Raw genomic sequence first — 57,671 nt, 5'->3', positions numbered from 1 at the left:
GCACCTTCCCCGACGCCAACATCATTATGGTCAGCACCAACGGATTAAAGCCGCTCGTTTTTGAAGCAATCAACGCTGGAGCGCGCCATTATATTCTTAAACCGATCGATGAAGAACGACTTTTGGCTTCCATTACGAATTCTCTTTAGTCGATCAAACAAAAAAACTGAGGCACTGTCGCCTCAGTTTTTTCTATGGGTCTAGCGAATGTCTTCCAACGGGATTCGGAAGGTAAAGCGGGTGCCTTCTCCTTTTTGAGTATGAACCTGAAGGGTTCCGCCTAACTGCTCAACCTCTTGCTTAACAATGGACAGGCCAATTCCTCTGCCCGATACGAGACTCGCATTTTCTTGTACCGTGACATGCTCCGCCAATGCCAACTTTAGCTTTTCCATATCTCCGCCCCGCCCATCATCACGAATCATGACGTACAGGGAAGTATCCTCTTGCCAAATGCGGCATTGAATCTTGCCGCTGCGTTCTTTTCCGCATGCCAATCGTTCTTGCTCTTCTTCCATTCCATGATCGATCGCATTGTTGAATACGTGAACCAGGCTCCTCGCAAAATTCACGAATCGCTCCGGATCGACCAGTACTTCTTCTGCATCCCATTCGACCGGATCGATAGTCTTATTCAGACGGATGGCAAGCTCACTTACATAGTCTTCATACCTGGACAACATGTCCTTCATCGGACGATAGCGAAGCTTGCGAACGCGGTGGAGCAGCTCCTGCTGAGCTTCCCCCTGTACCAGACTGGTGATCTCATGCTCGAAGCTTTCCCATCGCTCTTTTGCAATCGAGTACACATGCTCGTTATGATCGAGGAACCCGACCCCGAGCTTGTGCTGCATGATCGACAAATCTTGTTGCATCGCAGCTTGAACCTCTGCGAATGACTGCTGGGCGCGCACATCCTCGTCGGACAGGCGTTGTTCAGACTTTGCCCATTGAATCAACCACGACTCCAAATCATGCAGCTTTTGCGGTGTATGAATCAAGTGTAATTGGCTGAAGTCACCTTTAAATTGATGAATCTGAGCGACCAATTTGAATAGTTTCTCGGACTCCGCTATCTCTTCTCTGAGGACCCGCTTCCACCCCTCTTCAAAGAAAGCATCAAAAGCTCGCAGTACCTTTTGGAAGAGCGGGAGACTAATCGCTACCGTTACGACCATATTCAACCTTTGCCATTCTCGCTCCATCTTGGATTTGAGCGCCCGCTGCTCACTCATATCAGTCAGGATCAGCATCAAGCCCTCTGGCGAATCTCGCCGATCTTCATAAATCGGCTTACATGCCAGCTTCAACGGCGTTTGATTGATCTGGATTTCTGTAGGAAATAGGCTGAGATACAGCTCTTTTTGCCCTTGGTCTTTTGCTTCAAAGTACTTTTCCAAAAGGGATTCAATAAACATGCTATCCTCTGGACGATCTGGGTAAAGTAGCTCGGCGACCGATACTCCAGCCAGTTCTCGGCCAAAAATCCGTAGACATTCCCGACTGTATTCGGAATGGACCAGTAGGTTTTTGGAAAAAGAAAGGAAGCCTTGTCCCGCATTGTTTAACAGATTTTTATTCGCCTGTAAAAGTGCCTGAATCTCATTGGTACGCTCTGTCACAATCTTTTCCAAGGATTGATTCCATTGCTCCAATTGATGATACAATCTCGCATTTTCAATAAAGATCGCAATTTGCGAGAAGATCAGTCTGAGCGGCTCTGAGCGTTTTTCGTTGAACACATGTGTCGTCTCGTTGTTCTCCAAATAAATGACACCGATCATTTTGCCTTGCTGCCATAGCGGGGAGCATAGAATCGATTTCGGCGTGTGCTTCGCAATGTACGTATCGCGGAAAAAGACACCTTCAACCGAAGCGTTGTGGAGCACCAGCATCTCTTCTGTACGAATGGTGTAATTCACGACAGCGACAGAGAGCATCCCGCTATGCTCATATGGGACAGACTGCATGATCTCCACGTCCAAATCGACAGAGCCTGCCGCTTCGATGAGCCAGTCACCATCTTTTTTCAGCAGGAGGATTCCTTTCTCCGCACCTGCATTGCTCATCACCGTGCGCAGCATTGTCGCCAACAGCATTTCCAGGCGGAGCTCGCTAGCAATCGTTTGCGATGCCTTGATGACACTCATTAAATCGACGAGGTCTGCTGTCTGGTCAGTCGTGGCAATCTCGGCGGAAGCTCCCAAGCTTCTTGCCCGTTGCAAAAGATAAGGGTACCGTTCCCCAATCTCTCGTGCCTTGGCAACCGCTCCCCAAAGCATGTAAACCTCGTGCGCCTCAGTCATGTATACCTTCGCAATCGTTTCGAGTCCGAGTGCCAAGTAATGCTGGGCAGCCAATTCATTTGCCAGCGCCTCGTTTTGCAAGAAAACATCCTTTTTGGCGAGTTGAACCGCCTGTTCGTAAAAAGGACCTGCTTCTTGTTTTTGCTCAGTGACACGCAGCCACTCAGCATGCATCAACAACCACTTGTGCTGAAAATTTTCCGGGCATTCCTTTGCCCATGTCTTCATCTTTTTGATATTTGCTTTGATTTTTTTCCCATACTTCGATTTTTCCTGTCGGGTGGCGTTCTCATAGAGCCCTGTTAATGCCAGTGTTTGCATAAAAACTTGCTGGCTGACAAGAACTTGTCCGCTGACTGAATCCATCCATTGCTCCGCTTCAGCCAGTAGCTCGGCAGCCTCCAGGTGGTTCCCGTACATGAGATGAACCATCGATTTATAGTAGTAGTACATGTACCGCTTATAGCTGTTTCCTTCTTTTTGCAGGTTGCTTACATATGTCACTTCGTTAAATCCATCATGGCAAAACGCCGTTCGTTCATCGTCGGACCACCGTGTAAAAGTATGCAGCGCCTGGCGCAATAACAGGAGCCGATCATCGTGATCAACGACCTTGATTTGTTGAATCATATCGCTGTATTCCTCGATTTGCTGCTCCAATTCTTCCACTGGCACACCGCAATAGAGCATGGCCTCCACAAGCCCATGGGCATTGTAGGCAGCATAAATGTTGCCGCCACCGTCCAAGCCGAGCTGAATCGCTTTTTTCAGGAGAGGGATATTCGTCCGCGCATGCTCGCACCAGTGATTGATCAGTAGGGCAAACGCGCCATACGCCTTTGTCATGGCAATCGGATCGGCGAAGCTGTCTGCTACCCGGCAAGCCAATTGCCCAAATTCGTAAGCCTCTCGATAATTTCCGAATTGAGCAGCTTGTACGATCCCGTAACCGGTATAGCCGTTCGCCGAGGCGACCGTGTTTCCGTGCACGAGCGACAGATGAAGGGCACGCAAAATCGTTAAAGCAAACCAATTGAGATTGACATAGTAAGCAGATGGGCCTGCGTAGCTGATGATACTCATCGCCATTTGATAATTTTCATCGGGAACATCCGGCAAATACAGCAGCTCATCTATCTTCCGACCTTTGAGGCGGCGTTTGATGTGAAACATTTCCTTAATGATATCGAGCTTGCCAGGCTTTTTCGGAATCGGTACGCCCAATAACCCTAAGGCTTCGCTTGCGATCTCCATGACACGCGGAAATTCAGCCAGTCGCGTATACATGCGAATTTCCATTTCCAAAATGCGAACGCGTTCTCTGTCTGTTTTGGCATGCTTCATCCCGCGGTCAAACAATTGTTTTGCCTCATCCAATTGGTTACAGAGGTACGTCGTCTCCGCAGACAACGCACACAGCTCCATGGTCAAATCATGATTGTGCTGCCAACCCTCTTCCCCCACCAGCTCGAGACCGCGTTGGAAATACTGCAAGGCCGACTCAAATGCCGCAGAGGATTTCGCTTTTTGACCAGCGAGTAAATGACAGTACGCTACATGAATGCGCTCCGCCTGATCCTCCAGTATCTCTTTGCCCCGATACATATGATCGCAAATCTCGAACAGGAAGCCAGATTCGCTTCCTTGGGACATTTCCCACATCATTCTGCCCAGCTTGATGTGAATATGTCCGCGCTCTGCCTCTGCTAACAGCGAATAGGCGGCCTGTTGAATGCGATCATGAACAAAGCGGAAACGAATCTTCATCTGAGATGCCACTTCTTCTTCCACGAGCGCAGCGTAAGTCAGATATTCCGCTCCTTCAATCGGATAGATGAGACCTTCCTCAATCGCAGGCTGTATATGCTGGATGGCTTCTGACTCCGTTTGATTTCGTGACTTGGCTATCAAATGAAGCAAAAACGAGTTACCCAGACAAGCAGCATAACCGAGCTGCTGCTGAGTGGAATCAGGCAATCTTCTCATTTTTTCTACGAGAAAATCGGCTACATTTTCCGTAGTACCCAGCTTTTCGATTTCGGCCAAATCCCATTGCCAGTTCCGTTCTTCTCTCACATACCACAGCAAGTTCCGATCATACAGCGTTTTAATGAATTCTCTTACATAAAACGGATTCCCAGCTGTTTTCTGCATGATAATCGTAACCAGCGGCTTCGTCATATCCGGATCACTATGCAACGCATCCGCTAGCATCGCATTGAATTCGGGTTCTCGAAGCGGCAATAACGTGAATTGGCGCAAGATACGGCTCTTGATGCCTGTCTCTGTCAAAAGGGCAATCAACGGATTCATCGTACTGCCATCATGCTCACGATAAGAGCAAATCAACAGAAAATGACTGATCTGCATATCCGCAACCAACTCTCGAATCAAGAAAAGCGAAGAAGAATCCGCCCACTGCAAATCATCCAGGAACAAGACGAGCGGATGGTCTGGTCGCGCCCAAATACGAATAAAGCGTTGCATCACCCATTGAAAGCGATTTTTTGCTTCTGCCGCAGGCAGCTCAGGTACGGCAGGCTGTGTGCCGATCACTGCCTCAAGCTGCGGAATGACATCCACGATCACTTGACCAAGTCCTTGCACGGCGTCGAGTATCATCTCTCGCCAAGCGAGCAGCTCGCGTTCGTGGCCTGCCAAGAGCTGTTTGATCAAATCCTGAAAGATTTGAATGATGGCCGAATACGGAACGGCCTGATTATATTGGTCGAACTTTCCTGAAACAAAACGTCCCCGGCCTCTCAAAAACGCTTTTTGCGCTTCCAGCACGAGAGCAGATTTACCCACGCCTGCAGAGCCACTGAGGAGAACCATCCTCGTAGCGCCGTTCGTGACTTGCTCAAATGCATCAATGAGCATCTGGATTTCTTGCTCACGTCCATACAGCCTCTCTGGAATCCGCAAGTGATCAGCACGGTCTTCTAAAGCAAGCGGAAAAGGCGTAATCAAACCGTTTTGTTCAAGCTGGTTGTAGCAGCGCTGCAGGTCTGCCAGCAAGCCAGACATGCTAAAGTAGCGATCCTCTGTATTTTTCGACAGACACTTCATCACAATGTCCGATAGAATCTCTGGAACGGATGGTTTTACACTGGAGGGAGCGAGCGGCTTTCTCGCCATATGAGCATGTATGAGTTCAAGCATGTCCGAAGTTAAAAAGGGCAGCTTTCCAGTCAGTAACTCGTAGAGCGTGACACCAAAAGAATAAATATCGGAGCGGTAATCGACAGTGCGATTCATTCTCCCCGTCTGCTCCGGCGAGACGTAGCGAAGATTCCCCTTCCATTCTTTTGGATTCATCACACTTTGGTATTCTTGGTGGCATTTCGTCGCCAATCCAAAGCTAACAAGCTTTACTTCATAGGTTTCAGGATGAACCAGGATATGATCGGGATTTACATCCTTATGAATGATTCCGTGCTGATGGATTTCCTTCAAGCAGGAAGCCATGCGGACCGCAATGAAGAGCATCTCCTTCAGTGACAGTCCTTTCATTTTCATAAGCAAGGAGAGCGGCACTCCCCCGAAATCTTCCGTAACCATTACCGTCTCACGGTTGTGATTAACGAGTTCGATGATCGTTTCCACTGCATGGGATTCCAATGATTGAAGAATGCGATATTCATGCTTCAGTTTCCACAGAGATTCCTTATGGGAAGGTCCTTCCATCGGTACTTTGAATAAGACAGGGAGATTGTCGTTATTTCTGTAACCCCGATAAATTCCCAATTTTGAATGAGTGGAAAGAAACTCTGCCACCCGATACCCTGGAACCACGATCATGCCGCTCATACTATCCACTCCATCTTTAGGTAGAACATCCTATCTTTTTAATTGTTGCCCCAGAACAAATAATCTATATTTAATCTATATTCTGTCTTAAAATAATCTCTTTTTACTATTTTTCAAGGAGGTCTAGTTTTGTCAAATCTAAGTCGCAGTGTAAGTAACCCGCACAATAATGAAGTGGTTACCTTTCTGAAAACAACGGAAGAAACGAATGGCGAATATTTGTTATTCCGTACCGATCTTCCACCGGATAACGGGATTTTTCTACACTATCATACAAAACTTGTCGAAACCTTTGAAGGTGTAATTGGAAATTTAGAGGTAACCATTGATGGAAAAAAAGTAATCCTGAAGCCGGGAGAGAAGCTAACCATTCCGACAGACAAGGTTCATGGGTTCCACAACCCCTCTAGCGAATTCGTCAGCTTCGATGTCGAAATCCGTCCGGCAGGTACTTTTGAAGCGTTTGTCCGCTGTGGATACGGACTCGATACAGACGGGCGCAGCTTTTATTTGCCGATTATCAAGCAAAATATCCCGAAAAATATTCTCCTCTTGGGAACGATCTTTCAGATGGGGCAGTTTTACCTCCCAATCATTCCGCGCTTTCTACAAAAAGGCATGTTCGCTGTGTTCGCTGCACTCGCTCGTTGGACAGGCTCAGATAAATCGCTGGAAAAATACTACAAATCCACTCCAACTGCACCAATCTCCCATTCCGAAATCGAGCAAACAGCGCAAAAGACGTTGCAAGGATAAAATGGGAAAGACACCATAAGGATTACTCCAGCTTGGTGTCCTCCACGCTTCTTATATCCATATATTCCAACCTGGATTCATTGTTTTATCGTGTAGCTCGTGTAACTACTTCACCGTATCAGAGCGTGAAGCTGCTCTTGCACGTTGTTTTGGCACATGCCTCCATGATAACAAATGATACTATTAATTTCCAAGTTCTCGAATTTTTTTAATGAGTTTACTGCTATTTCCATATCGAGAGTGTTTTGCGGAATCGGCCCTTGAAGTGCTTCGTTCATGTACACCATAGCATCGCCTGCTATCAAGGTCTTGCTATCTTGTACATAAAGGCTGATATGCCCCGGCGTATGTCCGGGAGTATGAATAATGCGAATTCCCCCACAATACGGCAGAATCTCTGCGTCTGCCAGTGTCTTGTGCACCATTGCCTTTGGTGGATTTTCGCAAAGCCATTTCAAGTGCTCGCGTTCCTTTTCAGGCAACATCGCAAGTAAAGGGGCCATGCTTTTGGGGTTTGCTTTGAGGAGAGGGCGTGTGCCTTCAATGTACGGCTGATCTAGCTCATGCGCGTATATTTCTACCTGTCCGCCAAGCTCACGAACGATTTCTGGAAGACTACCAATATGATCTATGTCCTGATGTGTCAAAATGATAGCCTGTAAACGCTCAGGTGGGATGCCAGCACGGCTGATCTCCTGACGAATAGTCTCCCATGAACCAGGCATTCCTGTATCCACTAATACCGCTCGATCATCATCCCAAAGCAAGGTGGGATAGATCACCATCGGCTTGCCAAATGCCTCGCCTTGTAACGGAATCATTTTTACACCTGTGTTAGCTTTCATACCCTATTCCTCCTCACATCATTTCTTCGCACAACTACTTTTTATCACGGAGTGAGGAGTTTTTTCAACAGAAAAATATTTTATTATATCACAAATAAAAATCTTTGTCAATATATTTTCAAGGCGTCTTCTTGTTCAAAAAAGACCCCCGAAATACGCGGTCCCTCCTACCCGAGCAGACCGCGTTGGCGTTGTTATGAACTTAAGGTGTCGTTGTCTGAACAGGCTGCCCACCCGTTGATGCATCTTGGCTTCGCTCCCCAAGAATGCCACGGACAGGTTGGATGTCAGGCTCGTCCACCATCAACCGATAAACTGGTACGAACACAGCCGGTGGGCGGATCGGTTCAGGCTGCGTTTCAGGTGGCTGCACGTGCGTACTCGTACCTCCCCAAACCATATAGCCTCCCCACGCTCCGGCGCCTAGCAAGACAACTGCGCTGGATATCACTGTAGCTTTGTGCCGAAACAGCTTCACGAGCGGATTGGCTGTTTCGCTACGCACCTCGTCCAAAAGCTTGCGGAAATCAGCATTTCGGATCGCATACCACCGTTTTCGCCATTCTTTATCCCGTAATCTCTTGCCTTTCTCCTCAAGGAAAAATGCCTTCAATGCTTGTCTGTATGCAGGCAGCAAATACTTCCCTTCGAAAAACATCCGCTGACTCATCGTCCATTGGATAAAGGACAGTGTAACGGCTTCCCCACCATTTTGCTGAACATACTCCAGCAATTCTGCAAACTGGAAGCCTTCCTGACCAAAATGATCTTCTCGGTAAAAGACCAGCGGCACCTGCGGGAACTCGTCAGCATGGAGCGGTTTACTCAGCATATTCTGGATCATTCTTTGCTGCACGGAAATCGCTTCCCGATCCCATTTTCGGAAAAACTCTGCCGGGTGTGGCGTGCCTCTCTCTTCATGCAGCTTCGCCAGATTGATGAGCATTTCTTGCTTGTGGCGACTCTCCATATCCAGCGTTCCGAAAAAGCTCTGTGGCTTCTCCTCAAAAAGGGCGATGAGAACTTGGAAATCATCCTTGGATAGCGTGTCTAGCGCGACGAGCTTCATCAAGGACTTGTCCAGCTCATCCAGCAACTCATCGGCATAGCTGCGTGCCCCATCGATGCTTTCAAAGAACTGGTGGATGGTAATGGCAGCAGCGAGCTTTTGGCGTTCACGCGTAAACAGACGCAGAACTTTCTCCGTCGTGGTAGAAACAAAAACAGCATTGCGCATAGCTTGCGGTTCTGTTTCCGTCCAAAACCGGATTTCCTTAAGCATCTGGTCCAAACTGGTCACGGCAGCTACCCGCTCGGTCATATAATCCTCAAAGAGCGGCTTCACCAACTGTGGATAGCCAAAAATCGTCCGCATCATGAAGCCAAACAGCTCCCGATTGCTGGACAAATGCTTGTACACATCTGCCACGTAGCTGCTCTGTCTCGAGGTCTTGGCCTTCATCAACACGTCCATCAAGAAGCGGATCAAATCCATTTGCAGGCGTTCCTGCCTGGTGACACGGTAGGATTCAATCATTTGCTTGATCGTCTCGCCGTCAGGCAGCTGTTTGGACGAAAGCGCCTCTACCTCGATCCGCATTAGCATTTCCTGAAGCTCGATCAGCCGCTTCTTGCGGGTCAAGCTGCTATGCCCCAAATAGCTGTTCAACGCCTGCCAAACGCCCGCCCGCTTGCTCTCATACACGGACGTTCGTCCCTTTTCAATCAAATACAGGGCGCACAGCTCATAGTACGTGCGAAGGTTCAAGGCCAGTGCATGGTCTGCTCCAGCCAGCACTTCCTCACAAAATTCGTGGAACGCATCCAGAATCCGTGGCTCATTCACATACTCCCAGGCAAAATCGAGGTATTCGTGTCCTCCGTCCTGCAAATCGACGTTCTGAACGCGACCAAGCGAGAAGTCGAACAAAAAGTCTTTGTCGCTATGCCCCCCGCCTGGGCGTATGCTCCCTTTTTCCACGAACATGACGTGGATATGCTTCTTGCTCTGCGGCTCGTTGCTAAAAGTGAGAAAACCAAAATGTCTGCGCATTTCATAAGGCAGACAACTGTACAAAATCTCCAACAATTGAGCAGCACTCTTGGATGAGACACTAATATCTACATCCAGGCTGATGAACACCTTCTTTTTCGCTGCGAGCGAGGACATCACGGCAAAGAGAAGCTGTTTGAATAAACGCTCATCGACGCCCAATTGACCAAGCAGCTGTTTTCGGTCTTGCGACAAGCCCTTTTCTGAAGGGATGTCATCGACGGTAGGAAGCTCCTTGCCCGCTGCATCGTCGTGGCGATCTGCAAAAGTACGAACTCCGAAGATCTTGCCCGGATTCTTGATAAATTCATCTCGACGCTCTACCGGAATGACATAGTTGTGGCTGAAAAACGTATTGCGCTGCCCGGTAAAGTCCGCTCCGACAAATACACTTCTGCCGAGAACCATCTCTCCTGATTCGGCCTGGAAGCTGACGAGCGCCTCCGGAAAGAGCGCCAGATTACTTTCCGCCCGCTCTTGAAGCTGTCGCGGCGCGTCGTACACGCAAAACGGATGGAGCGCCTTCTTGATGAATTGGTTATCCAGCCCTGGCGTTTTGGCGACAGTATCGTATCCTTCGTTCGAACGGAAAACCCCTTGTCGCCCGCGGGTGTAGTACTGCTGCAAAATGGGCTGACGGTTGCTCACTACCGCTCCCTCCCCTCGATGTAATCAAGCTGGTGCATCAACCAAATAAACGGTTCATCGACGCGAATCGGCGTCACGACACCACTCACCCTTTGATTGACGGGATTGCTCCCCAGCGCAGATACAGCGAAATAGGCCGTATTCGTAAAGTAAACATCTAACGCGTCTTTAAACGGTCTATCCACCTTTTCGATGAATCGGCGGATTTCCCCATCGATGTTCTCAAATTCAGTTGTGTTCAAATATTGTTCATGGACGAAATTGCGGAAAACGTTGCTGTTCGACTTGATGTATTCGCCGTCGTCTTCCTTGATCAGATGCAGCATGTCGCTCTTCGTCAGCACGACAGCAGTCGGGATATGTGTCTTGCTCTGCTCCTGATAGCCGATGAAGTTCTCGAACAACGTAATGACGACCTCACGCGGCTCGTCGTACCTTGCTGTGAATTCCCCTGGCTCATCCCCTGCTTGCAGCATGACCCGATCGCGAATCGTCTTGATTTGCAGCGGATCGACCAGGAACAAGATGCCAGACGAGTTTTTCACATGCGCCGCATACAGCTCCAAATACTCGCGGTCTACCATTCCCTCGCCTGCTACGTCGAAAAACACAAGGATCAACGGAGCCTTGTCGCTATCCTTGAAAATGAACTGGAAGATGAACGGCTCCTGACGCTTTTCTTTTTGCGTGGAATCAAGCAGCTGTCCGCGTTCAAACAAGGGTGCCTCATAGTTCTCCCGGAACTTGCGGCTAATCTGCGCATTGAGCGGCATACACGCTGCATCGAAGTGATTCGCAGTCGTGTTCTGCAAGGTATGAATCAATGAGGTCATGTAAACGGACTTCCCTACTTGGGACGCCCCAACAATCGAAATAATGTTGCTCGGTGCTTTGCCCGCCGTAATCGGAAGCTCGTTGTGGCATTTCGGGCACAGTCTGCGCTTGGAAACCATGCCATACCGGTCAGTCACACCCGCCAGGACGTTATCAACGTACAAATGGTTTTCCGACGGGATGGATTCCGGATCGATCACCGCTTCTAACTCGTCGATGGCATCCAGTCCGAATTTATCCCGATACGCATTGAGAATCTCATCCTCCTGCAACGCGTAGTCTTCGTCGTCCTGACGATGATGTGTGGCACGGAAGACAACTTGGTCCGGTCCGTATTTGGCGAAGCAGTACGGGCAGACAATATCGTAAAAAGGAAGCCGTTCCTTGACCTGCGGCTTCTTTTCAAACATGTTTTTCAAAAACGACAGCATGGCGCATCCCCTCCTATTCAGGAATCAGTTCGTACATTTCTCCGTATTTTTTCCCGTCCGTAAAAAACAGGCGGACGACGTCTTTTTTCCTGACCTCAATCTCCGGCATCAGATTGACACCGGGCTCGAGATCACGAATGAAATTGTATCGGGTACCATCATCCTTGTGGGCGGGAGAAGAGCCTTCTTTTTTGACGTAGCAGAGTACGTCCCGCGCGATCGGAATCTCTGAAAAAATGCGAATCTGCAACGATTGATGCTTGCTAAACCAGCTTCCGCCTCGTTTGAACGAGTAGTAGATTTTGGCCTTTCCTGTGCTGACGTGGATCACATGGGCATCCCCGTCTGGCATGAGCAAAATCGGCTTGCCATTTTCCAATCGGCAAGGAAAGATGCGGTATGTGTACCGGCCGATGCCGTCTGTTTTTTCCCGCAGCCCTTTGTGGACTTTGTATTCTTCTCGGGTATACAGCTTGAACTGACGATCATCCAGCTCGTTTACGTCAAAAGGGGCGCCAAACTGCGATTTGTGCACGTACACACACGGAATATCCTGCGCCCAATGCCAATTGAGCACGTATTCGCTCCCTTGATGCTGGCAGGTGACGTCCTTGATGAAGGTTTCTGTTGTTTCCTCCCGATTAATCATGATTCATCATGCTCCCTTTACTCAAACCGCTTGCTGCTTTGGTTCCCGGCGTCCAACGCGCGAGGGTTTTGTCTGTTGTTCAGTCTGCGCTTTGCAAAAGACGATCCACCACTCGTGGAAGCTGGCACAAAGAGAGTGAACAATGTCAGGATGACGGCGAGCAAGGAACACGCCAGCAAACGTACAACCATATCGAGCAAATCAATCGACGACAGACCCATTTCCAAAACAAGTCCAGCTAACAGTCCTGATACCGCCCCGCCAATCGTGAAGCTTTTGGCCAGATGGCGATTGTCAAAAATCAGACCCAGCGCCAAGCCGAGCAAAGCACCGAGAATCAGAACACTGACCACACGGGTAATGGCGTAAAACATGCTTTCTTCTGTCGCTCCTGTCCGCTCAGAAACAATATTGCGGTCTATTCGGCTCATATCGTAAATCTGACCAAAGATTCCTGTCATTTGGTCTGCGTGTTCGACATTGAAGTAGCTGCCGCCAGTCTCAGCAGCGATCTTTTGTAGCAACGCCGTTCCGTCTGCATCGATTTGGCTCATGCCTACGGTATGGACAATCACGTGGTTTTGCTTGTAGGGTGCAAGTGCGGCAGGGACATCCAGATCACTATAGCCGTCTGACATCAGCACGACCGTACTATTCGCCATTTGATTGGCTTGCAGCTGGTCTAGCCCCACTTGCAGTGCCTGGTCGATCCTGGTGCCTCCATCCGTTCGCGGATATTGAAGCAGCTTCTTCACAATCTCATCCTTCACGGACTGGCTACTCAGCGCGGTGAGGGGTTGCAGGACATTCGTTTGATCGTGAAACGTAACCACTGCTATGTTCATGTCACTGTCCATGCGCTGCACCATGTCGGCTGCTGCTTTGAACAATTGGTTATCCGGGTCAGACGACTGCATGCTGCCTGACGTATCCAGAACCATGACAATATTGTTGGCCCCGCTGGCCTGTTGAAACGATGACCCGTACAGCAGCTGAAGCAAGAGCGCCACTACGCCCACCATCAAAAACGTGCTGGGCACGAGCATTTTCCAGGAAAAGCCCAGATAGCGCTGCTTCCAGCCAACTCCATTCAGTCGTGGCGAGATCATTTCCGCAATGAGGCACATCAGTCCTACGAAAAAGGAATATTGACCAAAATAAAGTCCCATTAACAACCATTGCGGTATTTCTCCGGACAGCTTGCCGAGCATGACTTCCCCGACCAAAAATCCGATCACGCCACCTACCAGACTACAAACTAGCATGAGTAAGCTTACCCTTCTCTGACTCATGACGACTCATCTCCTCCCACGCGGCGAAAAACAAACCCGCTGTCCTCATAGGAAGCATGGTATTTCTTGTTATTGCGGTAGAACATCAAATCATCCATGCCGAATCCACCCATCAGGTTCATTTTTTCTATCCCGCTTTTTTGTTCCTCGTGGATGCAGCCCAGCTTGTAGGTTCGTGTGCTCTCATCCTTGTGCAGCGCATACTGGACGAAGTCGTTATGAATATCGGCAAACAAGTACTTCTCCTCATAGCGATGCTTTTGCATGAAATGGAACACTTCGATGTGAACCGCTGCGCGCTCTTCCAGCACCAATGCCAGATCGAGGAACAAATCCTCCTTCGTCAGCACGGTTCGGTTATCGTAAGCAGCCCCGACATTGGCACGCGCAAGAAGCTCCGCCTCAAAAGATAAAGCAAATGGCGCACGGGTGAGAATCTCGTTCCGGCAAAACTGACACAACCTCTCCACGAGTCCAGCGAGTCGATTCCCGCTGAGCAGAGCGCCGCTGCCAATATACCGTTGTTCCATGTAAAAATCACTGCCGCGTGAAGCTTCCAAGGATCGGATCGTTTCATGGACCACCGATTCGTAATATTCGTCCACATTTTTGCCCAAGTAGTCAGTCGCTTCTCGAACGCTCGTCTGGGCGATTTCCCGGAGTTGCTTATGCAAGGCTTCCAGTTGCTCGACTTGCTCACCTAACTGCCGGTGAATCTGCTCTGCCTGTTTCTCATAGCTCACAAGGATCGAGAGCATCATCTCCCAATCCAGCAGCTCCAGCTTTTTGCCATAAACAGCGTCCAGCAAATGACGAATGAAGGTCCGCACACGCTCCTTATCCCGTGTGAAAAACCCTCCTACGCGAATGTCCTGCCGATCCACTCGCTCTTGGTAGAGATCGACCAACTCGGCTTTAATCTGTTCAACCTGTCGAGATGTCTCGCGAATTCCTGTGCGCAGCTCATCCAGCAGGTTTGCTCCATTGGCGTGTTCGGCTGTGAGATAATAAGCCGCATACAGCCCAAGCCGTTCATCCTCGATGACTACTTTCTGAATCAAATCAGCCAAGGAGTCCTGAGACAGCATGTGCTCCAGACGTTTACGCGCCCCGGAAACGACATTCGCCTCAAAAAAGGCTTGGCTGCTGCCGTCAAACAAAGCCAGCTCCGCTTCACGCATATTCATACTGCAAAGCTCGCTGTAGCTAATGCCAGAGGTCATAAGCCCCGTCATTTCCTCCAGGATGTGATCCTCTGGGAGAATGCCAGCCAGTTTTCGCTGCAAATCATGCGCCGTCAATCCGAGTTTTTCTCTCGCTTTTGTTTTCGGCAAAACCTCGCCGTCCTGGAGTCGCTCCCAATAGCGGTCAAATACGGCGGACAGCACCGTCAGCGCAATTGCATGAGTCGGTCGCTTTACTTTGGATAGACCAGCAGACGCGAACTTGGTCTGCCCGTGATCGACCGTGATGCTGCGCATAAATTGCAGCTTGTTATAGCCATCATTGCTTTCATGGAACTCCGACTCTACCTTTTTGTTGTTCAAAAGCACCAGCTTGCTGATCAGCTCGTAATTTTCCTGCATGCCGCCTTCGATAAACAAGCCATGTTCTGTCTTGTCACTCAATAGGTACGCCAGCGAAAATAACGGTGCGTTTACATGCTCCACAGGCAGCTTCACGAGATCCTCCGTTACCAAGAGATTCGCTCGATAGCTGTAGTCGCTCCGCTGATAGCGATTGACCTCTTCCAAAAAGCTAACCGAGAGCGCTGTCGAGAACCCGAATGCTTCCCCGTTGTTCTTTTCCTGTAGCAGGACGTACAGGTCGACTGATACGTTTTTAAACAGCTCGTTGAGGTAGCCTTTGAGAAGCAGCGTCAGCTCTGGCAAAAGGATCGTGGCAGGGTCATCTGCCCTTGCCACGACGGCAATATTGACTTGCTGAAAAGCAGTGAACAACTTACCCATTTCCGCTACCCGCACGCTTGCCAGCTTCATCACCTTGTTCAATTCCATGGTGACAGCTTCATCAAGTAAAAAACGCTCGTGGATCGAAGTACGCATTTTTTTCTTGTCGGCATCTGCCTGCGGTAAGCGGCAGCCGATTACTTGCGGATGCTCCCACGTTTTGTCCTGATACGCATGGACATAAAGAACACCGTGACCATTTTGCCAGTTGCGCTCGTTGTGGGCACGAACAGCTTGCAGTGCCTCTACGCTCTTATCCCCGAGAAAAAGGAAGAGCACGGGGTTTTGAATGCTTCGCTGTCCGTTTCCGCTATCCAGTTGTCTTTCCAATTCCGTAACGTATTGGGTCGCGAACTCTCCAATCAAATCCCTCATGCATCCTCCTCGGTTATTAAACGATCCTGATTGCTTATTGCAGCGTCTTGCGCATATCGTTTACTTTTGACCAAACCTTTTTGTAGAACTGGAACAACTCTTCACCGTTCACGTATTCGTCGCGGTCGTATTCCAGATCGTTTTTCGTTTCTTGGAAGGTCGCCGCAATCTCATCGAGTTTTGCCAGTAGCTGCTGCGTATCCTCTGCTGAAGTCATCGCATCACTGCGTTTTGCAGCCTTGCGCTGGATGGTTGCCATGCTCTTGTGATCCAATGCGCGGTATTTTTCATAGATAGCGAATTCAACGTGCTTGTTGACCTTCATCAGGTTGATGAATGGCTCCCACGCATCTTCTTCCTCATCCTTGTCGTAGACGTAGAGCGCACCGCGCTTGCAAATCGTCCCTGTGTAAAGTGCTTCGATGAATCGGGTCACCAGCTCTTCTTCGTCCTTGATGGCACCTACGATCTGCTCCAGCTCCTGGATTTTGGCCTCGATTTCTTCGTATTTGCGCACTTCTTGTTCGATTAGGCGAATCTGCTCTGGAAAACGAATCAGGTTTTCTTTTGCCATCTCTTCATTGATACTGCCGAACACATCGCGCGCAAATTCTTGCTCCAGACCATCTCTCATGAAGCCTTTGAGCTCAACCAATGCACGCTTGATCTCGCCAGGGCTTAGCTGGGTCGCGTCTCCTTGCGCTTGGTGCTTAGCCAAGAAAGTAGCCAGTGAGAACGACTTCGTCACGATGGATTCATAGCGGTTGCTGGTCTTGCTGTCACTGCCCTTCTCGCGGATGGCTCCGTAACGTACCGCACGGTCAAACAGTTCGCGTACTTTGGCGTTGTACGCTTTGATCCGCCCGTTTTGGTACGTATCTCCCCACGATTTTTCCGGAATAGGGGATGGGAGGTACGCCCAGTTGTTCTTTTCGGTTTGAACGAGGTGGCGTCCGATACCCTCTCTGTCCAGAATGGTACGTTCGTAGCTTTCCTCGTAGACCTTCAACGGTGTGTAAGCGAACAGTGGAACACCGTTTTTCGTATTCAGCCAGAAGATGCGGTTTTTGACTTCGCTTTCTTTGACGGTAAAGCGCGATCCGCTAATCGCTGTATTTTGATAGTTTTTAATCCCCTTCAAGATCGATGGTGCTTTCAGCGGCACGGATACAAAGCCCCAGGAAGGGAAGTGCATATTGCCGAGATTATTGCTCAGATGGAAGACCGGAATCGCCTCTTCATCCAACTTGCTCGCAATCTTGCGCTCTACGATGCGATCGAGTGTCTCGTCCTGACCGTATTTGATCACGAGGAATTCTTCCATCGACTTGGTGATCACCTCACCGAACTTCTCCGAGAGGAATTCCGAGATCGAGCTGACGATATCCAGCTCCTGCTCTTTGACCCACTGATCGGAGTGTCGCAGCAGCTCGCTGGTGAAATCGCGGATCAGGTCATCCGCCTCTTTTTGCTCCAGGATGTTGCTGACTACTTTGGAGATATCCGGCACACTGACGATGTTCCAGTAGTATGTCTTGTTACCAGTGCGGTCACTCTCTTCGCCGCCGTTGATCAGGATGTCGCCATTTTGCTCAAAAATTTGGTTGAGTGCGTTCAAAATCTCAGTAAATACGTTATAAATGCGATTGTTTTCTGCATTCAACAAACGGTGCAGCTCTTCGTAGAATTCGATCATTTGCTCCAGCTTCTCCTGATCAGCCAGGAGCTGGTATTCGTTGATCTTCGCTTCGATGTAGCTGTTTTTCTTCTTCTCCTTGGAGATGAAAGCACTGCGGGCATCGCCCAGCTTTTCATTCGCATTCTCTCGCGCGCCCTCGATCTCACGCGGGTAGCTCTCCAAATTCGCCTTGAGGCTCTCAATGTAGGAGAGGATCATTTTCATCAGGCAATAGCCTTTGTCCGAATGAATCAGACGGGACGCATAGAATGGTCCTTGCTGCGGGTGCAGGAATACTCGCGTGATCATTTCGCCAAAAACAGAGATCATGTCGCCTGGCATCTGCTTTTTGGACTTGATGTACGCTTCGCGCGCTTTGGCGAGATAGCCTTGCTCCAGTTCGTGGTCGATGCTCACGACTTGTTGAGTGATCACGTTGCTGTAGTTCAGACGCTCACTATTTTCATAGCCTGGCAACGGTTCAGGAACGCGCTCCTCGAACTTGCGAGAAATCGAGTCGATGTCGATTCCGAGCTTGCGAGCGAATTTCTCCGTATCTTCTTCCGCTGGTGCTACCGTGAACATTTTTTCCATCTTTTTAAACAAACGATATGCCAAGTAGGTTGTCATCTCTTCGATCGGCAAGACAGCAGAGGAAGCACCGATGACGTTGTATTGGTAGTTGGCTGCGTACGCTTTTGGCATCTGGTTAATGTTCGTACGGATGTTGCTGATATAGTCGTGGATCGCAAACTCTTCACCCGAGCGCTTTTCTTCGCTCGCCATAAAGTTCGTAATGTTCTCCGCGGTTACGTTCATGCAGTAATCGTAGGCATTTTCCAATGCCTTGCCTTCCAGATTGGTCGCAGAAATCAAATGACACAGGTTGAATGGCGGCATTGGCGATTGGACGGTGAGCACGTTGCCGTATTGCTGGCGGAAACGCTCATTGCGCTCGTCCGCATTCATCCAGTAGTCGAGCTCTTTTAATGCCGCGTAGCCGTTTTTCATGATGTAGTCGCGTGTGTGCGAGCTGAGGCTCTTGTTCGACAGGTTGACATCAGGCGTGAACAGGTAGCCCAGCGTATTCACCTTGTCTACCCCCGCACTGCCGAAGTCGCGCTCCAAAATGCCTCGTACGATATAGGCGATGTCGAGGAAGCAACCGCTCCCCGTTCCCCCGGACAAACCGCTCAAGAGGAATACAGTCAGCTTTTTGTTCGTGCCCTCGCACAGCATCTTGACCTTCTTCTCAATCGTTTGGACGACTTGCGTAATTTTCGTAAAGAGAAGAAGTCGACCTGCCTGGCGTACACCCGATGCTCCGCTGATTCCGTCCGTAATTGTCAGCTCTGGCGAGAGCCAGTCGGTGATGTACGGCTCGAGAATGCTGCGATTCTGCAACACACCGCCGATCTCAGGATTGGACAGGAGTACGAACTCCGTCACTGGATCGAGTCCGATGCCCTTGTACTTTTTGTTGCGGTCATGCTCATTCGTTTCAAATGCGATGAATTCAATATTGTCCGGCTTTTCCTTGCGCTTCTTGGAAAGCTGGTCTACCGGCAGCTTAAAGCGTCTGTTCACTTGGTATTTCAGGCGCAAAAGCGCATCAATTCCTGTACCGCCAAGACCGATGACGAGCATCGGGTTATCAATTGTATCTACGCGAATCTTGTCACTGACGATTCCTCCGCCGAGGGATACGTCCAATTGTTGAATGTGTTCTCTCACAACTGCTTTCATAATCGACTCACTCCTAGACGATGTAATCTACATATAAGGACTTGTTCACATTCGTTAACGAAATTTTGATGCGATCGTTTTTCTTCAGTTCTTTGCCTTTGCTTGCATCGAGTACACGTCCGGCCTTTTCGATTCGGCAGCTCGAACGGTTTTCGATGATCAGCGTATCGTTTTTCCCTGGTAAAAAGATGACTTTCTCTGTCTCCGCAAACTCAGGGGCGAGCTGCAAGAGCTGGTGCAGCCTCACTTTTCCTTTGAACGCGTTCAGTTTCTTGTACTGCGGATTGGACTTTTCCCCTGTATCCTCATCCACGATCTCGATGGCGATTTGGCCCGCGAAGCCCTTGTTCGCCTTGCGATAGATCGACAGTGCGTACAAGCCTGCACCGATCAACAGGATGAGAACCACGGTACCTCCTACTACGGTCATCCATGGAAATGGTTTCGATTCTGCCGCAGGATCAGTGGTTGTGTTCGGCTTGCTCGCTCCAGAACCTGCCGTTTTCGCAGCATCTACAAGGAGTGGCTTCGTCTCCCGGTAAAAGCTGGTGTCTTCTGCCTTGATTTTGATCTCGTACGTATGGTCAGCCGGGATTGTGAAGCTGCCTTCAAACCCGCTACCTGTGTTGTTCAGGACGACCTCATTTGTCTTATTGTCCGTCTTGTCATTGACGATCAGTGTCGCCTTCATTTGCTTGTACAGATCAGGACTCGCTACCTTCTGTCCGTTTGAAACAAGTGCAGCCTTTATCGGTACGACATCGCCAGCCTTGAAGCTCTTGGCTGTGACTGGCTCCATCTCCAATTGCAGATCGTAGTTGAAGATGAGGTTAATATCGATTTTTTCCTTCGGGGCACCTTTTACCTGTAGCTTCCAATCGCCCTGCTGTGGCTTGACCAGCTTGATCATCGTGTACGCATTGGACTTCGACAGTCTGACCTGGTTGGAAGGGATCTGTACTTCCTTGCCCGCTGGGTCATACAGCTTCACTTCCACTGCTTTTTGCGACATGATCGAGATGTTGGCCTCCATGACGCTGCCATTCGGGATTGGGATCGGAATCTCCTGAGCCTGACCGTTTGCGACGAAGCTTTTAACAGGGACAACCTTCAGCTTCAGGTGATTAGCAAAGATTTCGCTCAAGATTTGCGGGAGCTTGTCCGCTGTGCTTGTCTCGAAAAATTTACCATTTGTCTCCGCAGCAATCTGCTGTAGTGTCGTTCGGTTAAGCTGACCATCTGCGTTCAGGCCAATCGTGTAAATCGGATAGCCTTTGTCTTTGGCCTCTTTCACTGCTTGCTGCAGCTCTTGATCAGATTGTGCTTGGGTACGGCTTGATGCTTTGTTCAAATAGTTGTTTCCGTCTGCCAACAACACGATAATCGGCGCATTGTTTGGATTGCGTCCCGCATCGAGGATTTTTACTGCTTCCGTTACCCCGACAGCGATATCGGTGTAGGCTCCTTTTTGCAGACTGTCGATGAAGGATTTGATATCGTTCTTATCTTCTTCGGAATTAATCTCAAGCAGTGCCTTTTCCCGCTCGATCTTGTCGGTATAGGCGACGACACCGATTTTGTTCGCTTGGATCGATGTCATGTCGACGAACATTTTCATCGCTTCGTTGCTGACTTTGTTCTTATCGCTTTGGGTCATGGAGTTACTGACGTCCACGACCAGGACAGCGTCCATATTGTTTCCGCTCGTTTGCGCATAGCCTGGGTGAGTGACGGAAGTGACACTGACCAAGAGCAGGGCAAGACATGCTACGTATCGACATAACATTCGGAATCGTATTATTTTCATAAGAGCTCCTTTTCTTGTGCGTTACAAAGAATTTGTGAAGTGTTGCAAAGGAAGTAAGACTATGACACTATTACCACTAGATTCAAGAAGTAGAAGACAAGTGAATAAAAAGTACTAGAATGATTGCCCCTTACTCGTAATACGATACGACATGATTCTTTGTTACAGATTTCGACAACTTCGTTAGGAGAAATTTTATGTTAACTTACTTTCTGTTGTTTGCGGCTTTTTTGCTGCTAGCGGTCCGATTCCTCAAGCTGCTGCGACTGAAACGGCGCAATCTCTCCAACGCCGAAATCGATCAGCATCTTCATGCCTTACTGAATGAGAAGAGGGATTCACCATGAGAAAACGAATCGGCGTACAATTTCGCAAAACCCGTAAAACCACTCATACGTATGAAAGAATTCAAGCGTGCACGCGATGCCATACGTACCATGTCCTATGGGAGACGCATTGTGAGACCTGCGGGAGAGCTTACATACCGATCCGCCAGGTTTCCCATTCAGTGACGCGCCGCTATGTGCAGACGCGCTTCTTGCTCTTGGGCTTATTCGTATGTCTTGCTGCCCTTTCTGCGGAGACCCTTTTGCAATTAGCTCTCGCAGGAGGTATTGGCTGTGTGTTGTTCGTCTTGTTTTTCGTGATGCAGAAAAAATACGGCACCTACGAAAGAGACGTACAATTTCAACACTTTTTAACGAGGGAAATGGAGACGCTTAAGAAGTCACTCCTCCGTCATTTGGAAGAAGTGGGCAACGACGTCAAAGAAGGACTTCTAAAGGAAGCTTATGAAAAAACGAGAGAGATCGGGCATTTCATCGATTCCGATACGATCAAGATACGCAAGATCATGTTCCTCAATCATTACGTCCTGCGCAAAGACATGGAGCTGGAGCTCGAAACGCTCATCCCGTCTATGTACGACAAGGACTTCATGGAATATGTGCGCGAAGTCATCAAGGTCCAGCCTTCGCTCGTCAAAAAATCCGTGCTTACCTATGTTAGACGTTATAAAAATCAAATATTGTTGCTGGAAAACGGGGATCAGCTCATCGGTCAAGTGGCAGGTGCAGCGCTCCGCATGAAGTCTTATGTGGACGAGTATCAGGATCTGATTATCGAATTTATCGATTTTTTGCCTCGCGAGCGCCTTCTGCGATTGGCAAAAATGGTACAAACCCATAAGGATGAAGGTTGGGAACAACTATATCATTCTACCAAAAACAGGGTGGATACGCATTACGCGTTTGACCCGGATTTCAAAGGCTTACTGTGAAGGAGGAGCCTTTTATGTTACCTATCTCTCCCTATCATAGGTCCCTCTGGGTCCGTAATATTTTTCTCGGACTCTTTGCCTTGGGTCTGATCGCCGTTCTGTTCAAGCTCGGATTCGGGTACAAGCAGATTACATTGTATAAACAGGCAAAGGCGTTTTATGAGCAAAAGAACTTGCTGCAAGCCGAGGAAACCTTTTCTCGTGCGCATGATATGGCTGTTCTGTCCTACGGGGATGACGAATGGAATTCCATCATGTTCCAACTAACTTCTATCCGCACCGAGCTGGAAGGGCTTCACCAGTATTCACGTTCTGCCATCTCGGAGAAGAAGGTCGCAGAAGTCGGTGCAGTCTATGAACAATACCAAGCAGTCAAACAGAAATACCAAAATCAAAAGGACGTACCGGCGATGTTTTTCCAGCAATTGTCCGCTCATTTGGGCATGGATAAGAGCTTTTCCGATTATTACTTGAATGCCTTGCAAACAGCCAAGTCGCAGGCACAATCGAATCTCGAAAAGGAAAACTATCAGGACGAAGCCTTCATCGAAACACTCCTTGCCATTCCAGATGAATACTACGGCGGCAAAAAGAAGAAGCAGGCTGAGCTCTCGTCCTTGTTCCAGAACTATGAAAAGACAAAGCTACGGGCGCTGATTGCTTCGGCTCCATTTGAAGAAGTCATCACCAAAACGGCTGCAAGCATACGCCATTACGAAAAACTGGGTATCGAGACAGATTGGTTAGTGGGTCAGTTGGAAAAGTATGCGCTAGCTGAAATCAAGGAAATCATTCGTTCGAAGGATCTGAGTGCCTTTGTTAACATGGCATCCGCCTATCGAAAAATCGAGGATGTGCTGTCCAGTGATTCACCTGTCCTCGATTCGATCACCCGCTATTTGGAAGGCAAGCTCAAGCAGGCAGAACAATACATCAAGTCGTTCGAGTTCACCAAAGCGCGTGAATTGTACGAACAGTTGAATCCGCTCCAGGATACGGCTACACTCCTGTCCGATCTAGAAAAACTCTGGTTGGAATACGATCCAGCACGCTTATTGCAATTGAGATATCCAGACAGAACGTTCACCGATATGCTCTCCGGCACAGATCGCTGGGGAGCAAAGCTTTACGCATTTGGACTCTCTGAGGCAGATCAACGTCTTTACTTCGCAGCGAAGATGCCAAATGACTCGATCCTCTATCTGGATCAATCGTTGGATGTGGACTTTAAAACGGCCAAGGCTAAGATCGACGATAAACTGGGAAGTAAAGATGAGCCTGTGATTATCGTGAGTTCTTCCGGCAAGGAACGTACTAACGCCTACGCGGCACTGTCTCCGAATTTGACAAAAGAGTCACTCAATAAGCGCTTTTCGGTCGAGGCGGATGAACTTAGCGTAGAAGACTCTGAGCATGTGATCATGAAAAATCCGGTAGGCAAAGGGGAAAAGGAAATCGCTCTGTTCAAGCTCGAAGACAATGGCTTGAATTACATAGAAAAGCTGGCTGACTTAGAAGAGAGCCCCGAAGAAACGACCGAGGGTAACGAGTCAGGAGAAGCGACCTCCCCCGCTGACGGATCGACAGAGGTAACGGACCAGACTAACCCTACCACTCAAAAAATTGATGTTTTTGCGGGTCCAGGTGATGAATATGAGAAGATCGGTCAAGTAGTAGCAGATGGTTCCCTCCAAGTCATCGCCGATCTGAATGGCTGGTACCAGATTGTATTTAATGGAAAAGAAGGCTGGATACGCGCTACTGAATCGACGCCGTAATCCGTCCACTTGAATAATGAGCTCCCCTCGCGATCATGATACACTTTCTATGATCTGCGTCAGGAGCTTTTCCTCATTTTTCGCATTGCCTTAGGTGTCAGATTATTCTATAATCTATTTTTATTTTATAGATAGACAAGGAGTGAGAAGCGATGTTTGGAATCGTTCATTATGAAGCATTTCTGATGACTGCAATCATGTTGAACCTGATACCCGGCTCAGACACGATGTACATCATCACCCGCAGCATTTCGCAAGGAAAACAGGCAGGGATTCTTTCGGTTCTTGGCATTTTGACAGGCTCACTCATTCACACACTCTTGGCTGCTTTCGGCTTGTCGCTCATTGTGGCGCAATCCATCGTGCTTTTTAACATCGTCAAAATATTGGGGGTCGCCTATCTCGTCTATTTGGGCATTCGCATGCTCATGACGAAGGAATCACCAGCTTTTGATACAGCCGATTCCAAGAAGCTGAAGGGTGAAAAGGTCTATCTGCAAGCGATCCTGACAAGTATCACAAATCCAAAGGTCGCCCTGTTTTTCATCGCCTTTCTCCCGCAATTTGTTAGCGCGACGGAAGCCGGACCACTCCCTTTCCTTATTCTTGGGCTGACTTTTACCGTTACGGGTGGCATCTGGTGTAGCCTCCTCGCCCTGTTTGCTTCCTTCGCTACCCAAAAATTGCGCAATAATCAGAAGTTCTCTGTTATTCTCAACAAGCTGACGGGGATTGTTTTTATCGGGATGGGGTTGAATCTGTTGCGGGCGAAAGCGAATCCTTAGGAGTTCCAGAAAGTCCAGGCAGGGGCTACGCTGTCAGAGATGCACTTGTTCAAGTAGTCGGTGAACGTGGAGATTGGTATTACGGCTCCACTATCGATGCAAACGGGAACGTCTTAGTTGGATTTGTTTCGAAAAGCGTTGCCTATTAACCATAAAATGAAGACCAAAAAAGCCAGTCAGGAGGTTCTTTCTCCTCTGGCTTTTTTCATGTTCAGAAATTGTTTAGGTCAAAAGATTATGATACCTCTAGGCATTTTTTCACAATTGGAACGAATGCCCTTACCGAAAAAAGTTTAGTGTAACTAAAAATCAGGACAAGGGGGGAAAGATGAATTGAGTTAACGGTGCGAAAAGGGAGTTGAAGAATGTGCGAGTGCTGTTAAGTGCTGGGTTTATCCTGGCAGGCTTATTCCTCCTTTTCTATCCTCAATGGGAAACGGCGGTATCTGCACAAAAGCAAGAACAGCTCATCGAAGCGTTCGAACAACTGAGCAACGTCAGCGAGCAAATAGAAACGGCTGCATCCGAGGACCCACCAGCTCCTCAGATACAAGAGCCGCTCGCTATGTTGGAAGGTGCCAGAGGCGTGATTCGGATTCCCAAAATTGATCTGGAAATGATGATTTTTGAAGGCGCGGACAAGCATGCCTTGAGTAAAGGGGTTGGCCTGATCGAGCCAGACAAGGAATTCGGTGTGAATAATGTTGGACTGGCAGGCCATCGCGGGATTACTCACGGTAAGCAATTCAATCGCTTGGACGAACTAGCACCTAACGATGAGATTGAGATCAAGACGAAAACGGCGACCTACCAATTCGTTGTCGTGAAAGCCTTTGTCGTAGATCGTACACAAGTAGAAGTTCTAGAGGATCAAAAGAAGCCATTGATCACCTTGGTCACATGCACCCCTGTTGGAGCAAAAGATCCGAAGGACAGACTGATCGTTCAAGCTGAATGGAAACAAACGACTTCATCTCATCCCTAACACTTCCTACTGAAAGACGGAATGAGCTAGTTTTTATTTAGTACAGGAGGAGCATATGCAAAGGAAATCTTGGATCGTTGTGGTGGCACTTTTGCTCATCATCCAAAACTTTTTCAGTTTCACGACAACCTCGTATGCCCAAACACAGGGTGAGGTTGTCATTGGCAATAGTGGGGAGCCGGGCACAGGCAACCCTACTGATCCGGGCACAGGAACTCCTACCGATCCGGGCACAGGTACTCCTACCGATCCGGGCACAGGTACTCCTACTGATCCGGGCACAGGAACTCCTACTGATCCGGGCACAGGTACTCCTACCGATCCGGGCACAGGTACTCCTACCGATCCGGGCACAGGTACTCCTACCGATCCGGGCACAGGAACTCCTACCGATCCCGGTACAGGAACTCCTACCGATCCCGGTACAGGAACTCCGACTACGCCACCTGTTGAACCACCAGTTCCTCTACCAGAGGTACCGGTACCAGTTCCAGACCCTGAAGACAACATCATCAAAGACAACATCATCACCAGCGTAGTCATGAAGGACAAAGACGGAAACAACATTGAAGACATCCGCCCCGATCAGGGCTCGCGTGTTCAAGTTGATTTCACCTGGCAAATCCCTGCTGGACATCCTTACTCAGAAGGTGCCACCTTTACCTTCCCTCTCCCAGATAAGTTTAGGACCGATCGCATTTTGACCGGAGATCTGAACGGAGGCTACGGCACCTATGAAGTGACAACAGACGGCACCGTCACCTTCACTTTCAGTGATGCCATCAATGACGGCGCTGAGATCACTGACGGAACGTTCTATGTATGGCGGGAATTCGATGAGAAAAAGTTTGAGGGTGGCACGAGACAGGAAATCGATTTCAAATTCGATGGCATCGTCCCGATCTCTGTCCATTTCAAAGGCAAAAACAACAATGAAATCGACAAGAACGGAAAAGCAAACAAGGGCATGAATCCTAGCTATCTCGACTGGACCGTCGATTTTAACTTGAGTGAAAATTCGATTAAAAGCGCTGTCTTTACGGATGAGCTTCCAAGCGGTCTGGATATCGACATGAGCTCGATTAAGGTCTTCCCATTAGAAGTTCAGTTGAATGGCTCTGTTAATCCAAAGGCTGAGGTAACCACCTTCACTCCTGAGAAATTAACAGAAGGAAACGGGTTCAAAATTAACATTGGCGACATCGACGGTGCTTATCGCGTCGCGTACAAGACAAACGTCACCGGTACGACAGATACAACCTACACGAATAAAGCCACTGTCACAGGAACGAACCTTCCAAAGGATTTAATCGATTCCGCGAATGTCTCTGTCCGCTTCAGCCAGCCTTTGAACAAAAAGGCGATTCACTACGATTACAACAAACAAACTATCACCTGGGCTATTCAGTACAACTACAATGAAAAACTGATCAAGCAAAGCGATGCATGGCTCGAGGACCGATTCGATACGAGTCATCAAGAGCTCGTGAATAGTTCCTTTACCGTTCATAAAATGACCATCGGTGACAACGGAAACGGAACAAAAGACGGGGCTGCCATCACAGAGTACAACGTAACCCCATCGGCTACCGGCTTCCGCTTAGAGTTTGACCATGACGTGTCGGCTGCTTACGAAATTACCTACCAAACCAAAGCCAAAAATCGGGTCCACCAAGACAGCTACCTCGTGAAAAATGAAGTAGAGATCTATGATGGAACCAAAAAAGATGCAACAAGAGAGATCAATCAAGCAATCTTCTGGAAAAACGCAAAAAAAGAAAAAGTGAACTACCTGGATAAAACGATCGAATGGACGCTTAGTCTAAACGACGACAATCAGGTGATGGATGAAGTCGTCATTACCGACAGTTATGCGGGTCAAGGGCTGACTCTCCTCCCTGGCAAAGTAAAAATCAACGATTGGACAAAGGATTTGGAAGAAGGTTCTGGCAAAGACTACAGTATCTCTCCGAACCCAACGTACGAAGAAGGATTCAAGATCACCTTCCACAAACCAGTCACAAAAGGTCTAGTGATTACGTACCTGACGAAGTTTGATCCTACTTACAAGGACCGTCCATCCGTGTACAAAAACATGGCCGAACTGAACTGGAAGGAAAACGGGAAAGCACAAGACCCTATCACGAAATCCGCTACTGTTAAACCAGACAGCTACACTAACAATAACGGCAACAAAACGGGTACATACGACGCCCGCACAAAAGAAATCACGTGGACAATCGATGTGAACTATAACCTTTACAAGATTAACAACGCGATCATCCGGGATTTTTATACCGGAGAACAAACTTTTGTGAAGGACTCGTTACGAGTGCATAAGTTGCTGCTTACAGGCGGAGCAGACGGTGTGAAAGTGGTCGAAGGACCAGTTGTTCCTATCAAATTCGATCCATTAACCAACGGTTTTGAGCTGCATCTTGGCCAGATCGACTCGGCCTATCGCATCACGTACACAACCAGTTTGGCTGATCTACCTGTCGGAGAAGTGTACGAAAACAATGCCACTATGCACGATAGTGACATAACAGGCACTCCACTCTATAAAGGCAAGACGACCGTCAGACCAACATACGGTGGGCAGTACGTCCTCAAAACAGGCGTACAAGGTACGGGAGCAGATTCAGAGTATGCAACATGGACAGTAAGAATCAATCCGAGCCAGTCTCATATTTCGGCTGGTGCTGTATTGACCGATACCCTGTCCAGCAATCAAATTTTGATGAAAGACTCCTTCAAACTCTTTACGACAATCGTCTCTGAATCCGGTGCTCTGGCTATCGGAAAAGAAATGGCATCCGAGGACTACACGTTAGAAGTAGTCGGCAACACCTTTAAACTGACTTTCAAAAACGATCTGCACACTGCCTACATCCTAGAGTACCGTTCCTTTATCAATGCTGATAATGGAGAGATCATCAAAAACGAAGCCTCTTTTGCAGGGAAAACAGTTGTAGGTAAAGGGAAAGACGGACAAGAGGGTATCAAAGTCAGCTTGTCCGGTGCTGGTGGCGGAGCCGGCACACCTGGTAAAGGCGACTTGAAAATCGTCAAAACAGACGCAGATACGAAAAAAGCATTGGCAGGCGCCACGTTTGGTCTGTACGACAAGGCAGGGAAAACCTTGCTGGAAACAGTCGTGACCGATGAAAATGGCATTGCCACCTTCAAAGGCTACAAATTTAAAGCGTACAAGCTAAAAGAATTATCCGCTCCTGTTGGCTACGTCATCGCAGACGAGTACAGAAACGGAAAAGACATTACGTTAAAAGCTCCTGCAGGTGCTGATCCAGCAGTTCCAGTTACAATCGAAATGACCATCGACAACAAGCTGCTCCGTCAAGGATTTGAGTTAACAAAAGTTGACGCGGAGAATGCTGGCAAAACGCTGGAAGGCGCTGTCTTCAATCTACAGGTTGAAAAGGGCGGAGCGTACGAAACGATCGCTGAGCTGACAACCGGCTCTGACGGAAAAGTCTCGAAAGGCGATCTGGCAGAAGGAAACTATCAGCTAGTCGAAACGAAAGCTCCGAAGGGATACAAACTGGATGCGACTCCTATTTCATTCAAAATCGCCTCCAACCAGACAGAAATTGTGACCCTTACGAAAAAGAACGCCAAAAATATCGGGTCCGTTCAATTGCTGAAAGTGGACCACTACACCAAAGAGCCACTTCCTGGCGTAACCTTTGAGCTTCAAGATGCTGACGGGAAAGTACTGAAAAGTGGACTCACAACGGATAAGGACGGTATCCTTCTCCTCGAGAACCTGAAAGCAGGATTCTACCAGCTCGTGGAAACAAAAGCTCTTGCTGATTATGAGCTGGCTGAACCACTGAAATTCGAAGTGACAGATGAAGGCACGGCCTCTCTCACGTTGACCAACAGATTGAACCCAGGATCTGTGAAACTGACCAAAGTTAGAACGGGATACTCAAACCATAAGCTCAAAGGAGCCGAATTTACGCTCCGCGATGAAAATGGTAAGGTAGCCAAAGACATGAACGGTCAGGAGCTTACAGAGCTGACCACAGATGGCAACGGAGAGCTGATTGTCGAAGGCCTGAATCCAGGCAAGTATGAGTTTATCGAGACGAAGGCACCTGCTGGTTATGTAAAAAGCAGCAAGCCAATCGAGTTCGAGATTAAAAGAAACCAAGTAGCTGGCGACCATGTGCTGGTGACTGTCGAAAATGACGTGACCTCCGGTGGTGGTGGCGGTGGTGGTGGCGGAAATCCTGAGCCAAAACCTGAACCGAAGCCTGAACCAAAACCTGAACCGAAGCCTGAACCAAAGCCAGAGCCTAAACCAGAACCTAAACCAGAGCCTAAACCGGAAAAACCGGAAAAACCAGACAAACCAGACAAACCTAGCAAACCAGATCAACCTGGCAACCCAGATCAACCTGGCAACCCAGACCAACCTAGCAACCCAGACCAACCTGGTAACCCAGACCAACCTGGTAACCCAGACCAACCTAGCAACCCAGACCAACCTGGTACTCCTGATGCAAACAACAGCAACACTACGAACCCCAACACTTCAGGAGAGTTGAATCAAACAGGAAATACGACCAAACCAAACGATTCGGGAGCTGCCAATAACTCCAACGTCTTGGAAACCGACGAATCTCCATCTACAGGTAAAGTATTGCCTCAGACTGGAGAACAGGCTAACCCACTCCCAATCGTTGCAGGTATCGTTTCGATCTTGATCGGTATTTCGATCATGTATCGCAGAAACAGGAAAGCGTAGCTCATCTAAAGGACCAAGTCCAGGGATTTTCCCGGCTTGGTCCTCTTTTTCCCTACTCTAGCAATTGCCGGAGAAGCGGTTCACTTTTATATAAAATCTCCAGATGTGTCGCCTCTACGTAATAACGCTCACCTTCCAGCGCGAATACACTGTTTGCCATGACACTCCCATCCCCAGCGTCACTATTGATCGAGCCCACTACTCTTCCATCGACCCATTTATCGGGAGACAGCGAAGGGACTGTTCGCAGGTAATGAATTGTTTCGTGTCCAATGCCAGCTACCAGCGTGACGCGAATATTGCGAGCAGCGATAATCCCCATCGTTGCGTTCAAGAAGTCCATGTATTGATTTTTCACGACCATTTGTTCATAAGGTACGAAGGCTTCTACCCCCTGTTTTTTCTCCAGCAAATAATCGCCATATGCTGCTGACGGGGTGAGATCAAGGAGACTGGGAAAGTGTCTGTGAATAGCTTGTATACGATGAAAAGGGATGCTTTGCTCCAAATAGGCCAGATAAACATTCATGTATAGCTCTACGACATTTCTTTTGGCAGAAACGGAGCGCGGCAGCTTCCCTCCTGCCCAATAGCTGTAGGCGACAGGCGATCCTGCGTTGGGAGTCGCAAAAGCGAGCAGCTGATCCACATCGTTTTGATAAAATTCGCTCTGGACATAGGATCTAGCAACAAGGCCCCCCATGCTATGGCAAATGAGATTGACATACGGGGAACCTGTCGTTTGCTTCGCTCGCTCGATGACAGGTAGCAAAAAGCGCTCGGCTGAAATATCGATCTGCCTTCGCCAATCATAAAAAGCTACAAACAATTGTTCATTGAGAGGGTAACCCATTTTTCCAAGCAAACGGATAAATGGCTCGTAAGCCGTTCGGGCAAACCCGAAGCCCCAGTCACCAGTACCCGGAATAATTTGATCACTCATCGACCCAAACAGCCCCGGAACAAAAACAATCGGTGCCTTTTGCGCAAGAAAAAAACTCATGCTTGCACTCCTCTCCCTCCCTTTTGTCCCATGACCAGAAGGAAAACAACATATGCTTTTGCCTATGCCAGAGCAGCTTGGCTGGTTCCCTTGCTTCGATGAGTCTCGTCATTTTTTGCCGAAACTTCCCACCTGAGCGAAACAAAGCGATATAATAAAGCGTCAAACGTTTTAGAGGTAGTTCAAAAAGTCGTCTTTTTGAACGCGCATAATAAGCCAAAGTTTTAAGCAAATCTATCTTGTCGGAGGATTGGCAAAAATGAAAGTACGCAAGTGGTTTATGCTTTTGCTAATGTTCGTACTATGTATTCCAACGATGGGGATATCCGTGCAGGCCGCGCAGACATCCTCTAGCATCAGCATCTATTTGGACGGGCAACAAATCAAAAGTGACGTCGCTCCGTACATTATTCCAAAAGCAAACGTAACGATGGTCCCTATGCGAGTGATCGGCGAAAATCTGGGAGCCGAAGTAAATTGGGATCCAAAGTCCCAAACCGCAATGATCAGCAAACAAGATACCTTGTTGTCCATGACGGTTAATCAGAAGAACGCTCTCGTGAACAACAACAGCATCCCACTCGATGCTTCTGTTCAGAACAAACAAGGAAGAATCATGGTTCCGCTGCGTTTTGTCTCCGAGCAGTTGGGCCTTGCGGTAAAATGGGAAGACAAAACAAGAACCATTCGCCTACAAAGCGGCAACGTCGCTACCATGACTCCGCCACCACAGGATGTATTGAGTGAAACTGGCGGAATGGAACCAAGCACACCTGTCGTGACAAACGGAGATTTGCGCGGGGTATGGATATCTACGGTCTACAACTTGGACTGGCCATCTTCCGGTTCTTACGCAAACCCAGCGAAACAGCAACAAGAATACATACAGCTGCTCGATGAGCTGCAAGCCATGGGAATGAACGCTGCCTTCGTGCAAGTACGTCCATCTGGAGATGCTCTGTACCCTTCTACACTCACTCCATGGTCGAGATTTTTGACGGGAACTCCAGGGAAAGATCCTGGCTACGACCCGCTTGCCTTTATGGTAGAAGAAACGCATAGACGCGGGATGCAATTCCACGCTTGGTTCAACCCGTTCCGTGCCACTACGGATGCAAAAACAGACCAATTGCCAGCGAATCACGTGATCAAGCAACACCCTGACTGGATTGTGAACGCAAACAAAAAGCTGTACATCAATCCGGGTGTTCCGGCGGCACGTCAGCAAATTATCAATGAAGTAATGGAAGTCGTGCAGCGCTACGACATCGATGGTGTCCATCTGGATGATTATTTCTATCCTTCCAATGTCGCCTTTGCAGACGATGCAGCTTTCAAGGCTTACAACAGCAAAAAAATCGTGTCCAAAGCAGACTGGCGCCGCGATAATATCAATCAGTTTGTTCAACAATTGAATCAGTCCATCAAGAGCGTCAAGCCTCACGTTCAGTTCGGGATCAGTCCATTCGGTGTATGGCGCAACAGCAACGTCGATCCAACCGGCTCCGATACAAAAGCTGGCGTTACTGCTTATGACCACATGTTTGCCGATGTGCGCACGTGGATTCAACAAGGATGGATCGATTATGTGACTCCGCAAATTTATTGGAGCTTTTCCTTCGCCCCTGCCCAATACGACAAGCTCGTTTCTTGGTGGGCAAACGAAGTACAAGGGACAAACGTCAAGCTCTACATCGGTCATTCCCCTTACAAGCTGGGAACGGCTGAGGCAGGCTGGCAGAGTGCCCAGGAGATTATCAACCAGTTGAATTACAACGCGATGGTTCCACAGGTTCAGGGCAGCATTTTCTTTAGTGCCAAGGACTTGCGGAAAAATCCATTAGGATTGCTTCCAGCTCTTAGCAGTTATTACAACCGCTAAATAAATAACAGTAACCCCCGAACCATAGTAGCAGAGCATCTCGCTACATGAAGTGCACCCCTTAAAGTAGACATTGGAAAAACCCCTGCGGTTTACCGATGAAAACTTTAGGGGGTGTATTTTTATGCCAGCAAAGAAAGGGCAGAAGTTTAAGCATTATAGTGAAGAACTTAAGTTGCAAGCAATTCAGATGAGATTAAAGGGTGTTTCCAAACGGGTGATCATGGAAGAATTGAAAATTCATGATGAGGACCGACTAAAGGTCTGGATGCGGAAGTATAGGAAACTCGGAGAGTTTGGTCTTCTAGATCAACGTGGCCGTCGCGAAGAATACATAGATGCAAACAGATATATCGAAAAGTTAAAGCGGGAGAATAAGATGCTAAAAAAGTGCTTGGAAATCTGGATGCGGGAGGTGCAGTCCATAAGTATGCCGCAATCAAGAAAGCAGCAGGAGAATACACCATCAGTGAGCTCTGTAAGCTGTTTGGCGTCTCAAGAAGTGGATACTACGCATACTTAAAACGCCAAGGAATAGATCGGGACAAGTCTATGAAAGATTTAGTCCAGGCTGTGTATAAGAAGTACCACGGTAAATATGGGTATAGACAAATCCAACTATTTCTCCTGCAAGATCATGGGGTGTGGGTCAATCATAAGAAGGTACTACGTCTCATGCAAGAAATGGGGCTCCGTTCTCGAATACGTCGCAAGTATCGTTATCACCTTGCTTCATCGGTTGGGGGGCGAGTTGCCCAAAATATTCTACAGCGTAATTTCAAAGCAGATGTGCCCAATCAAAAGTGGGTAACGGACGTCACACAGTATCGTGTCTCGGATACTTGGCTCTACCTGTCTGCTATTAAAGATTTGTTTAATAACGAAATCGTGGCCTATCACATGGATGTTCGCAACGACAATCAATTGGTCCTACGGACCTTTGAGAAAGCTTTTGAAAAGACGAAAGACGTGACTGGACTGATCGTTCACAGCGATCAAGGATTCCAATACACGTCCTACGCTTACCACGACATGCTGCCAAAGGTTGGCGCCCAAATCAGCATGTCTAGAAGAGGCAACTGTTATGACAATGCCTCGATGGAGAGCTTCTTCTCGCATCTTAAAACGGAAGGGCTCTATCCTTATGATATCCGAAGTATCGATGAGGCACAAAGGCGAATCGAGAAGTACATTGACTTCTACAACAAAAATCGCCCGCAGAGAAAATTAAAAAAGCTGACGCCTGTTGAATTCAGACGCCAGCTAGTGGCCTAACGGCCCGGGTTTTTCTTACTGTCCACTAAACGGGGCCTTGACCAAGAACCTAGGGAAGGTTTTACTCTTAGTTAAATTCTGGTCGCTCTCTTTTTGCATGAAGATTCCCTCATTACTGGTTCAGTGCATCAAGCGAAGTGCGAACATTATTGGCAAACGAATAGTTATTTCTAGCATCCCAGTTGATAGACCAGGTCATAACTCCTTGGAACTGCGGATAACCAGCTGGATTTTGGAGTTTGTAAGTTCCTCCAAAAGACGTGCCCTTTACCAAATATTGAAGGGCTTTCTGGATATCGGCAGGAGACGTATACCCTCCCCCGGCAGCGCTTGGAGCAGAAGGCAACCCGATAGCGACTTGGTTCTCCCTCAAGGCTGGAAACATGTTGTTAGGATTACGACCGATAGGGAATCCTTTCAATAGCATTTCTGCCATCGCTACTTGGAAATCAGCCGTTCCTTGTTGATACGTACGACCATCTAATGCTTCTAGCGCTCCAGAATTATAGTGTTGGACGTGGATATAATTCATTCGATCGCGAAGGGCATGAATCACAGGCAGATAAGCGCCCCACGGCCCACCATAGGCAGCGTAACCTCCTTGGACATAAGCCGTTTCTGGCGCCATCGTCAAAATGAAAGATGGGCCAAATGTATTCGTGATCATCTGAGTCGCTGATATTAAGTTTATAATTTTGGGCGTTGTCGGATTTCTAAAATCAGTGTCCCCTGCATTTAGCGACAGGGAGCTTCCTTCCAGATCAATATCCATACCATCAAATCCGTACGTTTGAATGATCGAAGTCATCGAGGTAATAAAACTTTGTTTGGCAGCTTCCGTCGTCAGCTCTACTGTACCATTCGCTCCGCCAATCGAGATGAGGACCTTCTTCCCCTTTGATTTCAAAAAGGCGATATCTGACTTAAATTCCTCAACGGATGCATTGAACGGCACGAATCCCATTGTCGCATGATCGCCACCGACTGGTTCCGCGAACGCAACATTGATTACATCGTATTTATCTGAGACATCTCTTAGCTTAAGTACCGTAGATCCATTGTCAAAATTATGCCAGTAGCCAATCAAAACTCTTTTGGACACCGGTTCCGTTGGGGATTTAGATAAAGTTGTTACCGTTATCGAGGCGCTGGGTGGGGATACATTGCCTGCGGCATCTTTTGCCTGTATCTTGAATGAATAAGTCGTATTTGCTAGAAGCCCAGTCACGGTATAGGATGTTGTATTCGATGTACCAGCGAGTGTATCTCCGTTGTAGACGAGATACTCCTGAACAGCTATGTTATCCGTAGAAGCTGACCAAGATAAGCTGACCGAACTACTTGATTTCCCTACTTCATTAAGATTTGCGGGGGACGTAGGTGGAATGGTATCGGGAGCAGAGGGACCTTGCAGTTGCCACAGTGTCGGTACGTTGGGCGGTTCCCATCCGACAAGCGATGTATGGGCAAATGTACATTTGTAATCTTGCCCTTGATAAGTAACCACGTCTCCTAACTTGTATACGGTGTTGGGAGTCCACGGTGTCATGGCGTTAGTAGACTGCGGGAATATAGAAAAGATTAAGATAAGCGACAGTACTACCAAAAATCCTGTTTTTCTTATCAAATACATCAAACAAATCCTCCTTCATTTTTACTTGTAATAAAAAAAGAGTGTCCTTTACATCTTTGCTTAACCCCCCTCATACAGATGAGCTAATATAAAGATATCCTTATATTTGGAAAAGATGTATTTTTTTGATTAATATACACATAAAAAAACCTCCATTCCGATTAGAAGGGCTACGTTTCAACGCGGAATCAACTATGTATATTACAATAACAAGCATCTTTCTCCGGCAAAGGAATTTATCGCTTTGTTAGTTATGGTAAAATAACCCAAAACAACATCATTGACAACGTTTTCACAGAATAATAGAATACACTTACGACAAGTTAACTATGATGGAGATTCGGAGACTCATACTTTTTGGCACTTTCATTTTTGAAAGCGCCATTAAGGTATGGGTTTTTTTACCGTATCGCCATCCTTGTTAGAAATTACTTAGGGGGAGGAATAAGATGCTCAAACTGTTTAAGCCTGCACCGCCTATTGACAGATTACCTGACGAACAAATTGATTCTGAGTATAAAAAGCTCAGGCTTCAGGTGTTTCTCGGAATCTTCATCGGTTATGCGGCGTACTATCTCATCCGCAAAAACTTCTCGCTCGCCATGCCTTATTTGATTGAAGAAGGATATACAAAAACAGAGCTCGGTTTTGCGTTATCTGCCATTTCGATTTCCTACGGGATCAGCAAGTTCGTAATGGCCATTTTTTCAGACCGAAGCAACCCGCGAATGTTCTTACCTGCCGGTTTGATTCTTTCTGCACTTATTAGTTTGCTGATGGGCGTTGTTCCGTACTTCACCTCATCCGTCACGATCATGTTTGTAATGCTGTTCCTGAACGGTTGGTTCCAGGGAATGGGCTGGCCTCCATCCGGGCGTGTCCTCGTACACTGGTTTAGTGTAAGTGAAAGAGGAAACAAAACAGCCATTTGGAATGTAGCCCATAACGTTGGCGGAGGCTTGATGGCCCCTCTCGCTGTTGCAGGTGCAGCGATGTTCACCGGGCTTTCGGGTAATACCGCTTCCGGGTATGAAGGCGTGTTTATCCTGCCTGCTCTGGTTGCCATTGTCTTTGCATTCATTACGTATTTCTTAATTCGCGATACTCCGCAGTCAGCCGGCCTGCCGCCTATTGAAGAATATCGCAATGACTATCCAAACAAGGCGAAGAAAACGTTTGAAACAGAATTCTCGACAAAAGAAATCCTTTTCAAATATGTGTTGAACAATAAATGGGTTTGGGCAATCGCGATTGCCAACATCTTCGTCTACTTCGTCCGTTACGGCGTTCTGGACTGGGCGCCAACCTATTTGAGCGAGGAAAAAGGCTTTGATATGAACAAGTCGAGCGTTGCCTACTTCCTGTACGAATGGGCAGGTATCCCGGGAACGCTCCTGTGCGGCTGGCTGTCCGATAAATTGTTCAAGGGCCGCCGTGGACCCGCAGGGTTTGTCTTTATGCTCGGCGTATTGATCGCTGTTCTGGTCTACTGGTTCAACCCACCTGGAAATTCCGTGGTCGATATGATTTGCCTGATCGCTATCGGTTTCCTGATTTACGGTCCAGTCATGCTGATTGGTTTGCAAGCCCTTGATTTTGTTCCGAAAAAGGCTGCCGGAACCGCTGCAGGGCTGACCGGTCTGTTTGGTTACCTGGGCGGTACAGTCACAGCGAATGCATTGATGGGGGTTATCGTTGATAAATCCGGCTGGGATGCAGGATTTATGTTGCTGACAGCTTCGTGCGTATTGGCTGCTTTTGTTTTTGCCCTTACGTGGAATGTGCGGGGGCAGGAAGTAGTTAAAAATCATTAAAATAGCAAAAAGAAGGATGAAAATCGTTGTGATTTTTATCCTTCTTTTTTATGGCATGAATAACCAGTTTTTTCAGGACTCCTTCCTAGAATCCAGCTCAACGGATTAACATCCCCTCTACCAAATAGAGAAAAAATCTTACACTCTAAGGACCGTCACGATAGCTTTGCACATTTGCGAAGTTCTCGAGATCGATCCGAGGGAGATTGACGAGTGGAAAGACCGGCGGCAACCAAGTTAAGAGAGGTCAGACAAAATTACGTAACAATAAATAAAAAAGCCCAAATTTGTGGGCTTTGTGTTATCTTACTTTTTTTGAGTAGGTGCAGCAACAGCAGGAGCTGTCCTTTCTAATTTCTTTTCGACCTTCTTTTCTGAATGCCTTATTGGTCGAGCCATAAATTCAAATACGATGTACCCCATAAAAGCACACACCAATATACCAAGCTGACTAACGGCTTTTAACAAATACTCATTGGAAAGTTGGGTCGCTTGAACAGCAGAAGTATTAGCCCCAAGTTCTACATTAAAACGGTAACTACTTTGTAAGCCACTGAGGTCTGAACCTGTTTTAAAAACCACTAATAGCATGACGATACGGAATAACCAGATAAAATAGCGCAATGATATCTCTCCTTATGATTATAACTCTACAGACCCTTTCCCTTTATTTTGGAAGTTCAAACGCATGTTAGTTATTATGGAGATTGCTAACAAATTAGCGTTACAATGGTAAATAAAAAAAGCACACCTATCCATGTGATATAGTAGCTGATTACAATGTAAAACAATTCAGTCTATTAGAGGGACGGTAAACAGTGTTGAATCTGTTGAATTAGAAGAAACTATTGAAAACGTTCCCCTAATAAGGAGTTATGGTGAGAAGTGGATTTTCCCAGAGAACCAGTAGTAATCACATGTCTTGAGCTAAGTCGGCCACCAGTCCACCTAGACTGCCGCTGTTTTTCTTGAACGAACAACCTCGATCCTTTGTTCCCTCATAAGATTTTATCCTATTTGCTAAACTCCACTTTTACCGGTACCTTCTATCCATCCGTTAACTCAGCGACTTTTGCGGGGATCATATGTTGCAAACGATAAAATAAGATGTTATATTAATTGACGTATCAATTATTGATGCGTCAAATATTATCAAGTTATCATGCTCAACTGACTGTATGTTGTCATTGCTTGAGGATATATGACTGAGTTCCTATTCATATTGCCCCCGGGAGGCATTTTTCATGACACGCAAGGAATTTGAAGAGGAGCAAATACTGAATCTGCTCATCGGATTAACCAATAAAATAAGTCCCAAGTTCGAACGCTGTACCGGAATCAGCTCTACTCGTCTCGCGATCTTGCAAATCCTTTGTGAATGCAACGAAATCAATCAGTCCCAGCTACAAAAGCACATCAATATCGACAGTGCTGCCATTACACGCCACCTGAAGCAACTGGAAGCGGATGGCATGGTGACCAGACACAAAAATCCAAATGATAACCGCGAAACCTTCGTTCGTCTATCCGAAGAAGGACATCATCGGATTGAAGGGTACAAAAGCGAGAAACGAAATTTCATCCAGCAGATTCTGGAAGGCTTCAGCGAGGATGAAACGCAGGTCTTAACTGATTTTCTCAAACGGATGCAAAACAACATTTGATTGTTCAAGAAAGGAGTCTGTTTTTACATGATAAATACCGTACAAAGAACAAATGATTTTCGTGAAATCACGTTTGGTCGTCGTTCTGTCAAACTTTATGATCCTGAAATAAAAATCAGCCGCGAGGAAATGGTTGAAATTCTAGCGGGAGCCACACGCGCTCCATCTTCAGTCAACATGCAGCCTTGGCGCTTTGTGGTTATCGAAAGTCAAGAAGAGAAGGAAAAGCTTGCAGAGCTGGCACGCTTCAACAAAACGCAGGTACTCACCTCTTCCGCCGTCATTGCCGTATTCGTCGACATGGATAATGCGGAATATATGGATGAGATATTTGGAAAAGCTGTCGAGCTCGGATACATGCCGCAGGAAGTGAAGGACATGCAGCTGAAAGCCGTGAAGCCTTATTACGCCAATATACCAGCTTCTGACCTGCGGGATGTCAATTTTATCGATGCCGGTCTCGTATCCATGCAATTGATGCTGGTTGCCCGTTCATTCGGCTATGACACGAACCCTATCGGCGGCTATGAAAAGGATCAAATAGCAGAAGCGTTTGATTTGGACAAGGATCGCTATCAACCGATCATGCTGATCAGTATCGGGAAAGCAGCCAAGGAAGGACACCCCTCTTACCGTCTCCCTGTTGAGACAGTGACAACCTGGAAATAATTCAAATTCGTTGGAAGAAAGGTAGAGAACCATGCTTATTATACATGCCCATCTGCAAGTGATACCCGCACAGGAAGAAGCCTTCCTTCAAGCGGCCAAAGCCCTGGTTGCTGCAAGCCAAGCTGAAGAAGGCAATGTAGGATACACCCTTCTGAAAAGCACAGAGCAAGAATATCACTACACCATGGTAGAAAAGTGGCAGGACGCTGCCGCAGTAGCGGCCCACAATGCAAGCGCTCATTTTCAGGCTTTTGTGAAGGAAGCTCCTTCCTTTTTTGCAGGAGCCATGGAATTGGAAGTATTCGCAGGAGAGCCTGTGAAGTTGTAATTTGTATTTCGTGATGACGGAAAAACAGCAAGGTTGGTCCTGCGATCAGCCTTGCTGTTTTTTTGTAGGGAGGAAAGACGCTGCCGTGAAAGAGAAATTTTCGTTATGGAATATCAAATTTCTGCTTTAAGAGGGCAGCCGCCAACAATTTATTGACAGCGCTTTCTTTATCCCTTACATTAGTAAACAATATAATATTTTTGTGATGGAGATCAGGAGATTCACAATATTTCATTTGGTATGGTATAACCTACCAATGAAATTTGTGGATCTTTTTTTCATCCAAATGGAGGAGGAAGAACATGAAAAAACTGGTTACATCCCTGGTAGCCGCTCTCGCTATTACAACAAGCTTTGGAAGCGTATCCTTTGCCGAAGCGGATAAGATTGTCATCGCCCACCGTGGAGCGAGCGCATACTTGCCGGAACATACGCTGCCCGCAAAAGCGATGGCTTACGCGATGGGAGTCGACTACATCGAACAAGACGTGGTCATGACAAAGGACAACAAACTGCTCATCATGCACGACCATTATCTGGACAGCGTAACCAATGTAGCGGAGGTCTACCCTGATCGAAAACGAAAAGACGGCAGGTACTACGTTATTGATTTCACTCTTGACGAGATCAAGAAACTGAAAACAACAGAGGTCTTCACAGTGGAAAACGGCAAGCAAGTGCAAGACTATCCGGATCGCTTCCCTCTCTGGAAATCTAGCTTCAATGTTCACACCCTGGAAGAAGAGATTGAACTGATCCAGGGTATGAACAAAAGCACAGGTCGTAACGTAGGGATCTATTCTGAGATCAAAGCTCCTTGGTTCCACAGACACGAAGGAAAGGACATCAGCCTCGCAGTGCTGCAGGTGTTGAAAAAGTACGGCTATGTGTCCAAGAATGACAAAGCGTACATACAGACTTTCGACCCCAATGAAGCAAAACGGATTCGCACGGAACTCTATCCACAATTGAATATGAACGTGAAGCTTGTACAGCTCATGGCAGAAACCGGCTGGAACGAAACCATGATCTATGAAAACGGTAAGGCAGTTCCCTACAACTACGATTGGATGTTTGAAAAAGGGGCGATGAAAGAAATTGCGAAATACGCAGACGGCGTAGGGCCATGGAAGCCGATGATCATCAAAGAAGAGTCGACGAGAGACCACCTGATCATTACCAATCTTGTCAAAGAGGCTCATGAAGCTGACCTGGACGTGCATCCATACACCTTCCGAGCGGATAAAGGACAAATCCCTGCCTATGCAGCAAGCTTCGAGGAGCTGCTCGATCAGTTCTACTTCACAGCAGGAGTTGACGGGGTGTTTACGGACTTCCCTGACCGTGCCGTTGATTTTTTACGAAGAGCGGAGTACCAAAGCAAAATGTCACAGTACCAGCGTAACTGACACAGACCGCAAAGTAACTTGAAAACACCTCAGTAACACTAAAACGCCGGTATCCTGTACGCTAAGGATTACCGGCGTTAATAATTGGGGGATTCTTTTTTGGGACATAGCAGAGATACTATGGACCACTCGGGAGAATGTCGAGCTAAACGGATCTATATAAACCAAAAGAGCTGCACGCCGAAGTCCAGCTCCAGCCGTACAGCTCTTTATCTTGTTTACTCTTGTGGCTCTTCCTCACGGCAGAAAGTAAAGCGAACTGCGCACAATATTGTCCAGCATTTCACGTTCCGCGGTTACCGTGGTCACCGTAATCCCGTGCATAACATTAACCAGGTATTGGGCCAATGCTTTCAAATTCCAGGTTCCCTTCAGCTCACCGGTCTGCACCGCACGTTCCAACAGTTGGTAAAAGGCTTCCTCGTTCTCAGCCATATTGGCTTGGACCCGCTTAAATACCTCCGGGTGGGAAGCTGCCAGCTCTAACGAGGCATTCACCATAAAGCAACTTCTGCGACGCGTATATTCGATGACCTCGTGAAAATAGCGCAGCAGAAGTTCTTTCGCCGGCCCTTGTTCATACAAGATAGCCGCCAGTATCTGTTTGGATTGCCGGTCGTAACGCTCCAGCGCCTGAAGGTACAAGTCCTCTTTACTTCCAAACGTCTCATAAATGCTGCTTCGGCTAAGTCCAAGCTGCTCCACCAAATCCTGCATAGAACAACCCACATACCCTTTATGCCAAAACACGTCGATTGCCAGATCCAGTACTTTTGGAATTTCAAAACTTTTATTTCTGCTCATACCCCACCTCTTCCCAAAACAACCTTAAGCGGCAAAAAAGGTGCGTGAAAATCTGGTTTTACTTAAGCTTCTAAAAACTTCAGGATCTCGATGTTAAACTTTTCCTTCTCTTCAAACACGAGTCCATGGCCGCTTTCTTCAAACGGCCAAAACCCTGGTTGCTGCAAGCCAAGCTGAAAAAGGAAATGTGGGATACACCCTTCTGAAAAGCACAGAGCAAGAATATCACTACACCATGATAGAAAAGTGGAAGGACGCTGCGGTGAAAAGTGTCAGATCTGCCTGGCTGTGGCCGCTCGGCAGTCTCTGTGACAACAGGAAAGGCTGCCGACGTTTCTGAACTTGTCCCAATACCGCTATTGAGGCGGATAGGGAATCCGGCTTCCATCGAATGCTTTATATATGGCTGTCTGATGTGATATCAGGAGTTAACGGAATAAGAAACTAGATGAGTTTTAAGATAGAAACACATTGAAGGAAACCGTTTAAAGTCATCGGCATTGCTAGTTGGAAAATGTTTATATACTATTAGCTGGTTTAGTTTAAGACTGAACCCAATAAATGAAACAGCGGCGACCTAAGACCTGAAAATAAAGGCTTAGACTACCGCTGTTGTTATGGAACTAACGAAACCCGTTAGCTTAACTCACAATATCTAGTTAGACGGATTTTAGAAGTGTGTTTTGTCCTGCTGCTAGCCTCCAAACTTTCGTTTCCTTGACCATTACGTAGATAGCAATGCTTTCTTGCCCTCCGCCAATTCGTTTACCATCGGAAGTTGTTGAATATTGACGGACATGAACAACAGCTACATTGGAATTAATGAACGAGATGCTGTCAACAGTATATTTGCTATAAGAATTACTTAAAGGACCTGTCAAGACGATTTTGTGCACTTTATTTATTTCATCCCAACCCGACAACTTTTCACCCATTACATTCACCCAAGTGGCGTTTTGTGTGAAATGGCTGTCTAACGCATCTGCATCGTGCCGATTAAACGCTGTCTCCATTTCATTAACTACATGTTTGATAAGTTCGCGATCATGCTCCAATGGTTCCTCTTCTTTGTATACCATAGAAATTCCTCCCTTTATTGCTTACTTCAATTGTTAAACCTGATACTATAACATAATATCAATAATATCTAATACATGATTTTCATGAGTATCATGCTAAATCGTATATAAATGGAGGTAATCATGGATACTTCACATTTACATTACTTTCGTACTATCGCTAGAATTCAACATATGACCAAAGCAGCCGAAGAACTGCAAATTGCTCAACCCGCATTAAGCAAAATAATCGCTCGACTTGAGGAAGATCTTGGTGTCCCCCTCTTTGACCGCCAGGGGAGAAATATTAGATTAAACACGTTTGGTAAAACGTTCCTTCGAAAGGTAGAAATTGCTTTAAACGCATTGGAAGATGGAAGGAAAGAAATTGAAGAACTTTCTGGGTTGTATTCGGGCAGTGTTCACTTAGCGGTTACGAGCGTCGAGCTCCTGTCTAGGCCACTTGCTGACTTTCTATCCCAATACCCGAAAACCGATTTCCGAATAACCCAAGTTTCTATGATGGAGCTGGAGCCTCTTCTTCTGAGTGGAGAAGTGGACATATGTCTCACAGCGTTACCTACGCAAAATGCTGGAGTGTGCTCCTCCCATGTCCTGGAGGAAGAAGTATACCTTGCTGTTTCTCCTAACCATCGATTCTCAGACCGACAGATCATTTCTTTGGCAGAAGCTGCTACTGAAGCTTTCATTGGTTACAATGAGGGGCAATTTTATCAACCACTGAACGATATCTTTTTTGGAGAGGCTGGAATTCATCCTAAATATATATGCAGGGTAAATGAGCCTTCTGCTATTGCGAGTCTTGTCCGGGCCGGCGTTGGTGTCGCTCTTGTAGGTGAGTGCGGACGAAGCTCTGACTCTCCACTCACTTTATTAAAGATTCATGACCACAGTATGAAACGTAATTATAAGTTCATTTGGCTTGAATCACGATATTTATCTGTAGCAGCTAGAAAATTCTTAGAGTTCGTAACGGAATTTTTCTGTAAGACAAATTAGTCATTCTCTATCTGTGAATCGACGAGATAATCTAATCCCGGCAATGTCCACCTCGATTTGGTTATTATTGAACTAATCTGCCCATTAGTTTAACGCCGTAGTGAACAGTTAATAAAAAAGAGCATTAGCTATGCCCACTTGATTAGGATGTCTACTTCTAAAAACTGAAACAAACCCCTTCGCTCACATAATTGTGAGGGTTGAGGTTTGTTTTTACTCTATTACTATCAATTTTTCCTGATACAATGACTTCATCCTATAAGAAAGGTTGGTGTGGCAGTAATGAAGAATGAAAGTCAACCTTACACGGATTTTAGAGAAATGTACCGCGATATCGATTTCGCAGCAGAAGCTTACTACAACGAGTTTTTCCATGCCTACAAGACGGATGGGCGATTCCCCGAAGTATATACGATCGAGCAAACGAAAAGAGCTTCTAGTGCCATCCAACTTCTTCAACTCTTCGAATGGGAATGGAACCCGGTTCGTTTACTGGCATTACTATCGACAGTAGGAGCTGCCCTAGGAATCGGACGCCCTATACCTGTTTATGATTTTTGTTCAATGATTGAAGGTGCGGCGATAATAGGTTCTCCATATTTAGACTACTATACTAAAAAGAAAGACATTCTTATAGCTACGTTGGAGATGTTTGCAAATGAGGAACCATAGAAGTTAAAAAGTACGTTATACCGTTAAACCCCGCCTCGACTCTGATAGAGCTTGTGGCGGGGTTTGGAAATTGCAGAGTGCCTAATTTGCACTCTGGTACAGACAATATTCCACCTAACACTTTGTTTCAATAAATATATGGCTTAAAAATAAAAATAAGCCGAGGAAAAACAGATGTGCATACCTGAATTTCACTCGACTTATTAACATGACTTTAATCAAAGAAAAACTTTATACTATTTACCAAGTCTAATGTAAATTTACTTACTCTAATGTCAACGAACAACTGAACAGGATGTTCTTATTCCCTTCAACCCTTACTCAACCGTCACACTCTTCGCCAAGTTCCGTGGTTTATCCACATCAAGGCCGCGAGCGACAGAAGCGTAGTAGGCAAGCAATTGCAATGGAATGACGGTCAGAATCGGTGTGAGCATTGGCAGTGTGGCTGGCATGTAAATAACCTCATCAACACTCTTCGCCAGGTCGTGGTTGCCTTCAGTCGCAAAGCCCAGTACATGAGCGCCGCGAGCTTTTACTTCCACGATATTGCTTACCGTTTTTTCGTAGATGTCTGGTTGCGTAGCCAAAGCTACAACTGGAACATTATCTTCAATCAGCGCAAGTGTACCGTGCTTCAGCTCACCAGCTGGATACGCCTCGGAGTGAATGTAGGAGATTTCTTTCAGCTTCAGAGAGCCTTCCAGCGATACCGCATAGTCGAGGCTGCGGCCGATGAAGAACAGGCTGCTTACCTCTTTTGTGCCCTCTGCAAAGCGACGAATCTGATCATCGTCATTCAGCATGGAAGCGATTTTGCCAGGGATCTCGCTCAGGTGATCAACGACTTCCGCAACCTCAACAGCCGCCATGGTGCCTTTTACTTGAGCCAAATACAGGCTGAACAAGTACAGGGCAACGACTTGGGAGGTGTATGCTTTCGTAGATGCTACCGCTACTTCCGGACCAGCCCACGTAAAGATCACTTCGTCAGCTTCACGAGCTACAGAGCTGCCTACCACGTTGGTGATAGCCAACACCTTCACGTTGCTCTTCTTCGCCTCACGCAGCGCAGCCAGCGTGTCTGCTGTCTCACCAGATTGGCTGATGACGATCATCAGTGTCTTGTCTGTGTAGATCGGATCACGGTAACGGAACTCGGAAGCGACTGCTACCTCTACAGGTACGCGAGTCCATTTTTCGATAACATCCTTACCGACGAGACCTGCGTGCATGGAAGTACCGCATGCCACGATGTAGATGCGATCGTATGTCGCCAGTTCCGCATCGCTCATTTTCAACTCAGGCAAAATCACTCGCTTGTTGTCCTCGTCAATGCGGGCACCCATGGTATCGCGAACAGCTTGAGGCTGCTCGTGCATTTCCTTGAGCATGAAGGATTCATATCCGCCTTTTTCCGCTTGTACCAGATCCCACTCGACATGGAACAGTTCCCGCTCGATTTTCTCTCCGGTCTCTGCGTTCATCAGTTCCACACCATCACGAGTCAACACAGCCATTTCGCCTTCGTTCAAAATGTACACGTCACGTGTATGCTCCAAAATAGCCGGGATATCCGAACCGATAAAGCTCTCGCCTTGACCCACACCAACTACTAGCGGGCTAGCCAAACGAATCGCTACCAGCTTATCTGGCTCGTGCTCCGTCATGATTCCCAATGCATAGGCACCACGCATGCGTTGCACAGCACGACGCGCTGTAGAAACAATATCGCCATCGTACATGTCCGCGAGCAAGTGAGCGATAACCTCGGTATCTGTCTCAGAAGTGAACGTGTAGCCTTTTGCCAGCAGCTCTTCTTTCAATGGCAGGAAGTTTTCGATAATCCCGTTGTGAACGACTGCAAAAGCAGATTTCTCGTCTGTATGTGGGTGGGAGTTCTCGTCAGACGGTTTTCCGTGTGTCGCCCAACGTGTATGCCCGATTCCCATAGAACCAGACAATGGATTCGACTCCAAACGGCCTTCCAGAACTGCCAGACGCCCCTGAGCTTTTGAGTACTCCAATCCGTTTGCATTCACGACAGCGACCCCTGCTGAATCATAGCCGCGATACTCCAGCTTGCGAAGTCCTCCGATCACGATGTCTTGCGCTTGTCTATTTCCAATATATCCAACGATTCCGCACATAAGTGTATGGTCCCCTTCCAAATTGGCGAGGGACTTCGACCCGAACAATGGTACGGGGGTGAGTCCCCCGCCATTCCATGTTTTTTATATGATCATGCTGTTTCAACTATTTCGGCAATGGAAAAAAACGTATCACACACAAGGTTTTGTCCATCAGATCACCCTGATGTTTTGTCCCTGCGCTCTGCGGCAGTGATACTGCTGCCGGGAGGTATCCGCCGAATCCTTCGATAAACCTCCACCTCGTCCACTGGGCTCCATGTCGGGCAGCCTCAGTGCTGGCGCTTTTCAATGATATGCATTTGATTTACGATGCTTGTTCTTTTTTGCACAATCCCTCCCATTTTTTTCTTTCTTTGTGCTTGGGCACATGAACACTGTACCACAGTTTGTGAAGAGCGACAATATCTCGTCTTCGTATTTTAGTTGTATGCAAAAGGGAGCGGCATAGAAACCGCTCCCTGCAACTTTTTACACTAATTTTACACCAGTTCTTGTTTGACCACGTCAACGATCCGATTCACGAGCCCTTCCAATTGTGACGCATCTGGACCTTCTGCCATGACACGTACGATTGGCTCTGTTCCGGACGGACGAACCAGAACGCGACCATTGCCAGCCAAATCTTCTTCCACTTCACGGATGGCCTGTGCAATAGCTTCATTGCCATTCAGCTTTGACTTGTCCTCTACACGGACATTGATCAGAAGCTGCGGATACTTGACCATCACCTGTTTGAGCTCGGACAACGGCTTGCCAGACTCCTTGATGATGTTCAAGAGCTGCAGACCCGTTAACAGACCGTCTCCTGTCGTATTGTAGTCCAGGAAGACGATATGACCGGACTGTTCGCCACCGAGATTATAGCCGCCGCGCAGCATCTCTTCTACTACATAGCGATCCCCTACAGCAGTCTTCGTCGTATTGATGGAGCACTCCTCCATCCCTTTGAAGAAGCCCATGTTGGCCATTACGGTCGTAACAACTGTATTGTTGTTGAGCTTTCCTTTTGCCTTGAGTGCTCGTGCACAGATCGCCATAATATAGTCGCCGTCGATGATTTCACCATTATCATCTACTGCAATGCAGCGATCCGCGTCCCCATCAAAGGAAAGACCCAAGTCAGCTTTATGCTTCAAAACTTCTTCTACTAGACGTTCAGGATGCGTTGAACCGCACTGGTCATTGATGTTGATTCCATTCGGATTCGCACCAATCGTGATCACTTCAGCGTCCACATCCGCAAACAGGCGAGCTGCCAATGATGAGACAGCACCATTTGCACAGTCCAGGACTACCTTCAGACCATCAAATCGCTCAGATACGGTACTCTTCAAGTGAGAGAGGTACTTTTGTCCACCCTCCAGGAATTCCAGAACCGTCCCGATTTGTTCGCCTGTTGGTCGAGGCATAGTATCCTCTGCCGCGTCCAAATACTGTTCTACTTCAGCTTCCACTTCGTCGGACAGTTTAAAACCGTTGCTGCCGAAGAACTTGATTCCGTTATCCGGAAACGGATTGTGAGAGGCGGAGATCATAACACCCGCATCTGCACCAAGTGCACGTGTGAGATACGCTACCCCCGAGGTGGAGATAACACCCAATCTGACCACTTCTGCTCCAACCGATAACAGTCCAGCCAAAAGTGCGTTTTCCAGCATTTGACCGGAAATGCGCGTATCGCGCCCAATCACCACTTTTGGTTTCCCTTCCTGCTTGTGTCTGGTGAGAACGTAACCGCCAACACGTCCGATTTTAAATGCCAGTTCGGGTGTCAGTTGTGTATTTGCTACACCGCGTACACCGTCTGTTCCGAAATACTTCCCCATGATTGTCCCTCATTTCCTTCCTTGTGCACACAACAGCTTATGTCTACCTTTGCTTGTTCGTGATTTGAATTGTGACCTTTTTCGGTGCGCCCGCAGAAGTCTTGATATACTCCGACTGATTGAAGATGTAATTCAATGGTACTTCGTATACACCCGCCGGCATATTGCTGACATCTGCTACGACCTGCAAGTCTTCATGCCTCAACTGATTCAGCACGTCTGGTGCGCCGATCACGTCGAAGTCGATTGTAGACATCTCCTGGCCATCGGTGGATAGTACCTTTGCTTCCATGCTTTCTGATAGCCCGCTAATGCGAATCGGAATCTTATCCAAACGCTTGGTCGTTGATGAAACGACTTTCAGCGATACGGTCACATACTCCGGCTCGACCTTCACGATATTATCCATTAACGGTATCTTTAACTCTATGTCGCGATCTGATGTAATGTTGCCTAGATCGATTTCCGGGCCTGGGTATGTGTTGGATTTGATGCCATCAATGACTTCCTTCGGTCCATAGACCGTGACCTCTTCCACATTCATACCCATACTAGCCAAACTATAGCCATTCGGTAATTCATTCGTCAAGTTTAATTTGATTGGCACTTTGGCAAACGGACTCGTTACGGGGATGTTCACTTCTACCGTAAGTGGCACCACATCTGCCCCTTGAATCACGTTACCAGACTTGTCCACGACTTTGAGCGGAACCGTTGTCTTGATTGCCGAAGTAGCTCCTTCCAGGTCAACCGAAGCCTTAACTGCTGCTACCTTATTCACTTGGCTTTCAGGTACCCTTACAAGTGCTCTAAACGGCTTCACAATAGGCTCTCCAGCCGTGTAACCAGGGGCGACCTGTCCCAATTTCTCCACGGAAACTTCACGCTCAACGGTCTTTTTCTCTTCCAAGGTAATTTCCACGATATTCGGGATGATCCCTACCTTGACTTCATCCGGGAATCCTTTGTACTGGACAGGTACACGATGTGTTCCTTTGCCCAGGCTCGTCGCATCGACATACACTTCCCACGATTCCTCTGGGAAGAAATTGTGTCGATAAAAAGGATTATTGCTTTCCAAGGCGACCTTTACTGTTCGTTGCTGCTTAACCACTTGATAACGATCGGTATCGTATTTCACATGCAAATTGACACTATCAATAAAAGTTGGCTGACTTGCCTCAGGAGTCGTCGTTTGTTCGGCTTCCAGATTGACAATCATCCACGTCATGATAGCCAAAAGCAACGCAACAGCACGTGCAAACCAGTGACTGTTTAACCATTTATCCATGTTTTCGCCTCCATTGCCAACGACTTCCCATGGATTTGCCTTTGGACAGAGGCTGAAGCTGTTCTGTCAGCATCTCTGCCAGTTGCGCCTCCGTCAGATTGCGATTCATTGCTCCATGTGCAGCAAAGGACACCTGACCAGTCTCTTCAGATACGATGATCGCAATGCCATCGGAAACCTCACTTAACCCTATTGCCGCTCGATGGCGCGTCCCCAACTCTTTGGAGATGGAATTGTTTTCAGACAGTGGAAGATAACAGGCAGCAGCCATAATCATGTCTTTTCGCATAATGACTGCACCATCGTGCAACGGTGTATTCGGGATGAAAATATTAATCAACAGCTCTGAGCTGACTCGCCCGTTAATACCAATACCCGTTTCCACGTAATCATTTAGACCCGTCTCTCTCTCAATGACGATCAACGCACCAATACGACGCTTGGCCATGTACGTAACCGATTTGCCCACCTCTTGAACCAAGCGGCTAACCGCCTCGTCATCCTGCGTACTGCTTGAACGGGAAAAAAGCTTGCCTCGACCAAGCTGCTCCAGTGCTCGACGCAACTCCGGCTGGAAGATGATGACGACCGCCAAAACCCCGAATGTAAAAGCTTGATTCATCAGCGCGTGTAGTGCCGTCAGCTGAAAATATTTACTGAGGAACCATGTGATGACGATGACCATAATCCCCTTCAGCAATTGTACAGCGCGCGTCCCGCGTATAAGCATAATGATTTTATAGAACACGTATGTAACGAGTAAAATATCCGTTGCATACCGTAGCAAATCCCCATAATCCATGGATATCGATATCATAACGAAGCCCCCATATCTCGCTCCATCTAATGAAGTCAGTCTATCTCCTGCGGAAAAAGCACGGCTCCACTGCCGTGCTCTGATAGCTGTACTCTCTATTTTCTCTTATGGCAAGATCGGAAGCAAGTCATTTCCAATATTTTTCACCTCATACCAAATCCAATCTACGATTGCTTCGATCGATTCGGTATTTCCCACGACTTGGGCGGTAGATGCCACGAACACTTTTCCTTCAATGGCCACAACATTTCCTGTTACATGGCCTCGAACATCTACGTTTCCGTTGCGGACAACCAAGTCTCCATCAATATTGGTTCCTGCTGGTACAACTACGACATTGCGTTCACGATCTATTTTTAATTTATCCAAATTAGCAGAGGATACTTGTAGTGTGTCATCCCGATCAAACCAACTGTTGAATACGCTGCCGGTCATCAAAAAGAGAAATACCGCTGCAGCTGTCAAAAACGGATGATTACGAAGCCATCCTGATAACAGATTCGCTTTCGTCGGCGCAGGCAATTGCGCAAGTACACGAGCTGTAAAATCAGAAGAGACATGAATATGTGAAGCGCTTTGAACAAAAGCGATGGCTCTCTGCAACTCATGCATATGCTGGCGACAACTCACACAAGACTTTATGTGTGTTTGCAATTGCAGATTGGCTAATTCATCAGTGTCCCCATCTAGATATTCGTGGATGAGGCAAATCATATCCCGGCATTCCATCGTGATTTTCTCCTTTCTCACATCAATCGCAACTTGCTGCGTAATGCTTCCCTTCCTCGGTGAATACGCGTCTTGATTGTCGTTATGGGAAGCTTTACGATATCGCTGATCTCCTGCAACGACAAATCCTCGATATAACGCAAGATCATAATCGAGCGATATTTGGGCTGTAAGTGAGACAAAGCATCTTGCACCGTCTCCTGCAGCTCCTGCGTTACGACTTTGTCCTCCGGTGTTCGCTCGTTAGAAGACAGGCGTGAATACCAGTCCAGGCCTTGCCCTGGTTCGGTTTCTTCATCCAATGAAAAGTCAGGTCGTTTTTTCCGGCCACGGTCGATACATAGATTGGTCGCGATCCTGTAGATCCACGTGGAGAACTTATAGTTGTCATCGTATGAATGCAAATTGGCATAGACACGCAAAAATGTTTCCTGCGCGATGTCCTCTGCATCCTGACGGTTTCCCACCATACGATATGCGAGCTGAAATATCTTGTCTTTATAAATCTCGATTAACTCCGCAAAAGCTTCACGGTCTCCGCGTTTTGCCCGCTGAGTCAACCGTTTCTCTACAAAATCCATGCGATCCTCCCCACAATACCGTAATCCTATATACGGATGATACTGCATATGGTTTCATTTTTAATCTTGTGTTTGTGCAGATAATTTGTTGGGAAATAGAGGAATAAGCGTTTGCTTTCCTCTATATATAAGTAATGATAGCTCATTTATCTCACGGGTGGAAAGGAGAGTGCAACGATTGTCAAAAAAAGACGTTCTCCTCGAGATTGAAATGCTGCGAAAAGAACTCAACGATCAGTACAAAAAACAAGCCTGCATTACTCCAGAATTAGTTACGCTGAGTGTACAACTGGACCAGCTATTAAATAAACTTCGACTCCATCCTTAGAATGTACAGCTTTCCCCCATCAATGTAAAGATGCGGAAAAACAAAAAAAGAGGGCCAAAAGCCTCTCTTTTTTCATGATCTTCTTCATTTATTTTACAGTAATTTATCACCAAAAACGGAACTCATCAAAGCGACTGCAACGCGAGCTGTCATGTTTTCTCGGTCAAGAATCGGGTTGACCTCTACGAATTCTGCAGAACAAAGAATATCCGCATCTGCCAGCATTTCCAATGAGACATGCCCTTCACGATAGGAGATACCACCTATTACTGGCGTCCCTACTCCCGGAGCATCGTGTGGATCAAGTCCATCCAAGTCGAGACTCAAATGCACGCCATCTGTGTTTTTGGACACATACGCGATTGCTTCATCCATGACTCGAGCCATACCCAATTTATCAATTTCATGCATGGTGAAAACCTTCATCCCAATACGCTTGATCAATTCACGCTCACCTTGATCCAGATCACGCGCACCGATAATAACCACGTTTTCTGCCTTTACCTTCGGTGTATACCCCCCAATGTTCGTCAGACGCTCATGCCCATACCCCAAGCTCGCTGCCAAAGGCATACCGTGAATATTTCCCGATGGAGAAGTGGCACCCGTATTTAAATCACCATGAGCATCAAACCAAATCACGCCCAGGTTTTTTACGTGCTTAGCCACACCAGCTATGGTTCCAAGGGCAATACTGTGATCGCCACCCAATACGAGCGGGAATCGACCAGCAGTCATGATATCGCTTACAACATTGGCAAGCTTTTCATTGGCTTCCACGACTTCATCCAGGTATTTATGGTTTTCCGTCTCGGTGAAGTGGTGAGGACGCGTTACAAAAATATCTCCTCGGTCTTCAATATTGAAACCCATCTTTTCCAGGCGTGCTACAACACCTGCATAACGGATAGCGCTAGGTCCCATATCAACTCCGCGGCGGTCTGCACCTAGATCCATCGGTACACCAACAATGCTCATGTTTTTGTTCATAGAAGTGCCACCCTTTCCTTCGTTCATTCATTCTCTACTCCTATATTGTAGCCCCGGAAAGCAAAATGACTCAACTCGACATGATTTTGCATAAATAACCTGTCGGACAAGCTTTGTCAAAAACACAAAAAAACGAGCAACCATGTCGGTTTCTCGTTTCTAAAAAGCATATGGAGCGGGTGATGGGAATCGAACCCACGCGACCAGCTTGGAAGGCTGGAGTTCTACCATTGAACTACACCCGCATAAAAAATGGTCGGGAAGACAGGATTCGAACCTGCGACCCCTTGGTCCCAAGCCAAGTACTCTACCAAGCTGAGCTACTTCCCGATAAGTGGCGTGCCCTGAGAGATTCGAACTCCCGACCTTTTGATTCGTAGTCAAACGCTCTATCCAGCTGAGCTAAGGGCACCTATTATGATTTTAAAAAACTGGTGAGCCATGAAGGACTCGAACCTTCGACCCTCTGATTAAAAGTCAGATGCTCTACCAACTGAGCTAATGGCTCGCAAAATGGCTGGGGTACTAGGATTTGAACCTAGGAATGACGGAGTCAAAGTCCGTTGCCTTACCGCTTGGCTATACCCCAACAACCCGCAAAATAAAAAATGGTGGGGAGAGACGGATTCGAACCGCCGAACCCGGAGGGAGCAGATTTACAGTCTGCCGTGTTTAGCCACTTCACTATCTCCCCATTTTTTATGGTGGAGGCTGACGGGATCGAACCGCCGACCCTCTGCTTGTAAGGCAGATGCTCTCCCAGCTGAGCTAAGCCTCCAAATCCCTGACAAAGTGACGAGTATGCTTCTTAGCATACTCTGGTAACTCTGTAGGTACCTTAACAGTCGTTAAGGTGTTTTTAGGTGACCCGTAGGGGATTCGAACCCCTGTATGACAGCGTGAAAGGCTGCTGTGTTAAACCGCTTCACCAACGGGCCATTTTCATAAGATTACTTCAGATGCTCCCGACAGGAATCGAACCTGCGACCTCTTCCTTACCATGGAAACGCTCTACCGACTGAGCTACAGGAGCATAATATGGCTCCTCGGGACGGACTCGAACCGCCGACCGATCGGTTAACAGCCGATTGCTCTACCAACTGAGCTACCGAGGAACATTGAAGGTTTGTTCCTTCAAAACTGAATACGCATGATTGCTAAGTGTGTGGATAAGTCCTCGACCGATTAGTATTCGTCAGCTCCACGCGTTACCGCGCTTCCACACCGAACCTATCAACCTCATCGTCTATGAGGGGTCTTACCAGCTTGCGCTGTGGGAAGTCTCATCTTGGAGGGGGCTTCACGCTTAGATGCTTTCAGCGCTTATCCCGTCCGCACATAGCTACCCAGCTGTGCCACTGGCGTGACAACTGGTGCACCAGCGGTGCGTCCATCCCGGTCCTCTCGTACTAAGGACAGCTCTCCTCAAACTTCCTACGCCCGCGACAGATAGGGACCGAACTGTCTCACGACGTTCTGAACCCAGCTCGCGTACCGCTTTAATGGGCGAACAGCCCAACCCTTGGGACCTACTTCAGCCCCAGGATGCGATGAGCCGACATCGAGGTGCCAAACCTCCCCGTCGATGTGGACTCTTGGGGGAGATAAGCCTGTTATCCCCAGGGTAGCTTTTATCCGTTGAGCGATGGCCCTTCCATGCGGAACCACCGGATCACTAAGCCCGACTTTCGTCCCTGCTCGACTTGTAGGTCTCGCAGTCAAGCTCCCTTCTGCCTTTACACTCTACGAATGATTTCCGACCATTCTGAGGGAACCTTTGGGCGCCTCCGTTACCTTTTAGGAGGCGACCGCCCCAGTCAAACTGCCCACCTGGCATGGTCCTCTCGCCCGATAAGGGCGACGAGTTAGAAACTCCGTACATCAAGGGTGGTATCCCACCGACAGCTCCACAGAGGCTGGCGCCCCTGCTTCTCAGCTTCCCACCTATCCTGTACATGATGCACAAAGTTCCAATACCAGGCTACAGTAAAGCTCCATGGGGTCTTTCCGTCTTGTCGCGGGTAACCTGCATCTTCACAGGTATTATGATTTCACCGGGTCTCTTGCCGAGACAGCGCCCAAGTCGTTACGCCTTTCGTGCGGGTCGGAACTTACCCGACAAGGAATTTCGCTACCTTAGGACCGTTATAGTTACGGCCGCCGTTTACTGGGGCTTCGGTTCAAAGCTTCGCTTGCGCTAACTCATCCCCTTAACCTTCCAGCACCGGGCAGGCGTCAGCCCCTATACTTCGCCTTGCGGCTTCGCAGAGACCTGTGTTTTTGCTAAACAGTCGCTTGGGCCTTTTCACTGCGGCCCCCTCGGGCTATTAACCCTACCGAGGCGCCCCTTCTCCCGAAGTTACGGGGCCATTTTGCCGAGTTCCTTAGCAAGAGTTATCCCGCGCACCTTAGGATTCTCTCCTCGCCTACCTGTGTCGGTTTGCGGTACGGGCACCTTGTTCCTCGCTAGACGCTTTTCTTGGCAGTGTGAAATCAGGGACTTCGGTACTTAAATTTCCCTCGCCATCACAGCTCATGCTTATCGGTGTGCGGATTTGCCTACACACCACACTCACTGCTTGGACGGCCATCCAGTAGGCCGCTCACCCTATCCTCCTGCGTCACGCCATTGCTCAAGCGGAACAGAGGTGGTACAGGAATATCAACCTGTTGTCCATCGCCTACGCCTTTCGGCCTCAGCTTAGGTCCCGACTAACCCTGGGAGGACGAGCCTTCCCCAGGAAACCTTAGGCTTTCGGTGGACAAGATTCTCACTTGTCTTTTCGCTACTTACACCGGCATTCTCACTTCCAAGCGCTCCACCGCTCTTTCCAGTACGGCTTCACTGCTGCTTGGAACGCTCCCCTACCCAGTCCGTAAGGACTGCCATAGCTTCGGTGATACGTTTAGCCCCGTTACATTTT

Annotated in this window: 41 protein-coding genes, 10 tRNA genes and 1 rRNA gene (2 of these 52 running past the window's edge); 20 read left to right on the top strand and 32 right to left on the bottom strand. The window is 47.6% G+C overall.

Features of this window, described 5'->3' with window-relative positions:
• A protein-coding gene (locus HP399_RS01885) for a response regulator (protein WP_007724662.1) crosses the window boundary here: on the top strand, positions 1-149 show its final stretch. The gene continues 208 nt to the left of window position 1, outside the view; the window shows 149 of its 357 coding nt (coding positions 209-357); its start codon lies off the left edge, out of view; the stop codon is at positions 147-149.
• 51 nt (positions 150-200) lie between these two features.
• Here HP399_RS01885 and HP399_RS01880 read toward each other — a convergent pair whose 3' ends face one another.
• A complete protein-coding gene (locus HP399_RS01880) occupies positions 201-6,116 on the bottom strand; it encodes an AAA family ATPase (protein WP_173619904.1) in 5,916 nt (1,971 codons plus the stop codon).
• A 129-nt stretch (positions 6,117-6,245) separates the two neighbouring features.
• Between HP399_RS01880 and HP399_RS01875 the strand changes: the two genes are divergently transcribed.
• On the top strand, positions 6,246-6,872 hold the full coding sequence (locus HP399_RS01875) for a cupin domain-containing protein (protein WP_173619905.1): 627 nt from the start codon (positions 6,246-6,248) through the stop codon (positions 6,870-6,872).
• 110 nt (positions 6,873-6,982) lie between these two features.
• On the opposite strand, the gene HP399_RS01870 is transcribed toward HP399_RS01875, so the two are convergent.
• From HP399_RS01870 to HP399_RS01835, 8 genes are all read right to left on the bottom strand, one after another.
• Positions 6,983-7,717 (bottom strand): MBL fold metallo-hydrolase, encoded by a 735-nt coding sequence (locus HP399_RS01870; protein ID WP_173619906.1) that lies wholly within the window; start codon positions 7,715-7,717, stop codon positions 6,983-6,985.
• A 202-nt stretch (positions 7,718-7,919) separates the two neighbouring features.
• Positions 7,920-10,418: a GAP1-N2 domain-containing protein gene (locus HP399_RS01865; protein ID WP_173619907.1), complete on the bottom strand. Its 2,499-nt coding sequence runs from the start codon at positions 10,416-10,418 to the stop codon at positions 7,920-7,922.
• Positions 10,418-11,683 (bottom strand): TRAFAC clade GTPase domain-containing protein, encoded by a 1,266-nt coding sequence (locus HP399_RS01860; RefSeq protein WP_048035301.1) that lies wholly within the window; start codon positions 11,681-11,683, stop codon positions 10,418-10,420. The genes HP399_RS01865 and HP399_RS01860 overlap by 1 nt, the downstream gene beginning before the upstream one ends.
• Before the next feature lie 13 nt (positions 11,684-11,696).
• Positions 11,697-12,332, bottom strand: coding sequence for a hypothetical protein (locus tag HP399_RS01855; protein ID WP_007724675.1), 636 nt, complete (start codon positions 12,330-12,332; stop codon positions 11,697-11,699).
• Positions 12,333-12,349: 17 nt separating this feature from the next.
• Entirely contained in the window at positions 12,350-13,624 is a 1,275-nt protein-coding gene (locus tag HP399_RS01850; RefSeq protein ID WP_173619908.1) for a vWA domain-containing protein, read from the bottom strand.
• The gene (locus HP399_RS01845) at positions 13,621-15,969 is read right to left on the bottom strand and encodes a hypothetical protein (protein ID WP_173619909.1); all 2,349 of its coding nucleotides are present in this window, start codon (positions 15,967-15,969) and stop codon (positions 13,621-13,623) included. The genes HP399_RS01850 and HP399_RS01845 overlap by 4 nt, the downstream gene beginning before the upstream one ends.
• Before the next feature lie 34 nt (positions 15,970-16,003).
• Positions 16,004-19,393, bottom strand: a complete 3,390-nt coding sequence (locus HP399_RS01840; protein WP_173619910.1) for a tubulin-like doman-containing protein — start codon at positions 19,391-19,393, stop codon at positions 16,004-16,006.
• A 13-nt stretch (positions 19,394-19,406) separates the two neighbouring features.
• Entirely contained in the window at positions 19,407-21,200 is a 1,794-nt protein-coding gene (locus HP399_RS01835) for a vWA domain-containing protein (RefSeq protein WP_173619911.1), read from the bottom strand.
• Between the two features lie 197 nt (positions 21,201-21,397).
• On the opposite strand from HP399_RS01835, the gene HP399_RS01830 reads away from it, so the two are divergent.
• From HP399_RS01830 to HP399_RS01805, 6 genes are all read left to right on the top strand, one after another.
• Positions 21,398-21,547 carry a hypothetical protein gene (locus HP399_RS01830; RefSeq protein ID WP_007724683.1) on the top strand — a complete coding sequence of 50 codons (150 nt, stop codon included), beginning with the start codon at positions 21,398-21,400 and terminating at the stop codon, positions 21,545-21,547.
• Positions 21,544-22,479, top strand: a complete 936-nt coding sequence (locus HP399_RS01825; RefSeq protein ID WP_173619912.1) for a hypothetical protein — start codon at positions 21,544-21,546, stop codon at positions 22,477-22,479. Before HP399_RS01830 ends, HP399_RS01825 begins: the two co-directional genes overlap by 4 nt.
• 14 nt (positions 22,480-22,493) lie before the next feature.
• Positions 22,494-24,257, top strand: a complete 1,764-nt coding sequence (locus HP399_RS01820; protein ID WP_173619913.1) for an SH3 domain-containing protein — start codon at positions 22,494-22,496, stop codon at positions 24,255-24,257.
• A 152-nt stretch (positions 24,258-24,409) separates the two neighbouring features.
• On the top strand, positions 24,410-25,042 hold the full coding sequence (locus HP399_RS01815) for a LysE family translocator (protein WP_173619914.1): 633 nt from the start codon (positions 24,410-24,412) through the stop codon (positions 25,040-25,042).
• Between the two features lie 367 nt (positions 25,043-25,409).
• Positions 25,410-26,027, top strand: coding sequence for a class D sortase (locus tag HP399_RS01810; protein ID WP_173619915.1), 618 nt, complete (start codon positions 25,410-25,412; stop codon positions 26,025-26,027).
• Between the two features lie 55 nt (positions 26,028-26,082).
• Complete coding sequence (locus tag HP399_RS01805; protein ID WP_173619916.1) at positions 26,083-30,801, top strand: collagen binding domain-containing protein; 4,719 nt, start codon at positions 26,083-26,085, stop codon at positions 30,799-30,801.
• A 52-nt stretch (positions 30,802-30,853) separates the two neighbouring features.
• Here HP399_RS01805 and HP399_RS01790 read toward each other — a convergent pair whose 3' ends face one another.
• A complete protein-coding gene (locus HP399_RS01790; RefSeq protein WP_173619917.1) occupies positions 30,854-31,804 on the bottom strand; it encodes a lipase/acyltransferase domain-containing protein in 951 nt (316 codons plus the stop codon).
• Positions 31,805-32,063: 259 nt separating this feature from the next.
• On the opposite strand from HP399_RS01790, the gene HP399_RS01785 reads away from it, so the two are divergent.
• The 3 genes from HP399_RS01785 to HP399_RS01775 all read left to right on the top strand — a co-directional run bounded on the left by HP399_RS01785 (position 32,064) and on the right by HP399_RS01775 (position 34,961).
• Positions 32,064-33,686, top strand: coding sequence for a family 10 glycosylhydrolase (locus HP399_RS01785; RefSeq protein ID WP_173619918.1), 1,623 nt, complete (start codon positions 32,064-32,066; stop codon positions 33,684-33,686).
• Positions 33,687-33,810: 124 nt separating this feature from the next.
• Complete coding sequence (locus tag HP399_RS01780) at positions 33,811-34,209, top strand: helix-turn-helix domain-containing protein (RefSeq protein ID WP_228088307.1); 399 nt, start codon at positions 33,811-33,813, stop codon at positions 34,207-34,209.
• Positions 34,125-34,961, top strand: coding sequence for an IS3 family transposase (locus HP399_RS01775; protein WP_228088537.1), 837 nt, complete (start codon positions 34,125-34,127; stop codon positions 34,959-34,961). Before HP399_RS01780 ends, HP399_RS01775 begins: the two co-directional genes overlap by 85 nt.
• Before the next feature lie 112 nt (positions 34,962-35,073).
• Here HP399_RS01775 and HP399_RS01770 read toward each other — a convergent pair whose 3' ends face one another.
• Entirely contained in the window at positions 35,074-36,594 is a 1,521-nt protein-coding gene (locus tag HP399_RS01770) for a chitinase (protein ID WP_173621385.1), read from the bottom strand.
• Between the two features lie 449 nt (positions 36,595-37,043).
• Between HP399_RS01770 and glpT the strand changes: the two genes are divergently transcribed.
• On the top strand, positions 37,044-38,408 hold the full coding sequence (gene glpT, locus HP399_RS01765) for a glycerol-3-phosphate transporter (RefSeq protein WP_173621386.1): 1,365 nt from the start codon (positions 37,044-37,046) through the stop codon (positions 38,406-38,408).
• A 306-nt stretch (positions 38,409-38,714) separates the two neighbouring features.
• Here the strand turns inward: glpT and HP399_RS01760 are convergent, their stop codons facing one another.
• Positions 38,715-39,032: a hypothetical protein gene (locus HP399_RS01760; protein ID WP_173621387.1), complete on the bottom strand. Its 318-nt coding sequence runs from the start codon at positions 39,030-39,032 to the stop codon at positions 38,715-38,717.
• A gap of 620 nt (positions 39,033-39,652) precedes the next feature.
• Here HP399_RS01760 and HP399_RS01755 point away from each other — a divergent pair.
• From HP399_RS01755 to glpQ, 4 genes are all read left to right on the top strand, one after another.
• A complete protein-coding gene (locus tag HP399_RS01755) occupies positions 39,653-40,072 on the top strand; it encodes a MarR family winged helix-turn-helix transcriptional regulator (protein WP_007723602.1) in 420 nt (139 codons plus the stop codon).
• A gap of 27 nt (positions 40,073-40,099) precedes the next feature.
• Positions 40,100-40,741, top strand: coding sequence for a nitroreductase family protein (locus HP399_RS01750; RefSeq protein WP_173621388.1), 642 nt, complete (start codon positions 40,100-40,102; stop codon positions 40,739-40,741).
• A gap of 31 nt (positions 40,742-40,772) precedes the next feature.
• Positions 40,773-41,069, top strand: a complete 297-nt coding sequence (locus HP399_RS01745) for a putative quinol monooxygenase (protein ID WP_173621389.1) — start codon at positions 40,773-40,775, stop codon at positions 41,067-41,069.
• 302 nt (positions 41,070-41,371) lie between these two features.
• Positions 41,372-42,478 (top strand): glycerophosphodiester phosphodiesterase, encoded by a 1,107-nt coding sequence (glpQ, locus tag HP399_RS01740; RefSeq protein ID WP_173621390.1) that lies wholly within the window; start codon positions 41,372-41,374, stop codon positions 42,476-42,478.
• Positions 42,479-42,715: 237 nt separating this feature from the next.
• On the opposite strand, the gene HP399_RS01735 is transcribed toward glpQ, so the two are convergent.
• Positions 42,716-43,282 carry a TetR/AcrR family transcriptional regulator gene (locus HP399_RS01735; protein ID WP_173621391.1) on the bottom strand — a complete coding sequence of 189 codons (567 nt, stop codon included), beginning with the start codon at positions 43,280-43,282 and terminating at the stop codon, positions 42,716-42,718.
• A gap of 187 nt (positions 43,283-43,469) precedes the next feature.
• Between HP399_RS01735 and HP399_RS01730 the strand changes: the two genes are divergently transcribed.
• Complete coding sequence (locus HP399_RS01730; protein WP_255653910.1) at positions 43,470-43,622, top strand: hypothetical protein; 153 nt, start codon at positions 43,470-43,472, stop codon at positions 43,620-43,622.
• Between the two features lie 319 nt (positions 43,623-43,941).
• Here the strand turns inward: HP399_RS01730 and HP399_RS01725 are convergent, their stop codons facing one another.
• The gene (locus HP399_RS01725; RefSeq protein WP_173621392.1) at positions 43,942-44,361 is read right to left on the bottom strand and encodes an SgcJ/EcaC family oxidoreductase; all 420 of its coding nucleotides are present in this window, start codon (positions 44,359-44,361) and stop codon (positions 43,942-43,944) included.
• Positions 44,362-44,484: 123 nt separating this feature from the next.
• On the opposite strand from HP399_RS01725, the gene HP399_RS01720 reads away from it, so the two are divergent.
• Both HP399_RS01720 and HP399_RS01715 read left to right on the top strand, forming a co-directional pair.
• The gene (locus tag HP399_RS01720; protein ID WP_173621393.1) at positions 44,485-45,360 is read left to right on the top strand and encodes a LysR family transcriptional regulator; all 876 of its coding nucleotides are present in this window, start codon (positions 44,485-44,487) and stop codon (positions 45,358-45,360) included.
• Positions 45,361-45,642: 282 nt separating this feature from the next.
• Positions 45,643-46,032, top strand: coding sequence for a hypothetical protein (locus HP399_RS01715; RefSeq protein WP_173621394.1), 390 nt, complete (start codon positions 45,643-45,645; stop codon positions 46,030-46,032).
• 317 nt (positions 46,033-46,349) lie between these two features.
• Here HP399_RS01715 and glmS read toward each other — a convergent pair whose 3' ends face one another.
• The 6 genes from glmS to sigW all read right to left on the bottom strand — a co-directional run bounded on the left by glmS (position 46,350) and on the right by sigW (position 53,429).
• Complete coding sequence (glmS, locus tag HP399_RS01710; protein WP_173621395.1) at positions 46,350-48,182, bottom strand: glutamine--fructose-6-phosphate transaminase (isomerizing); 1,833 nt, start codon at positions 48,180-48,182, stop codon at positions 46,350-46,352.
• Positions 48,183-48,664: 482 nt separating this feature from the next.
• On the bottom strand, positions 48,665-50,011 hold the full coding sequence (gene glmM / locus HP399_RS01705) for a phosphoglucosamine mutase (RefSeq protein ID WP_173621396.1): 1,347 nt from the start codon (positions 50,009-50,011) through the stop codon (positions 48,665-48,667).
• Positions 50,012-50,054: 43 nt separating this feature from the next.
• The gene (locus HP399_RS01700; protein ID WP_173621397.1) at positions 50,055-51,302 is read right to left on the bottom strand and encodes a CdaR family protein; all 1,248 of its coding nucleotides are present in this window, start codon (positions 51,300-51,302) and stop codon (positions 50,055-50,057) included.
• Positions 51,295-52,119: a diadenylate cyclase CdaA gene (gene cdaA / locus HP399_RS01695; RefSeq protein WP_007725283.1), complete on the bottom strand. Its 825-nt coding sequence runs from the start codon at positions 52,117-52,119 to the stop codon at positions 51,295-51,297. Before cdaA ends, HP399_RS01700 begins: the two co-directional genes overlap by 8 nt.
• Positions 52,120-52,224: 105 nt before the next feature.
• Entirely contained in the window at positions 52,225-52,848 is a 624-nt protein-coding gene (locus HP399_RS01690) for a zf-HC2 domain-containing protein (RefSeq protein WP_007725281.1), read from the bottom strand.
• Between the two features lie 17 nt (positions 52,849-52,865).
• On the bottom strand, positions 52,866-53,429 hold the full coding sequence (gene sigW, locus HP399_RS01685; protein ID WP_007725279.1) for an RNA polymerase sigma factor SigW: 564 nt from the start codon (positions 53,427-53,429) through the stop codon (positions 52,866-52,868).
• 169 nt (positions 53,430-53,598) lie between these two features.
• Between sigW and HP399_RS01680 the strand changes: the two genes are divergently transcribed.
• Complete coding sequence (locus tag HP399_RS01680) at positions 53,599-53,757, top strand: aspartyl-phosphate phosphatase Spo0E family protein (protein ID WP_007725277.1); 159 nt, start codon at positions 53,599-53,601, stop codon at positions 53,755-53,757.
• A 93-nt stretch (positions 53,758-53,850) separates the two neighbouring features.
• On the opposite strand, the gene rocF is transcribed toward HP399_RS01680, so the two are convergent.
• The 12 genes from rocF to HP399_RS01620 all read right to left on the bottom strand — a co-directional run.
• Positions 53,851-54,747 (bottom strand): arginase, encoded by an 897-nt coding sequence (gene rocF, locus HP399_RS01675; RefSeq protein ID WP_173621399.1) that lies wholly within the window; start codon positions 54,745-54,747, stop codon positions 53,851-53,853.
• Positions 54,748-54,918: 171 nt separating this feature from the next.
• Positions 54,919-54,992, bottom strand: a tRNA-Gly gene (locus HP399_RS01670).
• 8 nt (positions 54,993-55,000) lie between these two features.
• Positions 55,001-55,077, bottom strand: a tRNA-Pro gene (locus HP399_RS01665).
• A gap of 5 nt (positions 55,078-55,082) precedes the next feature.
• Positions 55,083-55,159: transfer RNA gene (locus HP399_RS01660), tRNA-Arg, on the bottom strand.
• 20 nt (positions 55,160-55,179) lie between these two features.
• Positions 55,180-55,255, bottom strand: a tRNA-Lys gene (locus HP399_RS01655).
• 6 nt (positions 55,256-55,261) lie between these two features.
• Positions 55,262-55,336 (bottom strand) — tRNA-Gln (locus tag HP399_RS01650).
• 20 nt (positions 55,337-55,356) lie between these two features.
• Positions 55,357-55,441 (bottom strand) — tRNA-Tyr (locus HP399_RS01645).
• An 8-nt stretch (positions 55,442-55,449) separates the two neighbouring features.
• Positions 55,450-55,525: transfer RNA gene (locus tag HP399_RS01640), tRNA-Val, on the bottom strand.
• Between the two features lie 86 nt (positions 55,526-55,611).
• A tRNA-Glu gene (locus HP399_RS01635) sits at positions 55,612-55,685 on the bottom strand.
• A 22-nt stretch (positions 55,686-55,707) separates the two neighbouring features.
• Positions 55,708-55,780 (bottom strand) — tRNA-Thr (locus HP399_RS01630).
• Positions 55,781-55,786: 6 nt separating this feature from the next.
• Positions 55,787-55,862 (bottom strand) — tRNA-Asn (locus tag HP399_RS01625).
• Positions 55,863-55,912: 50 nt separating this feature from the next.
• Positions 55,913-57,671, bottom strand: a 23S ribosomal RNA gene (locus tag HP399_RS01620); it runs 1,170 nt beyond the window's last position.

This window comes from Brevibacillus sp. DP1.3A, from assembly GCF_013284245.2.
Classification (GTDB): domain Bacteria; phylum Bacillota; class Bacilli; order Brevibacillales; family Brevibacillaceae; genus Brevibacillus.
Note: the sequence above shows the minus strand (reverse complement) of the source record. Positions and strands in the feature narration are given on the sequence as shown.

What these genes read in the sequence shown, in the direction of transcription:
- cdaA (WP_007725283.1), bottom strand. Translation starts at nt 52,119, where the DNA reads ATGATATCGATATCCATGGATTATGGGGATTTGCTACGGTATGCAACG.
- HP399_RS01785 (WP_173619918.1), top strand. Translation starts at nt 32,064, where the DNA reads ATGAAAGTACGCAAGTGGTTTATGCTTTTGCTAATGTTCGTACTATGT.
- HP399_RS01820 (WP_173619913.1), top strand. Translation starts at nt 22,494, where the DNA reads ATGTTACCTATCTCTCCCTATCATAGGTCCCTCTGGGTCCGTAATATT.
- HP399_RS01880 (WP_173619904.1), bottom strand. Translation starts at nt 6,116, where the DNA reads ATGAGCGGCATGATCGTGGTTCCAGGGTATCGGGTGGCAGAGTTTCTT.
- HP399_RS01870 (WP_173619906.1), bottom strand. Translation starts at nt 7,717, where the DNA reads ATGAAAGCTAACACAGGTGTAAAAATGATTCCGTTACAAGGCGAGGCA.
- HP399_RS01815 (WP_173619914.1), top strand. Translation starts at nt 24,410, where the DNA reads ATGTTTGGAATCGTTCATTATGAAGCATTTCTGATGACTGCAATCATG.
- HP399_RS01825 (WP_173619912.1), top strand. Translation starts at nt 21,544, where the DNA reads ATGAGAAAACGAATCGGCGTACAATTTCGCAAAACCCGTAAAACCACT.
- HP399_RS01790 (WP_173619917.1), bottom strand. Translation starts at nt 31,804, where the DNA reads ATGAGTTTTTTTCTTGCGCAAAAGGCACCGATTGTTTTTGTTCCGGGG.
- HP399_RS01845 (WP_173619909.1), bottom strand. Translation starts at nt 15,969, where the DNA reads ATGAGGGATTTGATTGGAGAGTTCGCGACCCAATACGTTACGGAATTG.
- HP399_RS01840 (WP_173619910.1), bottom strand. Translation starts at nt 19,393, where the DNA reads ATGAAAGCAGTTGTGAGAGAACACATTCAACAATTGGACGTATCCCTC.
- HP399_RS01755 (WP_007723602.1), top strand. Translation starts at nt 39,653, where the DNA reads ATGACACGCAAGGAATTTGAAGAGGAGCAAATACTGAATCTGCTCATC.
- HP399_RS01720 (WP_173621393.1), top strand. Translation starts at nt 44,485, where the DNA reads ATGGATACTTCACATTTACATTACTTTCGTACTATCGCTAGAATTCAA.
- HP399_RS01805 (WP_173619916.1), top strand. Translation starts at nt 26,083, where the DNA reads ATGCAAAGGAAATCTTGGATCGTTGTGGTGGCACTTTTGCTCATCATC.
- rocF (WP_173621399.1), bottom strand. Translation starts at nt 54,747, where the DNA reads ATGAACAAAAACATGAGCATTGTTGGTGTACCGATGGATCTAGGTGCA.
- glpQ (WP_173621390.1), top strand. Translation starts at nt 41,372, where the DNA reads ATGAAAAAACTGGTTACATCCCTGGTAGCCGCTCTCGCTATTACAACA.
- HP399_RS01835 (WP_173619911.1), bottom strand. Translation starts at nt 21,200, where the DNA reads ATGAAAATAATACGATTCCGAATGTTATGTCGATACGTAGCATGTCTT.
- glmM (WP_173621396.1), bottom strand. Translation starts at nt 50,011, where the DNA reads ATGGGGAAGTATTTCGGAACAGACGGTGTACGCGGTGTAGCAAATACA.
- glmS (WP_173621395.1), bottom strand. Translation starts at nt 48,182, where the DNA reads ATGTGCGGAATCGTTGGATATATTGGAAATAGACAAGCGCAAGACATC.
- HP399_RS01850 (WP_173619908.1), bottom strand. Translation starts at nt 13,624, where the DNA reads ATGAGTCAGAGAAGGGTAAGCTTACTCATGCTAGTTTGTAGTCTGGTA.
- HP399_RS01770 (WP_173621385.1), bottom strand. Translation starts at nt 36,594, where the DNA reads ATGTATTTGATAAGAAAAACAGGATTTTTGGTAGTACTGTCGCTTATC.
- HP399_RS01830 (WP_007724683.1), top strand. Translation starts at nt 21,398, where the DNA reads ATGTTAACTTACTTTCTGTTGTTTGCGGCTTTTTTGCTGCTAGCGGTC.
- HP399_RS01750 (WP_173621388.1), top strand. Translation starts at nt 40,100, where the DNA reads ATGATAAATACCGTACAAAGAACAAATGATTTTCGTGAAATCACGTTT.
- glpT (WP_173621386.1), top strand. Translation starts at nt 37,044, where the DNA reads ATGCTCAAACTGTTTAAGCCTGCACCGCCTATTGACAGATTACCTGAC.
- HP399_RS01715 (WP_173621394.1), top strand. Translation starts at nt 45,643, where the DNA reads ATGAAGAATGAAAGTCAACCTTACACGGATTTTAGAGAAATGTACCGC.
- HP399_RS01735 (WP_173621391.1), bottom strand. Translation starts at nt 43,282, where the DNA reads ATGAGCAGAAATAAAAGTTTTGAAATTCCAAAAGTACTGGATCTGGCA.
- HP399_RS01690 (WP_007725281.1), bottom strand. Translation starts at nt 52,848, where the DNA reads ATGGAATGCCGGGATATGATTTGCCTCATCCACGAATATCTAGATGGG.
- sigW (WP_007725279.1), bottom strand. Translation starts at nt 53,429, where the DNA reads ATGGATTTTGTAGAGAAACGGTTGACTCAGCGGGCAAAACGCGGAGAC.
- HP399_RS01725 (WP_173621392.1), bottom strand. Translation starts at nt 44,361, where the DNA reads ATGGTATACAAAGAAGAGGAACCATTGGAGCATGATCGCGAACTTATC.
- HP399_RS01860 (WP_048035301.1), bottom strand. Translation starts at nt 11,683, where the DNA reads ATGCTGTCGTTTTTGAAAAACATGTTTGAAAAGAAGCCGCAGGTCAAG.
- HP399_RS01700 (WP_173621397.1), bottom strand. Translation starts at nt 51,302, where the DNA reads ATGGATAAATGGTTAAACAGTCACTGGTTTGCACGTGCTGTTGCGTTG.
- HP399_RS01855 (WP_007724675.1), bottom strand. Translation starts at nt 12,332, where the DNA reads ATGATTAATCGGGAGGAAACAACAGAAACCTTCATCAAGGACGTCACC.
- HP399_RS01780 (WP_228088307.1), top strand. Translation starts at nt 33,811, where the DNA reads ATGCCAGCAAAGAAAGGGCAGAAGTTTAAGCATTATAGTGAAGAACTT.
- HP399_RS01745 (WP_173621389.1), top strand. Translation starts at nt 40,773, where the DNA reads ATGCTTATTATACATGCCCATCTGCAAGTGATACCCGCACAGGAAGAA.